The following is a 56,668-nucleotide window of genomic DNA, read 5'->3' on the forward strand; positions in this document are numbered from 1 at the left end:
GTCGCTGCCGTCGCGGGCCTGGACTAGGTCGCTGAGCAGGTCCTCCCCCGGCCGGGCGGCGCGGTCCGTGGCGAGCTGCTCGACGTAGGCGGCGAACTCGGCAGCAGCCCGGCGCGCGTCGGCCTCCACCTCGGGGGTCCGGTCGACCTCGTACATCCTCACGATCGCCTGGCTCCACGGCCGCAGGTGGTGCCGGTCCGCCTCGGGCACGCCCAGCAGCTCGGCGATCACCAGAACAGGCAACGGCTCGGCGTAGTCGGCCAGCACGTCGAAGTCCCCGTCGGGCAGGTCTGCGAGCAGGCCCGCCGCCAGCTCCTCGATGCGGGGCGCCAGCCGCTGCACGTGGCCCCGGCCGAAGGCGCCGGCGACGAGGCGACGCAACCTCGTGTGCTTCGGCGGCTCGCTGTCGAGGATGGAGTCGGCGTGCAGCCAGTTGAACGTGTCCCAGTCGTCCTGCGGCGTGCGTGCCGCGAACACCCGGCCCAGGCGCCGGTCGCGCAGGACCGCCCCCGCCTCTGCGTGCCCCGTCGCGAGCCACGTGCCCATGCCGCTGTGCCACGCCATCGGGGCCACGGCGCGCAGGGCGGCGAGGTGGGGGTACGGGTCGGCGACGACAGCGGGGTCCGTCAGGTCGAGGAGCTCGGCCGCGTCGAGGGAGGGGCTTTTCGAGGGCACGCGGGAAGCCTGCCGCAGCGCCACGGGTTTTGTCAGTCACGACGTCCCGGGCAGACTGTGGGGTTGCTGACTCCTCGAAAGGACCCCCCTGTCCCCATGAAGCACCAGCGACTCCCCCGCGCGGCCACCACCCTGGGCGCCTCGTTCACCGCGGTCGCCGCGAGCGTGGCCCTGACCGCCTGCGGTGGCGGTTCCCCGTCCGGCAGCGGCCCCGTCACCGTGACGGTGACCCCGACCGTCACGGCCGACGGCTCGTCGTCCAGCGCGTCGGAGCCCGCCGCCCCCAAGGCCCCCACCAGCGACGACAAGGGCCGCGGCTACGACTACGGCACCGTCACCAAGGTCAGCCAGCTGGCGGGCGTGACGGTCATCGAGCTGGACCGGTGGACCTGGAAGAAGCTCGACGACGCGAAGCTTGCCCAGCAGGGCGTGCCGCTCACGCCGTTCAAGGGCGCGGTCCCCTACGAGAACCAGAACGCCAAGCTGACCTTCACGATCCCGGTCGCCGACGGCGCGCGGATCCTCTACCACCACTGCGTCGCGAGCGACCAGCCGCTGCAGACCCGCTCGACCGACGCCAAGGGCCTCGTCGGGCTGGCGGACCGCGAGAACACCGTCCTGGTCAAGCTCGACGACCAGGGTCGTCTCGTCGCGGCGGACAACGTCCCGGGCTGCCCCGGCTAGCCTGCAGGCATGACCACCACCGGCGACCAGCGCGAGCTCACCGTCGGGCTCGGCGCGGGCGGCCTCGCCACCGCCGACATGGTGCTCAACATCGGCCCGCAGCACCCCGCCACGCACGGCGTCCTGCGGCTGCGGATCGTCGTCGACGGCGAGCGGATCGTCTCGGCCGAACCGATCGTCGGCTACATGCACCGCGGTGCGGAGAAGCTGTTCGAGGTCCGCGACTACCGGCAGATCGTCGTCCTCGCCAACCGCCACGACTGGCTGTCGGCGTTCTCCAACGAGCTCGGCGTGGTGCTGGGCGTCGAGCGGATGCTCGGCATGGAGGTCCCGGAGCGGGCGGTCTGGGCACGCACGCTGCTGGCCGAGCTCAACCGGGTGCTCAACCACCTGATGTTCCTCGGCTCCTACCCCCTCGAGCTCGGCGCGATCACCCCGATCTTCTACGCGTTCCGGGAGCGGGAGGAGCTCCAGGCCGTGATGGAGGAGGCCTCCGGCGGGCGCATGCACTACATGTTCAACCGGGTCGGGGGCCTCAAGGAGGACCTGCCCGCAGGCTGGCTCGACCGCGTCGCCGGCGCGGTGGCTGCCGTCCGCCGGCGGGTGCCCGACCTCGAGTCGCTCATCGTCGGCAACGAGATCCTCGAGGCCCGCACGCGCGGCGTCGGCGTGCTCACGCCGGAGACCATCGCGGCGTACGGCGTGTCCGGTCCCATCGCGCGCGCGTCGGGCGTCGACCTCGACCTGCGCCGCGACGAGCCCTACCTCGCCTACGCCGAGCTGTTCGCCCCGGGCGGTCCGGGCCGGGTCGTCACCCGGTCGGCCGGCGACTGCCTGTCACGGCTCGAGGTGCTGCTCGAGCAGGTGCACGTCAGCCTCGACCTCGCCGAGGCCTGCCTCGACCGGCTGCGGACCCTTCCCCGGGGCCCGGTCAACGTCAAGCTGCCCAAGGTGCTCAAGGTCCCCGAGGGCGACCTCTACACCGCCACCGAGAACCCCCTCGGGTTCAACGGCTACTACCTGGTGTCCCGTGGGGAGAAGACGCCGTGGCGGCTGAAGCTGCGGTCGGCGTCGTTCAACAACGTCGCGGTGCTCGCCGAGGTGCTGCCGGGCAACCTCATCGCCGACATGGTGGCGATCCTCGGCTCGATGTTCTTCGTGGTCGGCGACGTCGACAAGTAGGGCCGGCACGCACCGCAAAACGCCGGTTGCCCGCCATACCGCGGGTTGATTCCCCGACCTTCGCCGGGCAACCGGGGTTTTGCGTGGGGCTGGTGAGGTGCGGTCGCGCGGGTGGGTGCGAGGTGCGGGGCCAGGTATGGCGCGGGGTCAGCTGCCGTTCTCGCCGCGGTCCGGGGGCTCGACGCGGCACATGCGCTGGGTCACCATGCCCGCCACGGCCAGCAGCGCGGCGGAGACGCACAGTGCGAGCAGGCGCCAGAGCAGCTCGTGGTACCCCGCGAGGTCGAGGTCCGCGAGCGCGTGGGCGACCTGCGCGAGGTACCAGCCCAGCACCCCCGCACCGGTCAGCGCCGCCGCCTGGGCGAGGACGAGGGTCCGGGCGGCGCGGATGGGGCTCAGCGGCCGGGTCGACTCGCCCCGCAGGAAGCGCCGGACGGGCAGGCCGGCGCCGACGACGAGGACCGCCATGATGAGGATCAGCAGCGACGAGACCCAGGACGCCGGGCCGAGCAGGTTGCCGCTGCCCGCGAGGTAGATGCGCCAGCCGATCCAGGACAGCGCCGCCACCACGACGGTGATGCCGCCCAGCTGTGACCAGCGCAGGCCGTGGCCCTCGTTCACCACGGTCCCTCCAGGAGGTCGACGTCGGGACCGGGACGGACTCCCGAGGTGTCGAGCCCGGCCACGAGGTCGGCCACCCGGCGGACGGTGCCGTCGACGCGCAGCACGGCCTCGGGCTCGGCCTGCAGCCAGGGCACCAGGACGAACGCGCGCTCGTGGGCACGCGGGTGCGGCAGCGTCAGGGTGGCCGAGTCCATCACCACGTCGGTGTCGAACACGGGGTCGCCGTACTGCACCAGGTCGAGGTCGAGGGTCCGCGGCCCCCACCGGACCTCCCGGGTGCGGCCGTGCGCGCGCTCGATGTCGTGCAGCCCGGCGAGCAACGACGAGGGGGCGAGGTGGGTCGTGCCAGTGACGACGGCGTTGAGGTATACCGGCTGGTCGGGTCCGCCGACGGGGTCGGTCTCGACCACCGGCGACACCTCGGCGATGTCGAGCAGCCCGAACAGGGCCACCGTGGCGTCGTGCAGGGTCTCGACCGAGTCGCCGACGTTGGAGCCGAGGGCGACCACGACCGGTGCCTGGCGCTCACGGACCACGCGCACCTGCACGTCGGTGAACGGGTGACCGACCGGGGCCTGTGGCTTGTGCACGACGACCTCGACCGCCTCCACGAGCGGGCGGGCCAGGACACGGTCTGCGATCCGGGCGGCGAGCGCCTCGATGAGGTCGAGCGGCTCGCCCTGCACGAGCGCGACCACGTCGCCCGCGACCTCGGCGTAGTTGACCGTGTCTGCGAGGTCGTCGCTCGCACCGGCCGGGGCCAGGTCGACCTGCATCGTCACGTCGACGACGAACGTCTGCCCGTCCCGCTTCTCGAAGTCGAGCACCCCGTGGTGTCCCACGGCGGAGATGCCCTTGAGCACGATCTGGTCGGACACAGCCGTCATCCTCCGTCGGTGGCGTGGTCGATGGCTGCCGTGGCACGGAGCGCGTCGAGGGTCGAGGGCACGTGGTGCACCCGCACACCCCACGCGCCCAGCCGGGCGGCGTGGACCGAGGTCGCGGCGGTGGCGACGTCGCGCTCCGCGGGCGGCCTCGGGGCCTCCCCGTCGGCGCGGCCCAGCCGGCCCAGGAACGTCTTGCGCGAGGTGCCCACGAGCACCGGGTGGCCGAGGTCGAGCACCCGGTCGAGGTGGCGCAGCAGCAGCCAGTTGTGGTGCGCGAGCTTGGCGAACCCGAACCCCGGGTCCAGGACGAGGCGGTCGGCGGCGACCCCGGCCGCGACGAGGGTCCGCGCGCGCTCGGCGAGCTCGGCGCACACCTGCGCGACGACGTCGTCGTAGACCGCCCGCGACTGCATGTCGGCGCTGTGGCCGCGCCAGTGCATGGCGACGAACGGTGCCCCGGAGCGGGCGACGAGGGCGACCATGGCGTCGTCGGCGAGGCCGCCGGAGACGTCGTTGACGACGGTGGCCCCGGCACGCAGCGCCTGCTCGGCCACCTGGGCCCGCATGGTGTCGACCGAGACCACGACGCCGTCGTGGGCCAGGGCCTCCACGACGGGGAGCACCCGCCGCAGCTCCTCCTGCACGCTGGGCCGCTGGGCCCCCGGACGGGTGGACTCACCGCCGACGTCGACGACGTCCGCGCCCTGTGCGACCAGCTCCTGCCCGTGGGCGATGGCGGCGGACGGCTCGAACCACTCGCCCCCGTCGCTGAAGGAGTCGGGCGTGACGTTGACGACGCCCATGACCACGGGGAGCCCGTCGGTGCGGCGCAGCGGCCACGCGGTACTGCTCACGCGTGACCCCCGAACCAGCGCAGCGACGGCCAGGTCAGGAACGCCTCCGCCTCCAGCGCCGCGAACCCGACCCGGGGCAGGTCGCCGGCGGCGGGGTACACGAGGAAGCGCGGCTGCCACGCCGGCTGGAACTTGGCGTTGAACCGGTACAGGCTCTCGATCTGCAGCCAGCGCGAGGCGAACAGCAGCACGCGCCGCCACAGCCGCAGGACCGGGCCGGCGCCGAGCTTCTCGCCACGCTCCAGCGTCGAGCGGAAGGCGGCGAAGTTGAGGGAGACCCGGCGCACGCCGAGGTCCTTGGCGGCCTGCAGGGCCTCGGTGATCATCAGCTCGTTGACGCCGCCGTCGGCGGTCGAGTCACGGCGCATGACGTCCAGGGACATGCCGTCGGTGCCCCAGGGGACGAACTGCAGGAACGCGCGCACGGCCCCATCCTGCCGTGCCGCCACGAACACGCAGTCGGGGTCGGACTCGTCGAGCAGGCGGCCGAGGGCCATCGAGAAGCCCCGCTCGGTGTCCGAGGAGCGCCACGCGGCCGCATCGGCGAGGGCGGTCGCGCGCACCGACGGGTCGACGTCGCGCACCCGGTCGACCTCCACGGAGTACCCGGCGCGGGCGACCCGGCCCACCATCTGGCGCACGTTGCGCATGGGGCGGCCCTGCAGGGTGAACTCCGTGGTGTCGACGACGGCCTCGTCGCCGAGCTCGAGCGCCGCGAAGCCCGTCTCGCGGACCCACACCGTGCCGGCGTACTCGGAGCAGCCGAGGACCGCCGGGGTCCAGGCGTGCTCCTGCGCCTCGTCGAGGAACGCGGAGATCGCGCCCGGCCACGCCTCGGGGTCGCCGATGGGGTCGCCGCTGGCCAGCATCACCCCGGAGACCACGCGGTAGGCGATGGCGGACTTCCCGGACGCCGACCACACCAGGCTCTTGTCGCGGCGGGTGTTGAAGTAGGCCAGCGAGTCGGAGTGCCGGGTCAGCAGCTCGCGCAGGCGCTGCTCCTCGGACTCGGTCACGCGCGGCAGGGGCTCGGGGCTGCGCAGGGCGAGGTAGGCCGGCGTCAGCAGCGTCATGAGGCCGAGGCCCAGCAGCAGGGACCCCACGACGTCGAGCGGCCGGTCGCGCTCGAACACCAGGGGCCCGTTGGCGCCGACCAGGCCGTAGGCCAGCTCGCGGGAGAGGTCACCCAGGCCGGGGAACCCGCCGACGATGTCGCGGCGGTTGAGCCAGATGACGAGCGTGCCGGAGGCGATCGAGACCACGAGCAGGATGAAGAACAGGCGCACGGCGCGCCACCGGGTCGTGGGGTCGCCGAGGGCGCGGAACTCGGCCCGGTGGCGCACCAGCAGCACGACCCCGGCCGCCGCGACCAGAGCAGCCACCGGCTCGGGCTTGACGACGTGCAGCACCACCGAGAGGCCGAGCAGCACCACCGCCGCCCGCCAGGCCCGGCGCTTGCGGCGCTTGAGCGAGTGGCCGAGCAGGATGAGGAAGACGCCCGACACCACGGTGGCCGCCGCAGCCGCGTCGGTGAGCGCGCCCGGGAGGATCTCGGTGACCCCGTGCAGCCGCACCCGCCACGAGTGGAGCAGCCCGGTCAGCAGGTCGATGGCGCCGACGAGGTAGGTCAGGCTGCCGAGCAGCCGGGGGATGCCGGGCGCGGCGAGGAACGCCGGGAGGGTGGCGGTGGGCTTGGAGCTGGTGGGGCGCGCGGATCCGCGTCCGGTCACCGCTTGCCCCCGAGCAGCAGCGACATGGCCTCGGCGCGGGTCGCCGGGTCGCGCAGCTGGCCCCGCACCGCGGAGGTGATGGTCCGCGAGCCGGGCTTGCGGATGCCGCGCATCGACATGCACAGGTGCTCGCACTCGACGACGACGATGACGCCCTGGGCGCCCACGTGCTCGACGAGGGCGTCGGCCACCTGCGTCGTGAGGCGCTCCTGGACCTGCGGCCGGCGCGCGTAGACCTCGACCAGCCGGGCGAGCTTCGACAGGCCCGTGACCCGTCCGTCCTTGGCGGGGATGTATCCCACGTGGGCGACCCCGTGGAAGGGCACGAGGTGGTGCTCGCACATGCTGTAGACCTCGATGTCGCGCACCAGGATCATCTCCTCGTGCGCGATCTCGAAGGTCTTGGACAGCACCTCGGCGGCGTCGATCCGCAGGCCCGCGAAGAACTCGCCGTACGCCCGCGCGACCCGGGCCGGCGTCTCGGCGAGGCCGTCACGGTCGGGGTCCTCCCCGATCGCGAGCAGCAGCTCGCGGACGGCGGCCTCGGCCCGCGCGTGGTCGACGACGTGCGCCGAGCCCTCAGTGGTCATTCGGGTTGACCTGACCACCCTCGGGCACCTCGATGACCTGGGTCGGCGGGTGCTCCTCGGACGCCTTGGGCGCGCCGGCCTCGGCAGCCCGGTCGATCGCCTCGGCGGTCTGCCGGTCCGAGCCGGCCGACTCCAGGCCGTGTGAACCGTTCTGGGCGGCCTTCTCGGCCGGGGTCAGCACGGGCGGCTGGTCGGAGAGGAACCGCGTCTCGCTCGAGAGCCAGGTGGGGCGCATCGGGCGCTTGCGGACCGAGGCGAAGATCGCGGCCAGCTCCTTGGCGTTGAGCGTCTCGTGCTCGAGCAGGTCGAGGACGAGGCGGTCGAGGATGTCGCGGTTGTCGTTGATGACGTGCCACGCCTCGTCGTGCGCGTGCTCGATGAGCGAGCGCACCTCGGTGTCGACGACGCTGGCGATCTCCTCGCTGTAGTCGCGCTGGTGGCCCATGTCGCGGCCGAGGAAGACCTCGCCCTGGCTCTGGCCGAGCTTGATGGCGCCGACGCGCTCGCTCATGCCGTACTCGGTGACCATCTTGCGGGCCATCGCGGTGGCCTTCTCGATGTCGTTGGCGGCACCGGTGGTGGGGTCGTGGAACACGACCTCCTCGGCGACACGGCCACCGAGGGCGTAGGCGAGCTGGTCGAGGATCTCGTTGCGGGTGGTGGAGTACTTGTCGTCGGTCGGCATCACCATCGTGTAGCCGAGCGCGCGGCCGCGGGGCAGGATCGTCACCTTGGTGACGGGGTCCAGGTGGTTCATCGCCGAGGCCACGAGCGCGTGCCCGGCCTCGTGGTAGGCCGTGATCTTGCGCTCCTTGGCGGACATGATCCGCGTGCGCTTCTGGGGACCGGCGATGACGCGGTCGATCGCCTCGTCGAGGGCGGCGTCGTCGATGAGCTTGCCGTCGCTGCGCGCGGTGAGCAGGGCGGCCTCGTTGAGGACGTTGGCCAGGTCGGCGCCGGTGAACCCGGGGGTGCGTCGGGCGACGGCGAGCAGGTCGACCCCGGCAGCCATGGGCTTGCCCTGGGAGTGGACCTCGAGGATCCGGTGGCGGCCGATCATGTCCGGGGCCTCGACGGCGATCTGCCGGTCGAAGCGGCCGGGGCGCAACAGGGCGGGGTCGAGGATGTCGGGGCGGTTGGTCGCCGCGATGAGGATGACGTTGGTCTTGACGTCGAACCCGTCCATCTCCACGAGGAGCTGGTTGAGGGTCTGCTCGCGCTCGTCGTGCCCACCACCGAGGCCCGCGCCGCGGTGGCGGCCGACGGCGTCGATCTCGTCGACGAAGACGATCGCGGGGGCGTTGGCCTTGGCCTGCTCGAACAGGTCGCGGACGCGGGAGGCGCCGACGCCGACGAACATCTCGACGAAGTCAGAGCCGGAGATCGAGTAGAAGGGGACGCCCGCCTCACCCGCGACCGCGCGGGCCAGCAGGGTCTTGCCGGTGCCGGGAGGGCCGTACAGCAGGACGCCCTTGGGGATCTTGGCGCCGACCGCGAGGAACTTCGCGGGCTCGGCGAGGAACTCCTTGATCTCGTGGAGCTCCTCGACCGCCTCGTCGGCGCCGGCGACGTCGGCGAAGGTGACCTTGGGGGTGTCCTTGGAGGCGAGCTTGGCCTTGGACTTGCCGAACTGCATGACCCGCGAGCCGCCGCCCTGCATCTGGGTCATGAGGAACCAGAACAGGCCCAGCAGGATGATGATCGGCAGCAGCGACCCGAGCAGCGCGACGAAGGGGTTGGTGCCCTTGTTGTCCTGGTTGAACCCACCCGGGGGCGGGTTGTCGGCCAGCAGCTGGATGAAGCCGGGGCCGGCCGCCTCGACGTACTCGGTCCGGACCTTGGTCGCGTCCTTGATGTTCTTGCCGTCGGAGTAGGTCTGACCACTCTTGAGGTCGATGTCGACGACCTCGTTGTTGGTGATCGTGACCTTCTCGACCTTCTTCTGCGTGATGAGCTGCTCGGCCGCAGAGGTGTCGATGCGGGTGTAGCCACCGGCGTCACTGAGGCTGAAGACCATCAGCGTGATCGCGATGACCGCGACGACCCAGAACAACGGGGCCCGAAGGATGCGCTTGAAATCCATGTGTGTAGCGGGGCTGGCCGCCCCGTGCCTCCTGCTCGATCACGCTCTGTGCCGCGGCCCGGGTCGGGGAGCGGTCGCACCACGACGGTACTACGGAGGTGCCGGCGTGGTTCGTGCTGGACAACGACGCGGATGGGCCCCGTGTTCCGCCCGTCCCGGGTCGTTGTCCAGCATGGACCGGTGGGGTGCTAGGCGTAGACGTGCGGCGCCAGGGTGCCGACGACGCGCAGGTTGCGGTAGCGCTCGGCGTAGTCGAGGCCGTAGCCGACGACGAACTCGTTCGGGATGTCGAACCCGACCCACCGGACGTCGATCTCGACCTTGGCCGCCTCGGGCTTGCGCAGCAGGGTGCAGATCTCCACCGAGGCCGGCGAGCGCGACTCGAGGTTGGACTTGATCCACGACAGCGTGAGCCCGGAGTCGACGATGTCCTCGACGATGAGCACGTGCTTGCCGGTGATGTCGGTGTCGAGGTCCTTGAGGATCCGGACCACGCCGGAGGACTTGGTGCCCGAGCCGTAGGACGAGACCGCCATCCAGTCCACGGGGGCGGTGCCGGGCAGCGCACGCGACAGGTCGGCCATGACCATCACGGCGCCCTTGAGCACGCCCACGAGCAGCAGGTCCTTGCCCTCGTACTCGGCCCAGACCTCGCGCGCCAGCTCCTCGAGCCGCGCGTGGATCTCCTCCTCGGTGATGAGGACCTTCTCCAGATCGGCTCCCATGTGGGCAGCGTCCACGGCTCTTCTCCTGGTGACGAATCGGCTGGTGCGTGAGGGGTGGGGCGGGCCTGCGGGGCTATTCAACCGGAGGCGGCGCGGCGATGGATACCCGGCCGCCGGAGCGGGTGGCGCGCAGGCCGCCGGGCAGGCTCACCGGCCCCTGGCCGTGCCAGCGGGTGAGCAGGGCGTCGCAGGCGTCGGTGTGGCGGGTGGCGAGCTGTCCGCCGGGGGCGCCTGCCGCGACGGCGAGGCGCCGCCAGACCCTCGTGCGCACGGGGCGGGGGCTGTCCAGGAGCGCCACGGCCTCCCACGGCCCGGGCCCCAGGGCGGCGGCCGCCTCGTCGGCCAGCCGGTCGAGCAGGTCGGCGTCCTCGCGCAGGTGGTCGGCCGTGCGCGCCAGGGCCGCGGCCACCCCCGGCCCGAGGTCGCGCTCGAGGTCGACCAGGGCCCGGCGGGCCCGCACCCGGGTGTAGGCCGGGTCCTCGTTCATGGGGTCGTCCCACCACTCGAGGGCTTCGGCCCGGCAGGACGCGCGGGTCTGCTCGCGGGTGACCCCGAGCAGGGGGCGCACGTAGAGACCACGGACGCGGGGCATGCCTGCCAGCGAACGACCCCCGGCACCGCGGGTCAGGCCGAGCAGCACCTGCTCGGCCTGGTCGTCGAGGGTGTGCCCGAGCAGCACGCGCGCGGCACCGAGCCTGCCTGCGGCCCGGTCGAGGGCTGCGTACCGGGCGGACCTGGCTGCTGCCTCGGGGCCGGCCCCGGCGGGGTCGACCGCGACGGCCACCACCTCGACGGGGTCGAGGCCGAGCTCGCGGCAGGCACCGGCCGCCCGCTGGGCCACGGCCGCCGATCCCGGCTGGAGGCCGTGGTCGACGACGACCGCGCCTGCGCGGACGGCGAGGGCGGGCGCCTCGAAGGCCACGGCGGCGGCCAGGGCCAGGGAGTCGGCCCCGCCGCTCACGGCAGCCAGGACGAGGTCGCCGGGGCTGCACTCCTGCAGCACGCGTCGGACGGCCAGCCGCGTCGCCGCGGTGGCCGGGTGCGGCCCGGTCACGGCACGGTCAGCCGTGGACCCGGCTGACCCAGGCCGCCGGCTTCTCGATCTCGGCCGGCTTGGGCAGCGTCTCCGGCGACTCCCAGACCCGGTTGAACCCGTCGACACCCACCGCGGCGGTGACCTCGCGCACGAACACCGCCCCGTCGCGGTACTGGCGCATCTTGGCCTCGAGGCCGAGCAGGCGGCGCAGCACGCGGTCGAAGGCCCCGACGCCCTTGCGCCGCTCGTTGAACCGCTGGCGGATGTGGGCGACGCTCGGGATGACCTGCGGGCCGACCTCGTCCATGACGACGTCGGCGTGGCCCTCGAGCAGCGACATGACGGCGGTGACCTCGGCGAGGCGCTCGCGCTGCTCCGGGGTGGCGATGAGCTCGGTGATGCCGGCTCCACCGCTGCGCACCGCGTCGGGGAGCTGGTGGACCAGGCGCTGCATCGTCTCCTGGAGGCTCTCGGGGTCGGGGACGAGGTCGGTGGCGAGCGTGCGCACCCGCTCGACCATGTGGTCCCGGAGCCACGGCACGGCCGTGAACTGCACCCGGTGCGTCTCCTCGTGCATGCACACCCACAGCCGGAAGTCGGCGGGGTCGAGGCCGAGCTCGCGCTCGACCTGCACGAGGTTGGGCGCGACGAGCAGGAGCTGGGGCGTGCCGCCGGGGGCGAGGTCGTACTGGCCGAGCACCTTGCCTGCCATGAAGGCGAGCATGGTGCCCGCCTCCGCGCCGGTGACGCGGCCGCCTACGGCCTTGGCCAGGTCGCCCGGAGCCTTCTTCTGCTTGTCGATGAGCGCCCCGAACACGGGGTCCATCAGGGCCGACATCGAGTCGGCGTTGAGCGCGATCCACGTCGGCCGGTCGACGACCAGTGCGCCGGGGGCATCACCGGGGGCGTGCAGGCGGGCGGTGTCGGCGACGGGCTGGCGGGCCCGCTTGGCCGCGTCCCTCACCTCGGCCACGACGGACGCGGCCTCGGCCGCCGTCACGCTGGGCCCGGCCGTCACGAGCCGGGAGCCGGTCGCCTTGGCGAACTCCCAGTCGACGTAACGGGTGGTCGACTGTCGAGGCACGGTCATCCCCTCACGGTAGGTCAGCGGCACCCGCAGGTCGCGAGCGCAGCCACGAAGCGGTCCAACGTCGCCCTCGCCGCCAGCGTTCCGACCCCGGGCGGGATGCGGTCGGCCTGGACGACGTAGGAGAGCACGCGGCCGTCGGCATCGATGACGGTGCCGGCCATGGCGCTGGCGCCGGTGAGGGTGCCGGTCTTGGCGCGCGCGATGCCGGCGGCCGGGCGCGTGGTCGTGGTGGTGAACCGGTCGTGCAGCGTGCCGGTGAGGCCGGCGACCGGCAGCCGCGCCACGGTCTCCTGCATCGCCGGGACGGAGCCGTCGGCGCCGAGCTGCAGCACGTCGGAGAGGACCCGCGGGGAGACGCGCTGGCCCGGGGACAGGCCGCTCGTGTCCTTGATGACCGACCCGGTCAGGTCGACGCCGTGCGCGGTCGCGACCTTCTCGACCAGCGCGACGGCGGCGGCGAAGGTGGCCGCTCCCCCGGCCTTGACCGCGGCCTGGCGCGCCAGGCCCTCGGTGAGCGCGTTGTCGCTCTGGTCCAGGGCGAGGGCCAGCACGTCCCCGATGGGGGCCGACTCGACCCTGCCGAGCTCGACGGCGCCGGTGGGCACGGGTGTGGTCCACGTCTTCTCGGGCGTCAGCCTGGCGGTGACGCCCTGCTTGGCGAGCGCCGCCACGAAGGCCGCGGCGGTGGCGGCCTCGGGGTCCCGGGGTGCGGGGTGGCCCGGTACGGCTCGCTCGCCGGCCAGCCCCAGCATCGAGACACCACCGGTGTAGCCGGCCGTGACGTCGGCCGGGAGCCAGGTGGGGGCGTAGCGGGGTCCGCGGGCGTGGCTCAGGTCGAGGCGCAGGGTGACGGTGGACGTCCCCGAGGCCTGCAGCGCGGTCGCGACCTGGGCGGCGAGGTCGGCCAGCCCGGCACGGCCCTCCACCAGGCCGGGGCGGCCCTTCCCCGGCGCCAGCATGGTGTCGCCCCCGGCCACGAGCACGACCTGGCCGGCGGTGGCGCCCTGCACGACGGTCGTCGGCATGGTCGCCAGGGGGTCGAGGGTGGTGTTCACGGCCAGGGCCGTGAGCAGCTTGAGGGTGGAGGCCGGCACGTGCTCGCGGTCCACACCCCTCTGCAGCAGGACCTGCCCGGTGAAGGCGTCACGCACCAGGACCCCCGGGGCCGGGCCCAGGGACGGCTGGCGCAGGACCGCCGACAGGGCGGCAGCCACGCCGGCGGCGGAGGGTATGGGTGCAGCCGCCGAGGCCGGCGAGAGCGGCTGGGCGCCCGGGTCCACCGTGGGGACCCCCACCGTGCGAGTCCCAGCGGTCGCCGTCGGCGTGGGCGACGGCCCGGCAGGGGCCGTGCCGCTGTCGGGGGCGGCACGCGTCAGGAAGCCGGGGACGACGTCGTACACGTCGAGCACGCCGTAGCCGAGGACCAGCATCAGCACCGCGACCGCCGCGGCGAGGAAGCGACGCACTCGACCCCCTCGGCGCTGGACTTGCGTCATACGGAACACTTGGGCGCGAGCCTAGGTCATAGGCACGCGCACCAACGGAAGGGACCAGCGTCGTGGAGTTCGACGTCACCATCGAGATCCCCAAGGGACATCGCAACAAGTACGAGGTCGACCACGAGACGGGCCGCATCCGGCTCGACCGGCTGCTGTTCACCTCCACCCGCTACCCCGCCGACTACGGCTACGTCGAGGACAGCCTCGGCGAGGACAGCGACCCGCTCGACGCCCTCGTCCTGCTCGAGGAGCCCACCTTCCCCGGGTGCCTGGTGCGGGCGCGCCCGATCGGCATGTTCCACATGCGCGACGAGGCGGGCGGCGACGACAAGATCCTGTGCGTGCCGGCCGGCGACCCCCGTCAGGCGCACATCACCGACCTCGAGCAGGTCAGCAGCTTCGACCGTCTCGAGATCCAGCACTTCTTCGAGACCTACAAGGACCTCGAGCCCGGCAAGTCCGTCGAGGGTGCGCACTGGGCCGGGCGCGAGGAGGCCGAGCGCGTCGTTCGCGAGGCCATCGACCGCGCCAAGGCCGCCGGCATGACCACCGCCCGCTGGCGCATGCCCGACACCATGGCCGAGCCGATGTCGGAGGCCAAGCCGCCGACCGAGCACTGAGCTCGCGCGGCCGGTGGGCCCGGCGGCAGGACCGCCCCGGCCCGCCCACCCGCCACACCAACGAGCCCCCGGACGACTCACGTCGGCCGGGGGCTCGTTGGTTGGGGGCTCGTTGGTTGAGGGCTCAGTGGTTGGGGGCTCAGTGGTTGGGGGCTCAGTGGTTGGGGGCTCAGGGGTTGGGGGCTCAGTGGGAGCACGCCCGTCGTGGACGGCTCCCTGAGCGGCTCCGTGGGGGTGGCGCTAGGGCCGGCCGCCGTACGGGAGGAGGTCGGACCGGTAGATGGACGCGTAGCGGACGTCGGCACCGGCGTGGGGCGCCTCGATCATCTGGTCGTCACCGACGTAGAGCCCGACGTGGTGGCTGCTCTCGCCAGAGCTGCCGTAGAACACCAGGTCGCCCGGCTGCAGGTCGCTGATGGCCACACGGGTCGTCTCACCCCACTGGGCGCCGGTGTAGTGCGAGAGGTTGACACCGGCCTGCTGCCACGCGCGCATCGTCAGGCCGGAGCAGTCGAAGCTGTCCGGGCCCTCGGCGCCCCACAGGTAGGGCTTGCCGATCTGGGCGCGGGCGTAGGCGAGGACCGCGGAGACGCCCCCGTTCGTGGACGGCGGCGGCGGAGGCGTCGGGTCCGCCGGGCGCGGCCTCGGCTGGGGCCGGGGCTGCGGCTTGTTCTGCTCGGCGGCCTTCTGGGCGGCCTCGGCGGCGGCACGCTGGCGGGCGGCCTCGGCTGCGGCACGGGCGGCGGCGCGCTGCGCCTCCTTCTTCGCGGCTGCAGTGCGGGCCGCGGCGGCGCGCTCCTCGGCGAGCCGGGCCTGGCGGGCGGCCTCCGCGGCGGCGGCCCGGGCGGCTGCCGCGGCGGCGAGGCCGTCCTGGCGCTGGCGCTCGAGGGCGACCGACGTCTTGCGCAGCGTGGCCATGCGCGTGACGAGGGAGGCCTGCTGCTTCTGGATCGAGACGGCGGCAGCCTGCGCCTGGTCGGCCTGGGACTGGGCGGCGTCGCGGGCGGCCTGCGCGGAGGCGGCGGCCTTGGTCTGGGCGGCCTGCGCGTCGGCGGCCTGGCGCTTCATGGTGGCGGCGACGATCGACGTGGCCTGCGCCTCCTGCACCGAGCGGGCGCGGGCGTCGGAGACTGCCTCGAGCGCGGTCGCGCGGTCCATGAGGTCCTGGGGGCCGTCGCTGGAGAGGTAGGCCTCGATCTCGCCGAGGCTGCCACCCTGCTGGTAGACGCCGGCGGCGTAGCGGCGCACCTCGAGGCTCGCCGCCTCGGCGACCTTCTCGGCGGCTGCGGCCCGCTTCTGGGCGGCGGTGGTCTCGGCCGCGCGCCTCTGGAGCTCCAGGCGGGCACCGTTGTAGGCCTCGGCGGCGGCCGCGGCCTGGTCCTGGACCTGGCTGAGCTGGGCGCTGGCGGCGGCGTACTGCGCGTCGAGGGCGGCGATCTGCCCCGCGGCACCGGTGACGGCGGCCTTCGCGCGGTCGACCTGCGCCTTGGAGGGGTAGACGGGGTCGGGGTCGGCGGTCGCGGTCAGGGCCGTGGTGAGCGTGAGCAGGCCGACGAGTGACAGGGCCGAGCCGGCGCGGAGCGCGCGGTGGACAGCAGGTGAGCCTGGCACGGGGGATGCCTCTCGACGGGGGGACTGGCAGCCGCAGCAGACTAGGGCCGGATTTTCACTCCAAACCCTCTCGTCACACCAATCCCACGGCTGGCGGGCCTGCAGACGAAATGACATCCGTGTGGTTCAGGGAGTTACACGCGTGTTTTTCAGCAGGTGGTCGCCCTTCTTCGATCACGTGTCCAGAAAGGGTCACGAATAGATCACGAAATCGGCGTTTTCGCAGGTGAGAGGCCTGTCAGGCGTCAGGGGACGATGCTCTGGCCGGCCCGTAGCGCCGCGTACGCGTCGGGGTCCCTGGCCTCGAGCTCGCGCCGGGCACGACGCCGGTAGCGCAGGATCTGCACCACCCCAAGGCCCCAGACGACGTACTGCACCGACATCGCGAGGCGGAAGGTGTCGACGTCGTAGGTGCTCGGGCCACCGGGGGCGACGTGGTCGAGGATGACCCCGATCAGCGTCACCGTCGACAGCGAGGCGAGGAACCCGCCGACGTTGACGATGCCCGTGGCGCTGCCCAGCCGGGTCGGCGGGTTGAAGGTGCGCGCGAGGTCGAAGCCGACCATCGAGCCCGGGCCGCCGACCGCCGTGACGACGACGAGCACCACGAGCACGGGGAGGGGCGCCCGACCGGGCCAGAGGAGGACGACCGCCCAGACCGTCATGATCGCCGCGACGATGCCGAGGATCAGCGTCGACCGGGAGAAGGGGTAGCGGGTGACGAACCCTCCGATCAGCGGGCTCGTGACGACGGTGGTCACGGTCATGAGCATGAGGAGGGTGCCGGCGGTCTCGGGCGACAGCCCCTGTCCCGCGACGAGGAACGGGTAGCCCCACAGCAGGGCGAAGACGGTGGCCCCGAACTGCGCCGAGAAGTGCGACCACAGCCCCAGCCGGGTACCCGGCGTGCGCCAGGCAGCGCGCACCGTCCGGGCCAGGGCGCGCACCTTGATCTGGTCGAGCTCGTGGTCGGGGTTCGGGGAGTCGCGCACGACGACGAGGACGAGCAGCCCGAGCACCACCCCGGTGAGGCCGGCGGTGGCGTACGTGGGGGTCCACCCCCACGTGTGCAGGGCCCGGACCAGCGGGGTGGCGGCGACCAGGGCCCCGACCTGGCCGAGCAGGCCGGTGAGCTGGGTGACCATCGGGATCCGCAGCGGCGGGAACCAGAGCGCCACGATGCGCAGCAGCGGGATGAAGATCATCGAGTCGCCGATGCCGACGAACACCCGCGCGACGATGCCTGCCGGGAAGGAGGTCGCGAAGGCGAACCCGAGCTGGGCGGCGGTCATGAAGGTGACGCCCGCCAGCAGCAGCCGCTTCGACCCGAACCGGTCGAGCAGTGCACCGACGGGGATCTGCATGGCGGCGTAGACCAGGAGCTGCACCATGGTGAACACGGACAGCTGGGTCGCCGCAATGTGGAAGCGCTCGGCGGCGATGAGCCCGGCCACACCGAGGGAGCTGCGGTGGAAGACGGCGAGCACGTAGATCGCCACCGACGACCCGTACACGAGCCACGCCCTCCGGCCGCCGAGCTGCAGGGGGGCGGGGCGGGAGCTCACGGGCTCCATTGTCCCCCACCGACTCCCCTCCCCCCGGCAGGCGTCCGAGGGCCGGTCCGGCGTCCGCGTGGGGGCTAGGTTCGGGGCGTGGACCACTTCAGCCGGGACGGCCTCACGTTCGACGTCACCGACGCCGGCCCGCCGGACGGCCCGGTCGTGGTGCTGCTTCACGGGTGGCCGCAGGACCGCTCGGCCTGGGGCCCCGTCGCCGACCGCCTCGTCGGCGCGGGGCTCCGCGTCCTCGCCCCGGACCAGCGCGGCTACTCCCCCGGCGCCCGCCCGCGGAGCACGTCGGCGTACCGCATGTCCCAGCTCGTCGCCGACGTGCTCGCCCTCGTCGACGCGAGCGGTGCGGCGAGGGTGCACCTCGTCGGGCACGACTGGGGCGCGGCCGTGGCGTGGGCGTTCGCCGAGCGCCACCCGGACCGGCTGGAGAGCCTCACCGTCGCCTCCACGCCGCACCACGAGGCGATGGCCTGGGCGCTGCGCCACGGCGACCAGGCGCGACGCAGCTGGTACATACTCGCCTTCCAGGTGCCCGTGCTCCCCGAGGCCTTCCTGCGTCGTCGCCTCGCCGCGGTGCTGCGTGGGACCGGGCTGCCGCAGGAGCAGGTCGAGAGGTACGTCGCCCGGTTCCGGGAGCCGGGAGCCGCGAGCGGCGGCCTCGCCTGGTACCGCGCGCTGCGACCCCGGCTGCCCCGCCCACCGTGGTCACGCCCCCGCACCCCACGTCGCGAGGGCAACCAGGGGGCCGCCCCGGCCTCTCCGGTGACGGTGCCCACGACCTACCTGTGGGGACGTCGGGACCCGGCCCTCGGCCGGGCGGCGGCCGAGCGGACCGCACGGTGGGTCGGGCCGGACTACCGGTTCGTCGAGCTGGATGCCGGGCACTGGCTGCCGGAGTCGCACCCCGACGAGGTCGCGGCGGCGGTCCTGGACCACGTCCGCGGGACGGCTCAGGGGTAGAGCGGCCGCGGTCCCGGCCAGGTGTCGCGCATGGTCCAGGACGTCGCCCGCACCAGCCGCGCCGAGCCCGCCACGAGCCGCAGCGAGGCCCGGCGCGCGTCCGCGCTCGTGGGGTAGGTGCGGGCCGTCAGGGCGCGCCCGTTGGCGAAGACCTCGAGCGCGGAGTGGTCGACGAGGACCCGGAGGGAGACCGCTCCGTCGTCGCCGACCGGGACCGACCCTGACCGCGGCGACGCGTCGACCGACGGGTCCAGGCTCGACCGTGACCGGTCCAGCGTGATGGTGCCACCCTCGCCCCTGTCGGCCCGGATGACCTGCAGGACAGTGGTTTCCGTGCCGTCGGGCGTCGTGGCGAGTGCCAGCTCGATGGCCGTTCCGGGGTCGAGCACGAGCGAGACCTCCAGGTCGCGCTGGTCGCCGGACCCCAGCGACAGTGGGTCGGCGGTGAGCTCCTGTGCCGCGTGGCGCTCCTCCTCCGCGCGCAGGCTCGCCACCTCGGGCACGGGTGCCTGGACGAGCAGCCCGTCGGGGCCGAGGGTGACCAGGCGCGGCAGCGACATCACCCCCGACCAGCCAGCGGCGACCATCGCCTCGTCGGTGCGCCCCTCCTGGAGCCAGCCGAACACGATGCGCCGCCCGGCCGAGTCGCGGAAGCTCTGCGGGGCGTAGAAGTAGCGGCCGCCGTAGTCGAGACGGTGCAGCGCCGACGGCTCGAACGAGTCGCCCCGGTAGCGGCCGGTCCAGTAGAGCGGGTGGTGGGTGACTCCCTCGTCCCAGGCGGAGAAGACCAGCACGTCGACCGGGTCCGTGACGGCGTGGCCCGTGCCCCCGTCGGCTCCCTCGGCGAGCGGCGGACGGAACAGGTCGACGCACTCCCACATCGTGCCCGTCCAGTCACCGCCCTCGACGGTGCCCCTGGTCGCGTCGCCGGTGAGCAGGGGGCCCACGAAGCGCCACGTGCGCAGGTCGTCCGAGTCGTACAGCAGCGCGGTGCCGCCCCGCCCGGCGATGCCGGAGCCCACGAGCTGGCGCCAGCGACCGTTCTCGCGCCACACGCAGTGGTCCCGGTACGCCGTCAGCTCCAGGCCCTCGGGGTAGCCGTCGATGACGGGGTTGCCGGGGTCCTTGGTCCAGGTGTCCAGGTCGGCGGACCCGGTGGCGACACAGGGCAGCTCACGGTCGCCGTGCCGACCCGAGTAGAGGATCGTCGGGGTGCCGTCGTCGTCGACGAGGACCCCCGACCAGCACCCGTCGCGGTCCGGGCCGTCGTCGCCGGGGACCAGGGCGACCGGCCGGTCGGTCCAGGTGACGAGGTCGGTGCTCGTCGCGTGCCCCCAGTGGATCCGGTGGTGCAGCGCCGAGGTCGGGTTGTACTGGTAGAAGAGGTGGTAGGTCCCCTGCCACTGCGTGAGGCCGTTGGGGTCGTTGAGCCAGCCCGCCGGCGACACGAAGTGGAAGCGCGGGCGGTGGCGGTCGGCCTCGGCGAGGTCGACGAGGGACATCTCGGGCTCAGGGTTGCTCATGCGGTGCTCATGCGGTACTCATGCGGGGCTCATGCGATGGGGCGGTCCTGGGATCGGGTGACGGGGCCTCCGGCAGGCTCGGTCGGCGCTAGCCTACGAGCACGAGGAGGTGGCCATGAGTCTCGTGCAGGTGGCCCAGCACGCCGAGGACCTCGACCGCGCGTCGGCCTTCTACGAACACCTGCTCGGGGCACCGCCGCTGGCGCGGTTCGACCCACCGGGCCTGGTGTTCTTCGACCTCGGCCAAGGCACCCGGCTGCTGCTCGACGGCGGGGCGCCACCCGCCCTGCTCTACCTCGGCGTGGCCGACGTCCGTCGCCGCGTGGAGCAGCTGCGCAGCGAGGGGGTGGTGGTGGAGGCCGACGCCCGCGTGGTCTTCGCCCACGACGACGCCACCCTGGGCCCGGCCGGCACCGACGAGTGGATGGCCTTCATCCGCGACAGCGAGGACAACCTGGTCGGCCTGGTGAGCCGCCTGCCGAGGGCAGAGGGCTGAGCCGCTCGTTCCCGGGGCTGCCCGACCCGGCCCTCGTCGTGCTCGTCGGGCCCAGTGGCGCGGGCAAGTCGACCTGGGCGGCGGCCCACTTCCGCGCCGCCGAGGTCGTGTCGTCCGACGCCCTCCGCGCGGTGGTCGGCAGCGGGGAGCACGACCTCGACGCCTCGGGCGACGCGTTCTCCCTGCTCGACCAGGTCGTCGCGGCACGCCTCGGCCGCCGGCTCACCGTCGTCGTCGACACACTGGGCCTCGACCACGCGCGCCGCGCCGACTACCTCGAGCGTGGCCGGTCGAACGGAATGCCTTGTGTCGCAGTGCTCTTCGAGACGCCGGGTGCCGTGTGCCGGGAGCGCAACTCCGGGCGCGACCGTCCTGTCCCGAGCCGGGTGCTGGGCCAGCAGCTGGCCGCGATGGACAGCGCCAGGTCCGCCCTGGCCAGCGAGGGATGGGACGAGGTCGTGACGGTCACGGTCGAGGACCAGGAGCGCGACCGCGCCGGGGCGGGCACGCGGGTGGAGCCCGCCCGACGCAGCCGGGCGGACGGCGCCGGGCCCGAGGTCGTCCTGCAGGTCTCGCGCTTCCCGTGGGGCCAGGACCCGGCCGGCTGGCTCCGGTCGGTCGCGCTGGCTGCCGTGGAGGCGGGGTTCGGCGGGATCGCGCTCATGGACCACCTCATCCAGATCCCCCAGGTCGACCGCGCGTGGGAGCCCATCCCCGAGCCGTGGGTGACCCTCGGGATGCTGGCCGGCCTCGGCACGGAGCTCCGCCTGGGGACGCTCGTCTCCCCGGTCACCTTCCGGCCCGCCGGGGTGACCGCGAAGGCAGTGGCGACCCTCGACGTCCTCTGCGGCGGCAGGGCCTTCGTCGGGCTGGGCGCCGGGTGGTGGGAGCGGGAGCACCTGGCCTTCGGCGTGCCGTTCCCCCCGGCCTCCCGGCGCCTGGACCTGCTCGAGCAGTCCATCGAGACGATGCGCGCGCTGTGGGCCACCGGCACCAAGGCCTACACCGGTGAGCGGGTCAGCCTGCCCGAGACGACGGCGTACCCGCGCCCCCTGGGGCGACCGCAGGTCGTCGTCGGCGGCTCCGGGGAGGTGCGCACCCTGCGGATCGCCGCCCGCCAGGGCGACGCCTGCAACCTGCCCAGCGACCTGGACACCGTGCGCCACAAGGCCGCCGTGCTGGCTGGGCACTGCGAGGCCGCCGGACGTGACCCTGCCGAGGTGGCCGTGACCGTGCTCGACGTACCGGTCCTGGGCCGGGACCGCGACGACACCTGCCGGCGCGTGGAGCGGTTGCGCGGCCGGACGGACGCGGCGACGTACGCGCGACGGCACCACGCGGGCGAGGCCCACCAGCACGCCCGCCGCTACCGCGAGCTCGCCGACCACGGGGTGTCCACCGTCTTCCTCGCGCTGCCCGACCTGGAGGGGCCCGACGACCTCGAGCGGGCGGCGGCGCTCCTGCGCGAGCTGTGACCACGACCCTGCCCGTCCGCCGGTGTTGTCTCCCGGTCCGTCACCCGGTTCGTCCACGGAGGGAACGCCGGAGCCCGGCGCCCTCGGGAGGGCGCCGGGCTCCGGCGGTGGGGGTGGTGTGCGTCAGGTGGTGGCAGGCACCCGGGTCAGCTGCGTCAGCGCGAACTCGGTGATGCGCACCAGCGCGTGCTTGGCCGACTCGCGGTCGCGCGCGTCCACCGTGATGACGGGGATGTGCGCCGAGATCGCAAGGGCCTCGCGGATCTCGTCGGCGCCGAACTGGCCGGCGTCGTCGAACTGGTTGAGGGCCACGATGAACGGCAGGCCCTTGGCCTCGAAGTAGTCGACGGCTGCGAAGCTGTCGTCGAGGCGTCGCGTGTCGACCAGGACGACGGCCCCGATCGCACCCTTGACCAGGTCGTCCCACATGAACCAGAACCGACGCTGTCCGGGGGTGCCGAACAGGTACAGCACGAGGTTCTCCGCGAGGGTGATGCGGCCGAAGTCCATGGCCACCGTCGTGGTGTGCTTCTGCTGCACCTTGGAGATGTCGTCCTGGCCCGCTGACTCCTGGGTGACCAGGGCCTCGGTGCGCAGCGGGTCGATCTCGGAGACGGCACCAACGAAGGTGGTCTTGCCGACGCCGAACCCGCCGGCCACGACGATCTTGGTCGAGGCGCTGTTGCGGCTAGAGGGCGCGTAGTCCACTGAGTGTCCTTTCGATGAGCTCACGTCGTTCGTCGGTCGTCGTGTCTTCGGAGATGGTGGCGCGGGTCTTCAGGTGGCCCGCGGTGATGAGGTCGCCCAGGAGCACCCTGGCGACCCCGAGGGGGATGTGGAGCTTGGCGGAGACCTCTGCCACCGACTGGGAGGTGGCACACAGCTCGATGATGCGACCCGACATGTGTCCTTCGGGCCAGTTCGCACTTCGTCCGGACGGCTGCACTTCGAGCGTGGCTTCGATGGGCAGGTCCACCACGGACTCGGTACGACCGGACGTCAGCGCGTAGGGCCGGACCAGCCTGGGTCCGGATGACTCCTCGCGTGCGTCGGGCGCCATGACTACCCCGAGATCGGCGCCCGGGCAGCCGCGTCGATCATCTTGCCGACGCGGTCGACCAGCACCGCCATCTCGTAGCCGACCTGACCGATGTCGGAGTCCGTGCTCGTGAGGGCGGCGAGGTGCGAACCGTCGCCGACACTCATGAGCAGCAGGAACCCGAGCTCCATCTCGATCACGGACTGCAGGACCGTTCCGCCCTGGAAGAGCCGGGCCGCACCGGAGGCCAGGCTCGCCATACCGGAGGCCACCGCCGCCATCTGCTCGGCGCGGTCCTCGGGCAGCTGCTCGCTGGAGGCCATGGGCAGGCCGTCGGCCGAGACGAGGATGGCGTGGGACACGCCAGGGGTCTCGGTCGCGAACTTGGCCACGAGCCAGTCGTACTCGCCCTTGGGCTGGGCCATGGCGTCAGTGCTGAACATCGGCTTCCTCTCGGTGGGTTCCGTCTTGTGCCTCGGTGCGCGCGGCGCTCACACCGTTCTTGTGGCGGGTCAGGCTGCGGCGAACAGCCTCGGGGTCGCGGCGCGACGTCGCGGGTGCGGCGGTGGCCTCGGCCGGGGCGTCGGTCTCGCCGGGGTTCATGGTGGTGCCGGGGCGCCGCATCGGGAGGCCTGAAGCGGACATCATCGACCGGAAGATCGGGGTGTTCTCACCGACCGGTGCGGCGGGCGCGGCCTGGGGGTCAGCCTGCACGTCAATCTGCTCCTCGACCTGCTCGTCCTGGGTGGTGTGGTGTGCCGCGTCGGTCACCTCGGCGGCGGGGGCCTCGGCCCTCATCGCGGGGGCGACAGGGGTGTCGGCCACGGTGCTGTCAGCCGACGCGGGCTGGTCGACCTCGAGCTCGGAGTCGGACACCGTGCGCGCCTTGCGGGCCCCGAAGAACGACGTGTTGTGTGCCCGCATCGCAGGCCGGCCAGCGAAGGGCTCGGGCTCGGCGACCACGGGGGTGGTCGAGCCGCTGGCACCGGGCACCCGCGTCGGCAGGGCCACCTCGGTGGCTTGGGCCACGGGCTCGGCTGCCGGGGCGGCGTCCGCGCTGCCGTCGGTGGTCGCGGCCGTGCCGTCGTCGGTGGCCTCGGCCACCCACGCGTCCGGAACCGTCAGCTCGGTCGTCTCCGGGGTGGCCGCGGTCTCCGGCTTCTCCTCGGCGACGGGCTCGGTCGGGGTGACCTCGCCGCGCTCAGCCTTCTCGCGCGCCTCGGTGACCGCTGCGCGGTGCTCGAGCCAGGCGGAGAGGTTGGAGGGCATGCGGTGCTCCTGCGCCTCCAGCGCCTCGATGCGAGCCGCCTCGGCCGCCTTGCGGCTCGGGAGCCAGCTCGTGAGCCGTCCACCCTTGGCCTTGTCGCCACCCTTGTCACCCGTGTCGGCCGTGGCCGGCGTCTCGGCGAACTCGGTGGCCTCGGTGATGCCCGTGGCGCGGGGCTTGCGCATCGGGAGCCCGGCGGCCGAGCGGGTGACCTCGGCGGCGGGAGCCGCGGCCTTGGCCTCCTCAGCGGCCTTCGCCTCTGCGGCCCGGGCAGCCTCGGCAGCCTTCACCTCTGCAGCCCGGGCGTCCTCGGCAGCCTTCGCCGTGGCAGCGGCCTCGGCCTGGGCCTGGGCCTCCTCAGCAGCCTTGAGCTCGGCAGCCCGGGCGTCCTCAGCGGCCTTCGCCGTGGCAGCGGCCTCGGCCTCGGCCTTGGCGTCCTCAGCGGCCTTGAGCTCGGCAGCCTTGGCAACTGCTGCGGCCTCGGCGGCCTTCGCAGCCTCTGCCTTCTCCTGGGCCGCGGCGTCCGCAACGGGGTCACCGTCGGTGCCGTGGCCGTTGGTGCCGTTGGTGCCGTTGGCCGGGGCGGAGTGGCCGTTGGTCGCGGCCTTCTCCTCGGCCGCGGCCTCGGCGCCCTCGATGACGGGCTTGATCGGGATGGACGGGATGCCGCCGCCGGCCATGGGGCCGTGCGCGCCGGGGGTACGGGTCGGGAGGACCTTCTTGGCCGCACCGGGCACGGGGCTCGGGGTGGCGCTCGGCGTCACGCTCGGGGCGCCGCTCGCGCCGCGGACGCGGGTCGGCAGGCCGGCCTTCGTCGTGCCGCCGACGGCGGGAGTGGCGGCCGGCGCAGCTGCCGGGGCAGCGGGAGCCGCAGCAGCAGCGGCGGCAGCCGGGCGGGTCGGGCGCTCGGCGCGGGCGTTGTCGGCGAGCAGGCCTGCCGGCAGGTGCACGGAGACCGTGACGCCTTGGCGGTCGGCGCCGTTGCGACGCAGGCGGACGGCGATGCCGTGGCGCTTGGCCAGGCTGCCCACCACGAACAGACCCATGCGCCGCGCGGTGTCGGGCGTGATGTCGCCACCGTGGGCGAGGCGGTCGTTGAGGGCGGCGAGCTCCTTGGGCGGCATACCGAGGCCCTGGTCGTCGACCTCGATCAGGAGGCCACCCTCGGGGGTGCGCGCACCCCGGATACCCACGCGGGTGGTGGGCGGCGAGTAGGCCAGGGCGTTGTCGACGACCTCGGCGAGCAGGTGGATGAGGTCGGAGCCGACCGCGCCGAGGACGTGGTCGTTGGAGGTGTCACCGATGTCGATGCGCTCGTAGTTCTCGACCTCGGACACCGCGGCGCGCACGGCGTCGGACACCGAGACCGAGCCGGAGACACCGCGGCGGGTGGAGGTGCCGGCGAGCACGAGCAGGGAGTCGCTGTTGCGGCGCATACGGGCGGCGAGGTGGTCGAGGCGGAACAGGCTCTGCAGCCGCTTCGGGTCCTCCTCGTCGCTCTCGAGGCGCTCGATGAGCGACAGCTGCTGGTCGATGAGGGAGGTGCTGCGGCGCGAGAGCGTCTCGAACATGTGGCCGACCTGCACGCGCAGCCGGGCCTGCTCACCGGCGAGGGTCAGCGCCTGGGTGTGGAGGTCGTCGACGGCCCGGGCGAGCTGGCCCATCTCCTCGCTGGTGTGGACGGGGATGGCCACGAACTCCGGCGGCTCCGTGCCGTCACGCATGGCGGCGACGGCCTCGGGCAGGCGCTTGTTGGCCACGTCGAGCGCGCCCTGGCGCACCGCGCGGATCGGCACGAGCAGCGAGCGGAGCAGCGCGAGCACGATGGCGAGCGCGGCGATGAGAGCAGCGGCCACGATGATCGCGTTGATGATGGCGGTGGTGCGGAAGTCGGCGGCGCGGTTGCGCAGGTTGGTCTCGAGGGAGACGAGCTCGCCGTCGAGGAGCTTGGTGTAGCCGGCGTTGCTCGACTCGATCACGGTGCCGAGGGCGGTGAGCTGGTCCTTGTCGATGCCCTGCTGCTGCAGCGTGTAGTTGCGTCGGCCGTTGTCGTTGAGCAGCTGGCGCACCTGGGGCCCGTTGTCGGGCACCTCCGTCTGGAGGCGGGTGAGGGCCGCGGTCTCGGCGCCGACCTGGCCGATGGCGCGCAAGGTGGCGGCGCCGTCGTCGGTGTTGGCGAGGTTGAGCTGCTGGCCCGTCATCGCGCGCTGGGCGGCGATGGTGTCCTGGATGGCGACGACGATCTTCGCCGAGGCGGAGTCGTCGGAGAGGCCGAGGTCGGCGACAGCGGTCGACATGAGGGTCGCCGTGCTGCCGGAGCGGTCGATGACGACGTCGGAGAAGCCGTTCTGGGTCTTGGCGCTGCGCACGGCCTGGCCGAGGGACAGCGCGGAGCTGCCGCTGCGCCGGACGCTCTCGGGGATCCCGGGGGTCTTCAGCGCGATGCGGAGGTCGGCTGCCGCTGACTCGTACCTGGTGATGGCGGCGATGACGCCACCCCCGCCGACGCTGCCGGCGGCCGCGAGGCGCTGCACCGCGAGGTTGTACTCGACGACGGGGCGGATCACCAGGACGGTGTCGGCCGCACGGGAGAGCTTGGTCGAGTTGTCGAAGTCGCTCTTGACGCGCAGGCCACCGAACACGAAGGCCAGGACGATCGGCAGGACGACAGCCGCGGCAAGCTTCCGTCGCAGTGGCCAGTCGCCGAAGGACCAGCCTTGGGGGACACGGCCAGCCGCCGACTGCAGTCTGGACACGGAGCCACCTTCCTCATCACGAAAACTTGGGTGATCGGCAAGATATGGCTGCGCGTGAGGGGTCTGGGTAGGGCTGGGAGGTCGTTTCGCACGTTCGGACTCTCCACATATGTCCGAAGGGACTAGGCGCGTCAGGTGACAGGGCCGGACGGCCGAGTGGACCCTCGACCACTGGTCCCGAAAGGCGACATCGGCCGCGCGCCGCGGCCCGGGGGTGTATAGCGTGTGGCCGTCATCGCCGGGGGTGACGCCAGGAGTGACGGGGTTGGAGATGGACAGCACGGTTTCGACGAGCGAGGTGCAGGCCCTGCGCCAGCTCTCTCGCCTGATGAACCAGGCGAGCGGGCAGGAGAGCCTGCAGGACCTGCTCGACCTCGTGGTCGAGGGCGCGGCCGACATCGTCGGCTTCCAGGTCGCGGCGATCAGCCTCGTCCGCTCCTCCGGCGACCTCGAGATCGTCGCGGTCGGCGGTCACCCCGATGCCACCACCCAGCTGATGGGCCGCCGGACCCCTCGCGAGAGCGTCGAGGCGGAGTTCGCCGTCGCCGAGCACTGGGGATCGCTGCGGTTCATCCCCGCCGCCCTCCTGCCGACCACGGCCCCCGCCGGCTGGGTGGCCCCGGAGTGGGGCGAGCAGGTCATCGGCGACCCCGAGGCGTGGGACCCCGAGGACACGCTGCTCGCCCCCTTCTACGACCCGGCCGGCGAGATGATCGGGATGATCTCGGTCGACCTGCCCCTCTCGGCCAAGCGGCCCACCCAGGTGCAGCAGGGCGTCCTGGAGGTCTTCGCCAACCAGGCCGGCATCGCCATCAACTCGTTCCGGCAGCGCCAGACGCTGGCCGAGCAGGTGCGGCTCGCGGGCACCGTCCAGAACCTCGCCCGGATCTCGCAGGGGATCCTGGAGCCCTCGCGGGTGGTCGAGGCGATCGTCGACCCGATCAGGACGGGTATGGAGTGCCTGGGCCTGTGGGTCCGCGCCTTCGCCAACGAGGACGCCGCGACCACCGAGAGCCTCGCCGCGTACTCCCTGCACGGGCTGGAGCGCACACCCCGCGCGATGGTGGACATCGCCCGCCGCATGGGCGAGTACTGCTGGAGCGAGCAGGTCGCGGCCGTGATCCGCGAGGGTGTCGCCCGCCCCGGCGGCGTCCTCGAGGAGTCCGAGCTCCAGGCCGTGACGGACTTCCTCGAGCCCACGGGGGCGGGGTCGCTGCTGCTGGCGCCCATCGGGGCCGGCACCGAGTGCCTGGGCCACATGGTCCTCACCCGTGCGGTCGACGCCCCGGCGTGGAGCGAGGCCGAGCGCGTCGCCGCCCTGGAGATCGGCCGCGACGTCGGCCGCTCGATCGTCAACGCGAGGCTGTTCGAGCTCGAGCGCCGGATGACTGCCGAGCTGCGCCGCGCCGACCGTGCCAAGACGGTCCTCTTCTCGACCGTCTCGCACGAGCTGAAGAACCCGCTCGCGTCGATCATGGGTCACCTCGAGCTGCTCAAGGAGGACCCCTCCGGCGACCCCTCCTGGTCGCTCAAGGTCATGGAGCGCAACACCCACCGGCTGCAGGGGCTCGTCGACGACCTGCTCACGCTGGCCAAGGTCAGCGACCCCGACCGGCCGCTGGTGCGCGAGCGCGTCGACATGGTCGCGCTGGTCCGCAACGCGGTCGACATGTTCCTGCCGCGGGCGGCGCAGGAGAACGTCACCATCGCCGTCCAGGCCCCGCCGCAGGCGCCCAGCGCGTGGGGCAGCCCCGAGGAGCTCGCGCGACTCGTGGACAACCTCATCAGCAACGCCGTGAAGTACACGACCGACGGCGGCGCCGTGACCGTGCGCCTGCGCACCGTCGGCGACCGGGTCGAGCTCGTCTGCTCCGACCAGGGCATCGGCATCTCCAAGGCCGACCAGCGCTCGCTGTTCACCGAGTTCTTCCGCAGCACCAACCCCGACGCCCTGGAGGTGCCGGGCACCGGCCTGGGGCTGAGCATCGTGCAGCGCATCGTGGCCCGCCACCACGGCACCGTGGCCGTCGACTCCGAGCTCGGCAAGGGCACCTCCTTCACGGTCCTGCTTCCGACCGGCTGACCGCTCCCACTCCCGACCGCCCCCGTCCCTCTCGTAGGACGACCCCAGCGCCTTGACAGCCTCACCACAGGCTTCGTCGCGACTGTCGTCACAGGAGCCTGCGCCACCCGGTGCGGCACACAGGAGACGGGAGCACCACGTGCCCAGCAAGTCCATCGTCACGGCGGCCTGCGGGATCGCCGCCGCCACCGGCATCGTCATCGCCGCCGCCTCGTTGGCGAACGCCTCTGCCTCGCCGTCCACCGCTGCCGGCTACACCCTCGGCTACGGCCAGCAGGGCACCGCTCCCCAGGGCGAGCGCGGGCCGGGTGGCGGAGGCGACCACACCCCCGTCACCGGGTCGGAGCTGACCAAGGTCACCGCCGCGGTTAAGGCCAAGGACTCCGCCGTCACCGTCACCTCCGCCCGCAAGGACGCCGACGGCTCGTACGACGTGTTCGGCACCAAGGCCGGCGCGCGGGTCAGGGTCGAGGTGAGCAAGGACCTCAAGACCGTCACGGTCGACACCGGCGGTCCGGGCGGCGGTCGCGGCCACGGCGGGGGCATGGGTGGCCCCGGCGGCGACCACACCCCCGTCACCGGGTCGGAGCTGACCAAGGTCACCGCCGCGGTCAAGGCCAAGGACTCCGCCGTCACCGTCACCTCCGTCCGCAAGGACGCCGACGGCTCGTACGACGTGCTGGGCACCAAGGCCGGCGCGCCCGTGATGCTCGACGTCAGCAAGGACCTCAAGACCATCACCGCGCGGACCGGTGGTCCCGACGGGCACGGTGGCCCCGGTGGGCACGGCCCCGACGGCGAGCGCCCCGGCGCCCAGCCGGGCACCCAGTCCGGCGCTCCGTCCGGCACCGGGACCAACGCCCCGACAGGCACCGCGACGGGCACGTCGTACCGCACCGTCTGACCCGACCACACACACCCCGACGCCGGCCCCATCAGGGGTCGGCGTCGGGGTGTGCCGGGCTCGAAAAGGGCTGCGGTCGCGGGCAGGAGGTTCGTGGCGGCTAGCGCACGACCTGGCGGTGGCTGCCGTCCACGCGGCGGGTCCAGCCGCGGGAGTCGAGGTGCTCCAGGAGCGGTACGGCGACGCGACGTGTCGTCGCGAGCGCCTGCCTGGCCTCGCTGAGCGTGAAGGGCTGCGGCAGCCCGGCGAGCACCCGCATGGCGCGGGCGGGGGCGTCGGGTCGCAGCAGCACACCGTCGTCGAGACGAAGCAGCCGTCCGGTGCGGACCGCTGCCGCGACCTCCGCCCTCCCGAGTCCCCAGGCGTCGAGCTCGGGTTGCTCGGGTGCCGCGAAGGGCGTCTGTGCCAGGCGCTCCTCGAGCGCACGCAGCCCGGACTCGGCCGCGCCCAGGGAGGCGCGGACGCCCGGTACCCACACCCGGCCCTCGACGAGCTCGAGGCCCGCTGCCCCCACCACCCGGGGCAGGAGCGCACGGTCCGGGACCCCGGCCACGGCCACTGCCGCCTCCGAGGTCAGGCTGGGCTCGAGCGGGTGCTCCGCCACCCGGCGCCGCACGGCCTCGGACAGGGCGGTCGACCACCGCTGCAGCGCTGCCCCCGACACGAGCCACGGGCCGTCCACCGCCACGTCGCCGACGGCGGAAGTGGGCACGGGGATGCCGAGGGCGGTCGCATCGACGACGCGCATGGCGCCACGGCGACCGACCTCCTCGGCGACATCTGGGGTGCCGGTCGCACCGGCCAGCTCGACGCCCCGGCGGGCGGCGGCACCGCGGCGGCGCAGCTCGGGCGGGTCTGCGTCGAGCACCAGCGCGCCGGCGACGACGCGCTTGGCACCCGGGTCGCGCAGGATCGCCCGGTCCCCCGCGACCAGGGGCAGCGGCCCGTCGAGCACCAGCCGCACGGTGTCCGCACCCAGGGGCCGCACGTGCACCTGCACGGACGTGGTGCCCACGTGCAGCGTGAGCTGCTGCGGCAGCGGCCGCCGGGCGCCGGGCGCCGTGCCTGACTGCCCAGGACCCCCGACGGGCTCGACCCGGACGTCCAGGACCGAGGTCTGCCGCCACGCACCCGGGGTGAGCAGGACGTCGCCGCGCGACACCTCCGCCACCCCGAGGCCGCGCAGGTTGACGGCCACCCGCGACACGGGCCCGACCCGGTCGCGCTGCTCCTCCATCGACTCCAGGCCGCGCACCCTCGCCGACCGGCCCGCGAGCTCGACCTCGTCGCCCACCGAGATGCTCCCCTCCCCCAGGGTGCCGGTCACGACCGTGCCGCTGCCCCGGATGGTGAATGCCCGGTCGACCCACAGCCGCACCCGGCCGTCGGCGCGCGGCAGGGGTGTGGCCGCGGCCAGGCGGTCCAGGGCGGCCACGAGGCCGGGCATGCCCTCCCCCGAGAGCGCCGACACCGCAACGGCCTCCACGTCTCCGAGGCTGGTGCGCGAGAGGCGTGCGAGCCCGTCGGCCAGGGCGGGAGACGGGTCGGCGAGGTCGCTGCGGGTCACGACGAGCAGCCCCCTGCTGATCCCGAGCGCGTGCACGGCGGCGAGGTGCTCGGTGGACTGCTGGCGCCACCCCTCGTCGGCGGCGACGACGAAGACGACCGCCGACGTCGGGCCCAACCCCGCCAGCATGTTGCCGATGAAGCGCTGGTGCCCGGGCACGTCGACGAAGGCGACCGGGGCGCCGGACGGGAGCCGGGTCCACGCGTACCCCAGGTCGATGGTGAGCCCCCGGCGCCGTTCCTCGTCCCACCGGTCCGGCTCGATACCGGTGAGGGCCCGGACCAGCGCGGACTTGCCGTGGTCGACGTGCCCGGCCGTGGCGAAGACGTGCACCGAGCGGACCTCCTGGACGACTGTGGCGGAGGTGGACGGGAATCGAACCCGCCAGACCGAGATGCTCGGTCTCACCGGTGTTGAAGACCGGGGGGACCACCAGGAACCCTGACACCTCCGCCGCCACGCTATAACGCGGTGGGCGACGGTGCCGTGGGGACCCCGGCAGGTGCCGGCGTGGACCGTTCGCGGCGTGGCGGCCACGGGTAGCCGGCAGGGCCCGTCGCGGCCTGCCGACATACAGTCGGCTCATGACGACCACGGCCGCACCGGTCCGACTGACGCAGTTCGCCCACGGGGGTGGCTGCGCGTGCAAGATCCCGCCCGGCGAGCTCGAGGACATGGTCCGAGGGCTCACCGGCGTGCCGTCACCGGACCTGCTCGTCGGACTCGACGACGGCGACGACGCGGCTGCCGTACGGGTGCAGGGCGACCTCGCGGTGCTGGCCACCGCCGACTTCTTCACCCCCGTGGTCGACGACGCCTATGACTGGGGCCGCATCGCCGCCGCCAACGCGCTCTCCGACATCTACGCCATGGGTGGCCGCCCCGTCGTGGCCGTGAACCTCCTCGGGTGGCCCCGCGACGTCCTGCCCGCCGAGCTGGCGGCGGAGGTACTGCGCGGCGGGCTCGACGTCGGCCGGCTCGCCGGGTGCCCGGTCGCCGGGGGCCACAGCATCGACGACCCGGAGCCCAAGTACGGCATGGCGGTCACGGGGGTAGCGCACCCGGACCGCCTCCTGCGCAACGACGCCGCGCGCGCCGGCCTGCCCATCTCCCTCACCAAGCCGCTCGGGGTCGGGGTCCTCAACAACCGGCACAAGGCCACGGGTGAGGTGTTCGCGCACGCGGTCGCCTCGATGGCGGCTCTCAACGACCAGGCGTCGCGTGACGCCCTGGCCGCAGGGATCCGGGCCGCCACCGACGTCACCGGTTTCGGCCTCCTCGGCCACCTGTTCAAGATGGCCCGCGCCTCGGGGGTGACCGCGGTGGTCGACGCCGCCGCCGTGCCCTATCTCGACGGGGCGCGGCAGTCCCTGCGCGACGGGTTCGTCCCCGGCGGCAGCCAGCGCAACCTCGCGTGGGTCCGCCCCCACCTCGACGCCACGGTCGGTGAGGACGAGCTGGTCCTGCTCGCCGACGCCCAGACCAGTGGCGGGCTGCTCGTGGCCGGCGAGGTCCCCGGCGGCACCGTGGTCGGCGAGCTCGTCCCCCGCGGCGAGTCGGTTCTGGTCGTCCGGTGACCGCCACGGGCGTCGACGCGCTCCTGGCCCGCGCCCGCGCCGGGCTGGACCGGCTCACGCCGCACGCGGCGTACGAGGCGGTGCAGGCGGGCGCCCTGCTCGTGGACACCCGGACCGCGGCCCAACGCGAGCGCCAGGGCGACCTGCCCGGGGCGCTCGTCATCGACCGCACGGTCCTGGAGTGGCGGCTCGACCCCTCGAGCCGCTGGCGCATCCCCGAGGCCGACGACCCCACCCGGCTGGTCGTCGTGGTCTGCCGGCAGGGGTACAGCTCCAGCCTCGCCGCGGCGTCGCTGCGCGAGCTCGGGCTGGACGCGACCGACGTCGTCGGCGGGGTGGAGGCGTGGCTCGACGCGGGTCTGCCGACCCACGAGGGGCCGGCAGACGTCCGCGAGTAGCCGAGGGCGCGGTCAGGCGCCGGGCCTCAGGCCTCCCGGGCGACGGCGACGTCGTGGGACGCCGGCTTCCTGGTGACGAGCGGCACGAGCAGGCCTGCGAGCGCGATGATGCCGACCACGGTGAACCCGAGCGTGTACGCCTTGTCCTTGCCGATGAGCGCGGCGATGAGCAGCGGCCCGATGACGCCGCCGAGGCTCCAGCCGATGAGCATCAACCCGTAGATCGCCCCGGCGTTCTTCACGCCGAAGAATCGGCCCGCCGTCGAGGGCATCGTGCCGAACGCCCCGCCGTAGCAGGTGTAGACGAGCGCAGCGAGGACACCGAACAGGGCAGCCGACGACGCGTGCGGGATGAGCAGGAGGCACACGCCCTGGATGCCGAGGATGCCCATGAACGCCGGCATCTTGCCGATCCGGTCGGACAACCAGCCCCAGAGGACGCGGCCACCGCCGTTGAAGAGCCCGAGCACTCCGACGAGGGTCGCGGCCGCCGCCGTCGACATGCCGGCCACCTCGTTCATGCTCGCGGCCGCCACGGAGATCAGGGAGATGCCGGCCGTGACACTGATCGTGAGGATGAGCGTGAGCAGGTACCACTGCGGGGTGCGCAGGGCCTCGTCCGCGGTGAAGTCACGCGCACCGGAGACGGGGTCGACGTCCGGCCTCCCCCGCGTGGCCGGTGCCGAAGCACCCGTCGCCGCGGATGCGGCCATGCCCGGCGGGGTCCACCCGGCAGGCGGGTTCTTGAACAGGCTGGCGCCGATGAGGATCGCGACGAGGTAGCCGATGCCGAGCGGCAGGAACGCCTTGGTCGGCACGTCAGGCGTCTGCGCGATGAGCCGCTGCCCGAGGGGCGCGGTGATGACGGCCCCGAACCCGAAGCCCGCGACCGCGATGCCGGTGATGAGCCCCGGCTTGTCCGGGAACCACTTCTGCAGCATGGCGATCGGCACGATGTAGGCCATGCCGAGCCCGAACCCGCCGAGCACGCCGTACCCGAGCACCAGCAGCCAGAAGGAGCTCGCGGTCGAGAACGACGCGAGCAGCACTCCCACGCTGTAGAGCACGCCACCGGTCAGCGCGACCACCCGCGGCCCCCGGCGGTCCTGGATGCGCCCGCCGATGAAGCTGCCGAGGAAGATCATCCCGATGGCCACCTCGAAGGGCACGGTGGCCTGGGCCTTGGACCAGCCGAACGCCTGGTCGCTGGTCAGGGCCTTGGAGAACACGCTCCAGGCGTAGACGGCCCCGATGGCGAGCTGTACGAGCACGCCGGCGACGAGGATCAGCCAGCGGTTGCCCGGTGTGTCGCCCCCGGCGGGGGTGGCGGCCCGCGAGGCCTGCGTGGTGCTCTCGCTCATGTCGTCCCTCTTTCCGCCCGTGTGGGTCCGGGCCCCTGCGCGAGCCGCCGGTCAGCGGCCCGTCGTGATCGAGTCGTGCGTCTGCCCGCGGCGGCGCCGCTCCTCCAGGCGCTCCTTCTGCGGCGTGACGGTGTAGCGCGGGTCCTTCGCAGACTCCATACCCGCCTCGAACACGCCGAACCGCGTGAGGACCGACCCCGCCATCAGGGCGAGCCCGCTGATCCCTGCCACGGCACGGTTGCGGCCGAACAGGGCCGCGCCGACCGCGCCCCCGGCCGTGAGGACCTTGGCCGCCTTGAGCATCTGGCCCGCGCGGCCCTCGTGGAGGGGCTCGGCGACGACGGGGTGCATCCGGCGTTCCATGAGCTCGGAGGCGCCCAGCTCGACGACGGCACCGATGGTGGCCAGCCGGCGCGCCGGGCCGTTCTGCTCCGCGGGAGAGACGACCAGCGCCAGGCCCGCGGCCGCGGCGTTGGCCGAGCCCACGAAGACGAACGGCAGCTCCTTGTAGGACTCGCGCCAGGTCGGCGTCGTCGTGTCGGCCAGGAGCACCGCGGTGTAGGCCGCGAGCGGCATGGAGAACGCCGTCGTCCCGGCGGTGGCGACGGGGTCGACGCCGCGAGCGAGCCGGGCGAGCCACGAGCCGTGTGGCAGCACCGCGCCCGCCACCTCCGTCGCCGCGGCAGCGCCGGCGAAGGCGCCGAACCCGGTGAGGATCCACGACCCGACCGACATGGGCGAGGTCAGCTTGGCGACGCGCAGCATGTTGAGCGCGCGCTCGGGCCGGCCGAGGTCCTTGGCCAGCGCCACACCGCCGAGCGCCACCGAGGTGAGCGCGGCGAAGCGGCCGACCCTGCGCAGCGCCGGGCGACCGGTGAGGGCACCCCCGGCCCCGACGAGGCCGGACCCGCCGGCGAGGCCGCCGAGGAAGAGGTAGGCAGCGATCTCGTGGCCCCACGGTGCCGGCTTGACGACGTTGTGGCCGTAGTAGCTCGTGAACTCGGCGTCGGGGACGAGCACCGCCTCGTCACGGCGGCGACGGCCGCTGCCGTCACCGCGTCGCCGCTGGCTGCGCGGGGTTTCCGGAGGGCGGTCCGCGTCGAACGGGTTGGTGGTCACCGGCGCCTCCCAGCGAATGCAGCCACGGCCATGCCGAGCATCGCCACCGCGGCGATGCCGGCCTTGCGGAACATGTCGGGCAGGTCGGCGGTGGGGACACGCGGGTCCGGCGGCAGGCCGTAGACCTCCGGCTCGTCGAGGAGCAGGAACACCGAACCGGTGCCACCCACCCCGTCGTGGGAGTTGGCGCCGTAGAGGCGGGCCTCGGTGAACCCGTTGTCGTGGAGCACCTCGACCCGGTCCCGGGCGGTGTCGAGCATCTCGGCCAGCGTCCCGAACTTGATGGAGGTCGTCGGACAGGCCTGCGCGCATGCCGGCGTCTGGTCATGGCCGAGTCGGTCGTAGCAGAGCGTGCACTTCTGGGCGACGCCGACGTTGCTGACCACGCCACCACCGCGCTTGTCGCCGCGCTCGTCCTCGCGCCGCTCGATCACGCCGAACGGGCACGCCGCGACGCAGTAGCCGCAACCGTTGCAGACGTCGGCCTGCACCACGACGGTGCCGTGCTCGGTGCGGAAGAGGGCCCCGGTGGGGCACACGTCGAGGCAGCCGGCGTGGGTGCAGTGCTTGCAGACGTCCGAGGCCATGAGCCACCGGAAGTCGGGCAGGGTGCCGGTCGCCTCGGCGGTGCGGGCGGCTGCGGCCATCGCGTCGAGCGAGCCGTCGTCGGCGACCGCGGTCGGCACCACGCCCTCGAGCCCGGCCGGGGCCGTGCCGCTGGCGCCGGAGGGGTGGGCGTGCGGCGCGTCCGGGGGCCGCAGCGCCGGCATGCCGAGGTCGACGAGGCGCCGACCGGAGGCTCGTGCCTCCTCGATGCGGTCGGCCGTCTGCTCGACGAACGCGACGTGCCGCCAGGTGCTCGCACCCAGCGCACCGGTGTTGTCGTAGGAGTTGCCGGTCAGCGACAGCCCGTCCTCCGGGATCGCGTTCCACTCCTTGCACGCCACCTCGCAGGCCTTGCAGCCGATGCAGATCGAGGTGTCGGTGAAGAAGCCCTTGCGGGGTTCGGGCTCCTCCCAGGCCGCGTCGTGGGACGGGTCGGTCGGTCCTGCGAGCTGGTGCTGCCAGAACCCCATCAGGCGTCCGCCTCCTTCGACGAGCCGGTGGACCCGGCGTGGGTGGTGCGCAGCTGGTTGCTGCTCTCGACGGTCACTCCCGCACGCGACTGGTACTCCTCCACCAGCTGCAGCAGCGCCTCGCCCTGGGGTCGCCGCCCGGGGACGATGTCGCACGACCCGGCCTTCGACTCCTGGATCTGGACGTTCGGGTCGAGCGCGATGCCGAGCAGGTCGTTGGCGGCGTCGCCGGACACGACGGCGTCGCGCCCGACACCCCAGTGGTAGGGCAGGCCGACCTGGTGGATCGTCCGCCCGCTGATGACCAGCGGTGTCATGCGCTCGGTGACGAGCACCCGCGCCTCGACCGCCGACCGGGCCGACACGATCGTCGCCCAGCCGCCGTTGACCAGCCCCCGCTCGGCCGCGAGCTCCGGCGAGACCTCGCAGAAGAACTCGGGCTGGAGCTCGGACAGGTAGGGCAGCCACCGGCTCATGCCGCCCGCGGTGTGGTGCTCGGTGAGCCGATAGGTGGTGAAGACGAACGGGTAGACCTCGGCGCCCGGCTCCACGCCGGACGGGCTCCACAGGTTGTCCTTGCGGGGGAACACCCTGCGGGCCGGGTTGGACTGCTGCCCGTAGAGCGGGTTCTGGACCGGGGACTCCTGCGGCTCGTAGTGGGTCGGCAGCGGCCCGTCGAGCATCCCCTTCGGGGCGAAGAGCCAGCCCTTGCCGTCGGCCATCATGACGAACGGGTCGTCCCCGGCCAGCCCGTCGGGGCCGCCGGTGCCCGGCTCCGGGCGGTACGAGGGCGCCTTGCTCTTGACGAAGTCGGGGGTGTCGATGCCCGTCCAGGTCTGGTTCTCCTCGTCCCACCAGACGTACTTCTTGCGCTCGCTCCACGGCTTGCCCTCGGGGTCGGCCGAGGCGCGGTTGTAGAGGATCCGCCGGTTGTCCGGCCACGCCCAGCCCCACTCCTGGGCGGTCGGGCCCTGCTCGCGCCCGGGCTTGCGGTTGGCGGACCGGTTGACCCCGCCCGCGTAGACACCGGAGTAGATCCAGCAGCCGGAGGCCGTGGAGCCGTCGGCCTTGAGCTCGGTGTACATCCCGGCCAGCTCGCCGGCCTTGTCACCGGTGAGGTGGCGGCCGTTGATCTCCTGGAGCACGGCCTCGCTGCTGATCTCGCCGTCCTCGTCCAGCGGGTAGTCCCAGGTGAGGTCGAGCAGCGGGCGGTCGCGCGGGTCGTCGGAGTCCGCCAGCTTGGCACGGATGCGGTTGCCGAGCTCGAAGAAGAACTCCAGCTCGCTCTGGCAGTCGCCCGGCGGGTTGACCGCCTTGTGCCGCCACTGCAGCAGCCGCTGCGTCTGGGTGAACGTGCCTGCCTTCTCGACGTGGGAGGCCGGCGGGAGGAAGAACACCTCGGTGCCGATCTTCTCCGTCTCGAGCTCGCCGGTGGCGATCTCGGGGGCGTCCTTCCAGAACGTCGCGGACTCGATCATCTGCAGGTCGCGGACCACGAGCCACTTGAGCTCGGCGAGCGCGAGGCGCTGCATCTTGGCGTGGGCCGAGCCCACCGCGGGGTTCTGCCCGAGGAGGAAGTAGCCCTCGACCTGGCCGTCCCGCATCGCCATCGTCGTCTGGTAGGTCCCGTGGGCACCGCTGAGCCGTGGCAGGTAGTCGAAGGCCCAGTCGTTCTCCTTCGTCGCCGCGTCGCCCCACCACGCCTTGAGCAGGCTCACGGCATACGCGTCGGCGTTGGCCCAGAAGCCCTTCTGCTGCTTGTTGGCTATCGCCCCGACGTAGTCGTCCCACGTGTCGTGGTTGCCGACCATCGGCATGGCGAGGTAGCCGGGGAGGAGGTTGTACAGGGTCGGGATGTCGGTGGAGCCCTGGATGCTCGCGTGGCCGCGCAGCGCCATGATCCCGCCACCCGGACGGCCCATGTTGCCCAGCAGCAGCTGGATGATCGCGGCCGTGCGGATGAACTGCGCCCCGAGCGTGTGCTGGGTCCAGCCGACGGCGTAGACGAACGCCGAGGTCCGGTCGCGGCCGCTGTTCTCGGTGATGGCCCTGGCCACGTAGTGGAAGTCGTCCACCGAGATCCCGCACACCTCGGACACCATCTCCGGGGTGTACCGGGCGTAGTGCCGCTTGAGGATCTGGAAGACCGTCTGCGGGTCCTGCAGCGTCTCGTCGCGCTTGACCCTGGCGTGCTCCAGGGCCGGCCCGCCGGAGCCGTGCTCGTCCCCCGCGGAGCGCTCGGACTTGCTGTGGCCGTGCTCGTGACCGGCAGCCGGTCCACCGATGGTGCCGGGCGAGGCGTTGCTGCCCTCACCCTCGGTGGCGTAGGCCCAGCTCGACGGGTCGTAGTTGTTGAGCTTGTCGTCGTAGCCGGAGAAGAGCCCGTCGAGCTCCTCGGTGTCCTTGAAGTCCTCGCTCACCAGCGTCGCCGCGTTGGTGAACGCGACGACGTACTCCTTGAAGTACAGCTCGTTGGCGAGGATGTGGTTGATCAGGGCGCCGAGGAACACCACGTCGCTACCGGCACGGATCGGGACGTGCTTGTCCGCCGTCGCCGAGGTGCGCGTGAACCGTGGGTCGATGTGGATGACCTTGGCGCCACGCAGCCGCGCCTCCGTCACCCACTGGTAGGCCACCGGGTGGCACTCGGCCATGTTGGAGCCCTGGATGACGATGCAGTCGGCATTCGCCAGGTCCTGCACGTACTGCGTCGCGCCGCCACGTCCGAACGAGGACCCCAGACTGGGGACCGTGGAGGAGTGTCAAATACGGGCCTGGTTCTCGATCTGTATGGCGCCCGCGGCGGTGAACAGCTTCTTGATGAGGTAGTTCTCCTCGTTGTCCAGCGTCGCGCCACCGAGCGAGGCGATGCCCATCGTCCGGCGCAGCGGCCGTCCGTGCTCGTCGTGGTCCTGCCAGGTGCGGCGCCGGCTCTCGATGAACCGGTCGGCGATCATCTCGGTCGCGGTGTCGCGGTCGAGCGGCTCCCACTCCGTGGCGTGGGGACGGCGGTAGAGGACCTTCGTCTGCCGGCCGGGGCTGTTGACGAGCTGCTCACTGGCCGAGCCCTTGGGGCAGAGCCGTCCGCGGGAGATCGGCGAGTCGGGGTCGCCCTCGATCTGGACGACCTTCTCGTCCTTGACGAAGACCTTCTGGCCGCAGCCGACGGCGCAGTAGGGGCAGACGCTCTGGACGACGCGGTCGGCCGTCGAGGTGCGGGGCTCGAGGTCGCGGGTGCGCTGGGAGGTGACCGCAGGGCCCCGACCGAGGAAGTCACCGCTGCTGAGCTGGCGCACCACCGGCCAGGACAGGAACGTCCGTTTCGCGTCCATCGCTCCTCCTCGAGTGAAACCTGCTCCGACCTTGCCACACGGCGGCGCGAGCGGCACGTCACAGATGTCATGGATTGGGGGCCCCGACCTGCGTGTCCTCCTCAGGAACCTCTCGGGAGGTGCCCGTAGCATCCCTTCGTGCCCCAACGCCCAGAACCCGAGCCGGAGCCGGCTGACCCGGGCTTCCCGGATGACGCCCGCCGGCCGGTCCTCGGCCGCAGGACCGTGCTCGCCATCGGCCTGACGGGAATCTCGGGAGCAGCCCTCGCCGGGTGCAGCACGGGGCCCGCAGACGCACCCGCCGCCGCTCCCACCTCCGCCGGGACAGGAGCCACGGCCTCCCCCACGCCGAGCAGCACGGCTCCCCGGCCCACCACCTCCGGCGCGGGCACCCAGGGACCGCCCGCGGTGGCGCTCAGCTCCGGTCCCGACATCACCCACGGGCCGCGCACCGGCAACCACGTCGCGCTGACCTTCCACGGCCAGGGCCCGGAGTCCATGGCCCGCGACATCCTCGCCTCCTGCGCGAAGGCCCGTGCCACCGTCACCGTCTTCGCGGTCGGCACCTGGCTCGAGCAGTACGCGCACGTCGGCCGTGAGGTCGTGGCGGCGGGGCACGAGCTGGGCAACCACACGTGGAGCCACCAGCAGATGAAGCAGCTGTCCAGCGCCCAGGCCGTCGACGAGGCGGTCCGCGGCGCGAAGGCGCTCAAGGCTGCGGTCGGGACCGCGGGCTGGTGGTTCCGGCCGTCGGGCACCCAGCACAGCACCGCCACCATCCGGGCCGCCGCGGCCACCGCCGGCTACCACCGCTGCGTGTCGTACGACGTGGACCCGGAGGACTTCAAGGACCCCGGCGCCGAGGCCGTCCGCGCCCGGACGTTGGCTGCGGTGCGGCCGGGGTCGATCGTGAGCCTGCACTTCGGCCACCAGGGCACCGTGGACGCGCTGCCCGGCATCCTCGCCGGGTTGCACGCCAAGGGCCTGCAGGCCGTGACCCTGTCGACCATGTTGCGGGAGCAGTGATGCGACCCCTCGCCCGCGGCCTCACCCTGGCCCTGCTCGTCGCCACCGCCGTCACGGGCTGCGCCGGCTCGGACGGGGGACACTCCTCCCCGTCGGGCGCCACGCCGTCCGGCAGCTCCACGCGCCGCGACGCGGCCGACGCGAGCACCGGGACGCCCGCGCCGTCCCCCTCCAACGTGTATGCCTCCGCGGGCGCCGGCGCGCTCAGCCCGGTCGCCCTGAAGGCGCGACAGATGGTCTACGTGCCCAACACGATGAGCAACACCGTGCAGCTCATCGACCCACGCACCTACCGGGTCGTCGGACGGTTCTCCACCGCTCGCGAGCCCCAGCACGTCGTGCCCTCCTGGGACCTGAAGACGCTCTGGGTCAACGCGGACCTCGGCAACACCCTGACGCCGATCGACCCCGTCACGGGGAAGGCCGGGCGCCCCGTCCCTGTCGAGGACCCGTACAACCTCTACTTCACGCCCGACGGCAGGCACGCCCTCGTCATGGCGGAGCGCATGCACCGCATCGACGTCCGTGACGCGCACACGATGAAGCTGCAGCGCTCGCTCCGGGTGCCGTGCGCAGGCATCAACCACGCCGACTACTCCGCCGACCTGGGCTTCCTCGTGGCCAGCTGCGAGTTCAGCGGGAAGCTGCTCGTCATCGACTCGAAGGTCACCAGGGTCCGCAAGGTCATCGACCTCAACGCCGTGCACACGCCCGGTGCGACGTCGCCCGAGGAGGCCATGGCCATGCCGGGCAGCCCCAAGAACGGCCTGCTCCCCGGCGCCAGCTCGATGCCCCAGGACGTGCGCCTCGCCCCCGACGGCCGGCACTTCCTCGTGGCCGACATGCTGCGCAACGGCGTGTGGGTGATCGACGCGCACACGCTGAAGGTCAGCCGGTTCCTGCACACCGCCCTCGGTGCGCACGGCCTGTACCCCTCCAGGGACGCCAAGCAGGTCTACGTCTCGAACCGCGACGCGGGCAGCATCACCGTGCTCGACTCGGCCACCCTCGCGACCAAGGCCGTCTGGAAGATCCCGGGCGGGGGCTCTCCGGACATGGGCGGCGTCACCGCCGACGGGTCCCAGTTGTGGCTCGCCGGCCGCTACGACGGCGTCGTCTACGTCATCGACACCACGACGGGCAAGCTGCTGCACCGGATCCGCGTCGACTCGGGCCCGCACGGGCTGTGCGTCTGGCCGCAGCCGGGGACCATGAGCCTGGGCCACACCGGCAACATGCGCTGACCGCCCTGACCGGCCCGACCCCGGCCGCTACCGGATGAGGAAGCGCGCGATGCCCGGCTGGCTGGTGTTGTTGACCTTGGTGAACTCGCCCAGGGCGTAGAGGTTGCCGCCCGCGGTGGTGAGGTCCCAGACCCCGAAGGCCGAGTTGAAGGTCGCGAAGGACCGGGCCGCGCCGGTGCCGTCGTCGACGACCACGGTCTTGCGGGACGAGAAGTCGACCAGGCAGCCGGTCGACGCGTCGGAGCGGGGCAGGCAGACGTTGTTGAAGTGGCCACCGCCGTAGATGTCGCCGCCCTGGGTCTCCACCGACTGGACGTTGCCGTCGGTCTTGACCTGCCAGCGCTGCGCGCCGCTGCCGAGCGAGGTGGCGTAGACGGAGTTGCCGGCCGGCAGGTGGCCGCCGGTGCCCAGGTAGACGCCCGTGTCCGTCGCGGTGATGTCGAAGACCTGCGAGTCGAAGGCGAGCTTCGGGTCGTAGGGCTGCACGGCACCCGAGGCGTCGAGCAGGGCGACGTAGCTGCGGGCCGCGCCGCCGATCGTGGTGAACTTGCCGCCCACGTAGACCTGGCTGCCGCTCGCCCTGACCACGTGCACGAGGCTGTTGGGCGCGGGGTTGAAGGACTGGACGACCGCGCCGGTGACCGGGTCGAGCGCGGCGAGGTGCTTGCGCTTCACCCCGTTGACCGCGGTGAAGCCGCCCCCGATGTAGAGCGTGCCGTTCGCGTAGTCGAGGGACTCCACCGTCGAGGACACGTTGGGGTGGAAGCTGCTGACGACCTGCCCCGAGGCGGTGACGGCCGCGAGGTTGGTCCGGGCCACGCCGCCGACGCTGGTGAACGAGCCACCGATGTAGATGGTGGTGCCGTCAGTGGCCAGGGCGTAGACCTTCCCCTGGACGTCGGCCTTGAACCCGGGGTCGCGAACCCCCGTGGCGGCGTCGAGGGCCGCGAGGCCGGCCATCGCCGTGTTGTCGACCCTGGTGAAGCTGCCCCCGATGTAGAGGCGGCTGCCGGCCTGGACCGAGTTCAGGACCGGGCCCGTCGCGGTCGAGGACGGCGCCGGGGTGGTGCCCACCGCGGCGAAGGCCGGCGTCGCGGCCACCAGGGCCAGGGCTGCGCCGACGGCGACGGTGGCTGCAGGACGTGTGCGCATGAGGACCTCCGAGACAACTTTCCCGCACCCCATCGGGGCCGACCACGCGTGCGGCTGGTGGCTGTCCCGGACTCTAGGGCCGCACCTGCCCCTGCCACCCCGGCCAACGGAGGTACCTCGCATCTACGTCACAGGACCCCAGATCGTGACGAATGCAGGAGGACGAGATCCGACACCTGGTGGAGGGCCACGCCGCGACCCGCCGCGTCCCTACCCGATCGGTTCGACCCACGCGGACCGCCAGTCCGGGGGGTCGGACTTCTCGGTGTAGTACCGGGTCTCACGCTCGACCAGCCCGTCGTCGTCGACCTCGAACACGACGACCACGCACCACGGACCCTGTCCGTAGTCGAGCTCACCCTCCAGGACCCAGCTCCGTCCGGCGCCCACGACCCTGCGGACCCGGACCGCCTGCGGAGGGGTCGGGAACGCCTGCTGCATCGAGCGCATGGCGTCACGACCGCGGATGCGCTCCCCCGACTGCGGCATCTCCATGACGAACTCGGCCGACCTGAGCTCGTACTCCTCGTCGGGGCTCAGGCCGCTCCCGTCGGCGATCCCGAGCATCCGCTCGAGCCCCTCGCGCATGGCGACCGCGTCGTCGTGCGCGACCGCCTGCCGGAACAGCTCCTGCACGGTTGGCTGCGCCATGGCTGTACCTCCGATCCCCGGCCACCCCGTCGGTGACCGTGCCGCGTCAGACCCCGGTCCGGGGTCCGGCTCACTCCTTGCGGACGATGTCGACCGAGACCTCCACCGCGGCGACCCGGCCCCGGTTCTCCAGCCAGTGGGTGGTGGCTCGGTCCTCCGGCCAGCCCGGGCCGGGCCCGTACTCGGTGGCTGTCCCGTCGCGGTGGTCGGTGATGGTGCCCTCGAGGACGAAGACGGTGCCGGGGCGCCCCCGGTGGTCGTGCACCGGGCCGAAGACGCCGCCCGGCTCGATGGTCACCTTCCGCATGCGCAGCTGGTACCCGTCGAGGCCGTCGATCTCCCGACCGAGGTCGATCGTGGCGAGCAGCTCGACCGCGACCCCCTTGGCCTCGTGGGCCCGCTCCTGCTCCTCGCCCATCGCGCTCTCCTCTCACGCCCGGACCGGGTACCGGCCGGACCGGGCACCGGCCGGACCGGGCACCGGCCGGACCGGGCACCGGCCGGACGCGACACCACTGCTTCCATCTTCGCGCGGTGGGCAAGCCCCATACGGCGTACGCCGTCCTCATGCCCGGGCGATGACCACCGCCTGCGCCTCACGCTCGTGGCCTGCTGCCGCGCGCTCGAGGCGGGCCACCACCTCCAGGCCCGCCGTGGCAAGGGCGTGCACCATGTCGTCCGACGTCCGGTTCCAGCGGTGCAGGACGATGTCGTGCCCCCGGCGCCGGTAGCTCTCGGACACGTCCCGGACACCCTCGCCGCACTGGAAGGCCACCAGCAGGAACCCGCCCGGGCGCAGGACGCGGCGCATCTCGCGCAGGGCGCTGGGGAGCTCCGCGTCGGGGGCGTGGATGGTCGAGTACCAGGAGAACACGCCGTCGAAGCAGCCGTCGGGGAAGGGCAGGTCGGCGATCGAGGCCACCTGGGCGGGGTACTCCGCGTGGTCCAGATGGCTGCGGCGCACCATCTCCGGCGACAGGTCCACGCCCTCGACCCGGCAGCCGTGACCGGCCAGCACGGGCATCATCCGGCCGGCCCCGCACCCTGCGTCGAGCACCCTCCGCTCCCCGGGGAGCAGCGAGGCGAAGTGCCCCACCACGGCGAGCTCGACCGGCAGCTCCGGCTCGGTCGAGCGGAAGTGGTCGGCATACGTGTCGGCGACCTCGTCGTACGCCGACCGCACTGCGGGCTCGTCCTGGGAGGTGGTCACCGCCGAAGTCTGTCGCACCCCTTACCCGGTCCGGTGACACCACGGCCGCGCCTGGGCCACAATCGCTCGCGAGGTGCCGACGAGCGACCCGGGGGGCAGGCAGACGATGGACACGCGCGAGACGTCATACGTGGCAAGGCCGCTCACTCCCGAGACGTGGCCGGACTTCGCACGGCTGGTGGAGGCCAACAACGGGGTGTGGGGCGGCTGCTGGTGCATGGGTTTCCACCCCGAGGGGGTCGGCAGAGGCCACACCGCAGAGGGGAACCGCGAGGCCAAGCAGGCTCACGTGCGCAGCGGCACGGTCCACCAGGTCCTCGTCTACGACGGCGACGAGTGCGTCGGCTGGTGCCAGTACGGCTCGCCGGCCGAGCTGCCCACGATCAAGAACCCCAAGGCGTACGACGCCGAGCTGGTGGAGCTGCCGGACTGGCGCATCGGCTGCCTGTTCACCGGTCGCGGCCACCAGCGCAAGGGGGTGGCCCGTGCGGCGGTGACCGCAGCGCTCGCCGCCATCGAGCAGGCCGGCGGTGGCCTGGTCGAGGCCTACCCCGAGCAGGTCGAGGGACGGGACCCCCAGCGGGGCAGCTACCTGCACACGGGTCCGGAGACCCTGTACGCGGAGCTCGGGTTCGAGCGCGACCGCCGCATCGCGAAGTGGCGCTGGGTGATGCGCCGCCGCGTGCCGGGTCCCGACTCCCGCGGCTGAGCACCGCCGGCCCCGGGAGCGCGGCGGGTAGCGTTGCCGTGATGCCTCGCCTCCTCCACCTCAACGGGCCGCCCGGGATCGGGAAGTCCACGCTTGCCGCCCTGTACGTCGACCGGCACCCCGGCACCCTCAACCTCGACATCGACACGCTGCACCCGCTCGTCGGCGGGTGGCGCGACCCGGACAACCGCACGCACGAGGTGCTGCGCCCGGTCGCCCTGGCCATGGCGGCGACCCACCTGCGCGGGGGGCGTGACGTCGTCCTCCCCCAGTTCCTGGGTCGGGTGGACGCCATCGAGGCGTTCGAGCGCGCTGCCCGGGGTGAGGGCGCGGAGTTCGTCGAGGTCGTCCTCATCGACGACCGCAGCAGGGCGGTCGAGCGCTTCGACCTGCGCGAGGACGACTCGGCCTGGGGGCGGCACAACCGGCAGGTGGTCGACGAGCTCGGCGGCGCCGAGGCGCTCGCGGAGATGTACGACCGGCTCGTCGCAGCGGTCGAGCAGCGACCGCGTGCGGTGGTCGTCGAGAGCGAGTACGGCGCCGTCGAGGAGACCTACGCCGCCCTGGTCCGCTCACTGCCCGACGTGCCCCCACCTGCGTGAGGACGCAGTCCGCCTTTCGCGAACCGGCCCCGGGGCCGCGGCACGTCACGGTAGGTTGACCCGCTGGTCCAACCGAGGGGGAGACTCGTGCGACGTCACACAGCGGCAGCGACCGCGCTCACGGCAGGGCTGCTCGTCAGCCTCACGGCCTGCCAGGCCGAGCCGCCTGCCCGTGCCCTGCGCTACGGAGGCGATGCGGTGGACCTGTGTGTGCCCACCCCGGCCGGGCGGCAGCTCACCTACGCGAACGACGCGGTGGAGAACACCTCCGGTGACGCCGTCACCATCGAGAAGGTCTCCCTGGTCGGTGCGCACGACGCACGCGCGGTCGACGCCTACCTCGCCCCGATCGTCGACCGGACCCTCATCGGCACCGTGCCCGGCTGGCCGCCGGTCGATCAGGCGAGCACCGCCTTCGACAACAAGGTCGCCCTCCCGGCGCCGCTGGCGTCCCGGGAGTCGGCCAACCTCGTCGTCCACCTCGACGCGGGCGAGGGTGCCACGGTGCAGGCCGTCGAGGTCACCTACCGGCATCGGGGACACAACGTGACGGCCCGGAACTCGACCTCGCTCAGCCTCAAGCGCACCTGCTGACCGGAGGACGTTCGCCCCTGGTGGCGTGGCCACGCGGCTGGCAGCGTGAGAGGTGCGGAAGGAGGTGTGTCATGAGACTCACGCTTCGCGATTATGTTGCGACAGTTCTGGTTGCGGCTATCGGTATCCCATACGTCGCCTTCCTGATGAACAACGATGTGCTGTTCGTCAAGGACGAGCGCGGGATGTCCGCAGTCGGCCTCATCCTGGGCGCCGCCGCGTTCCTCGTGCTGAGGAGCGGCAACGCGCACGACAGGATGGGAACCGTCGAGACGGGTGCGTCGATCGTGTCCCTGGCGCTGGGCATCGTTGCCCTGGTGTTCGCCGAGGCTGGTTCAGCAGCGGTGCTGCTGGCCGTCTTCATGGGTTCGATCGCCGTCGTGTGGCTGCTCGAGCTTGCTGACCATGCCGGCTTGGTGCACGTCCACGCAGCACCCATCACCCACGGCTGACGCCGACCCACCTCGGCGAGCGTGCGACCCCGTCGCCCGCTCGCCGAGTCGTGCTGTTGACGGTGTCCGTCCGGTCCTCGGCACCACGGCCACCTGGGGTGTCCGGCCGCAGGGAGCGCTCACCCTCACCGACTCCCGGAGCGTGGAGGCGCACCCCTTGACCGGCCGGCACACCGGGAACAGGCCCCTCCCTGTCGCGCTGCGCCCGTGGCCACGCTCATCGTGGTCTGCGCACGCGGATCGGACCCTTGAACCTGCTGGGGTCGACGACCTGTCCGCCCTGCGTGATCTCGGCGCGTCCGGCTGCCACCAGGCGTCGAGCGGCCATCCGCGCCGGCTCCATCAGCGCGGACCAGTCGTCAGCGCCGACGGCGCGAGCCGCCTCCGAGGGGCACACCGAGGCACTGGCCGACCGCCCGTCCAGCAGGGACTCCAGGGAGGCCTCGAGCTCCCGGTCGACATCGCCGAGTCCGTGCTTGCGGCAGTTGTCCGAGCACCAGCGCACCGAGTCCCAGTCGCGAGCCCAGGCCTTGCGCCAGGTGATGGTCCGGCCGCAGCGAGCGCAGGGCTTGGACGGCAGTGGAGGACGGGCCATGCCTCCAGTCTGCCCCGGGAACCCCAGATGGGCGCGGCGCCAGCGACGACCCGAGCGCCGTCCGCCCGGGCGGCACCGGTGGTGGGTGAGGGCAGCACACGATGTTGAGTACGGCCGCCCATGCTGACCGCCGTGATCGCGTGCTCCCATGGCTCATGGGAACCGACCGGCGGCCGGGCGCCGCACGTAGCGTGATCAGCCTCGGCCACCTGCTGGTGGGCGGGGTCGCACTCAGCTTCGCCGGCACGATGGTCGTCGCCGGCCGAGAGCCAAGCGCCGAGCTGGGCGCCGTCTTCGTCGGCCTGGGGCTGTCGCTCGCGCTGGCCGCCACGCTCTTCACCTGTGCGGCAGTCGTCGGTCTCCTCCGTCTACGCGAGGGTCGTGGCGGCCTGCTGTCGCTGGTCCTCAGCATCGTCGAACTCGCCCTCGGGGCTGCTCTGGCCGTGGCCCTGGCCGTCGCCGTCCAGGGCTATGGCGCCTTCGAACCCTGGCGCTCTCCACTCCTGGTGCCGTCGGGAGTGCTCGTGGCTCTTGGCCTTGCAGGACTTCGTGTCGAGCTCGTAGCCCGCCGCCCGGAAACGGGCTGACCTCAGTAGTCCACCCCGGCCACCGGGATGGTCAGCGGCGCCAACCACTCGGCTCGCTTGGCGTCGCCGAGGATCTGGTCCACGTCACAGTTGAAGCGGTCGACGCCCATGGACATGCACAACAGCACCGTGCTCAGACTCCTGATCGGCTCCGTCCACTTCACCAGGACCTCAGCCGGGACGGACGCACGGATCACCTCGACCTGGCTCAAGCCGGTTCGCCTACCCCTCCACGAACCGCCCTGCACCATCCACACCCCGGCCGCCGCCATCTCCTGGCAGGTCCGCCGGATCTCCTCGTCGGTCAGCTCTTCGGTGGCGATGAGTGTGCGAACCCTGGCCCCCAACGGCGCCACCACCGTCTCGACCAACCGCCTGACCTGGTCGACCACCTCCTGGCCCCCTCGGTGCTCCAGGCGCGCCTTGGTGATGACGTACGCGACCTCCGTGGCTCCGCGCCGTACGAAGTCCTGAGCATCTGCCTGCATGGTGTCGCCATCCAGGCGGTCCGTGTCGCGCTGGTACCAGCCCAGCGCTGTCACCACGCCAACCCCGGAACCTTCAACCGCAGCGGACGCCACTTCGAGCTGATCCGGGCGAACGAGCACGCCTGCGACGCCCTGACGAGTCGCCTCACGGCACCCGTTCTGCAGCGCGGCGGCGCTCAAGTCGGTGGAGTACAAGGCCTTGTCCAAGCGGGCCGCGAGGTCCGCGATGATGATGACCTGACGCTCGACGCGCTGCCGCTCGGGAAGTGACGGGTGAGAAGTCAAGGGCCAGCCCTCCAGTGACCTTGAGTCACGCCCCAGTCATGGGGCGCATCCACAGCCTAACCACAGGAATACGACATTCCGCCGCGACCGGGTCGCCAGTTCGAGCCATGGGATCGTCGAGAGCGCGTCGTCCGGGAAGGGCTGATGAGTCGCGCCGTCGCCCAGCAGCAGAAACGCCCCCCAGTTGCCTGGGGGGCGTTGTCCGAGCCGCCTATCGGAATCGAACCGATGACCTATTCATTACGAGTGAATCGCTCTGGCCGACTGAGCTAAGGCGGCAGGTGCCCGAAGGCACGGACGATGAGTATACGGATCCGGCGGGCAATCTCCGAACCGGGGCCGCCGGGCCGCCACGAACCCGCCGCCGACCCGCCGCGGGACCGGCCTGCGCCCCGTCGGGGCTCAGCACTTCTTCCCGTCCTGAGGGACCTTCCCGCCGGTGTAGTAGTCGTTGATGGCGTTGTCGATGCAGCTGTTGGAGCGGGCGTAGGCGGTGTGGCCGTCACCGTCGAAGGTCAGCAGCGAGGCGTTGGACAGCTCCTTGCGCAGGCGCACCGACCACTCGTACGGCGTCGCCGGGTCGCGCGTCGTCCCCACCACGACGATCGGGCCGCTGCCCTCGGCAGAGATCGTGTGCGGCGCTCCCCCGCCCTCGGCGGCCTTCACCGGCCACTGGCCACAGACGAGGGAGCCCCACGCGAGGAACGGACCCCACGTGGGGGCGACGGTGGCGTTGTCCCTCGCCCGCTGCTCGTACACGGCCGGGTCGGGGCTGTCGGGGTTGTCCAGGCACGAGATCGCGTAGAAGGCCTCGAGCAGGTTGCCCGCGTAGGTGCCGTTCTGGTTGCGCTGGGCGTACTGGTCGGCGATCTTCATCAGCTCGGTGCCGTCGTTCTTGCGGACGACCGCCGTCAGCGCGTCGGTGAGCGTGCCCCACGAGCCCTGGTCGTACATCGCCTGGGCGATCCCGGTGGCGGCCCACCCCTCGGTGAGCTGGTTGAGCTTGCCGTCCTTCATGGGCACCGGCTGCTGGTCGAGTCGCTCGAGCAGCGCACGCATCCCCGACATGACCTCGTCGACCGACCCGCCCAGCGGGCAGTCGCCCTGGTCGACGCAGTCTGCGGCATACGCCCGGGTCGCCCGCTCGAACCCCTCCGCCTGGCCCTTGGAGACCTCGGCGGAGGTGAGGTCGGGCGGCAGCACGCCGTCGAGCACGAACCGTCCGACGAGCTCGGGGAACAGGTCGGCGTAGGTCGCACCGAGGTAGGTGCCGTAGGACTTGCCGAGGTAGTTGAGCTTCTCGTCACCGAGCGCCGACCGCAGGACGTCCATGTCGCGCGCGGCGTCGACGGTCGACAGGTGGCTGGTGAGGGCGCCCGTGCGCTGCAGGCACCCCTGCGCGAAGGCCTTGCCCGAGGCGGCGAGGGCCTGCTCCTCGGCCGTGTCGTCCGGCGTCGGGTCCTGCCCGAGGAAGGCGTCCATCTCCCGGTCCGGCAGGCAGTCGACCGGCTCGGACCGCTGCACCCCCCGCGGGTCGAAGCCCACGATGTCGAACCGCTGCCGCACCGGCTTGCCGACGATGAAGTCCGCAGCCCGGGCATAGTCGATGCCCGAGCCGCCGGGGCCGCCCGGGTTGACCACGAGCGAGCCGATCCGCTGCTTCGGCTTCGTGGCCCGCATCCGCAGGACCTGGATGGTGATCGAGGCACCGGCGGGCTTGGCGTAGTCGAGCGGCACCTTCAGTCCCGCGCACTCCCCGATCTGGCACTTCTCCCAGGCCAGGCTCTGGCCGTAGTAGGACGCGAGCGCCTCGGACCCGGCCGGGGGCTTCCTGGCGGCGGACGACACGGTGGTCGGCGTGGACGAGGACGAGTCGCCACCGTCGAGCACCGAGCACCCTGACAGGCCGACCGTCGAGACCATGGCCGCCGCCAGCAGCACCCGTGCGCGAGAAGTCATGTGCCCGACGCTATCCCGGCTCAGCGGGGCACGCGCAGCGAGATGGCCATGGCCTCCAGCGCCAGCAGCGGGGCGACGTTGAGCCCGATCCGCTCGCGCGCGGTGCCGATCGCGTCCATCGCGCCGAGGAGCTGCTCCGGGCTCATCGACCGCGCGAGCGCCTGCACCTCGCGCATGCTGTCCTGGTTGACGAGCCCGAGGGCGGCACCGCTGTGCACGACGAGCGCGTCGCGGTAGACCGACAGCAGGTCGACGAGCGACCGGTCGAGCACGTCGCGGGAGTGGCGGGTCGCCCGCGCCTTCTGCTCCTTCTCCAGCCCAGAGAGCTGGCTGCGGATGTGCGGCGGCTGGGTCCGTGCCGAGGGGTCCGCGCCGAGCAGCTCCATGAGTCGCTGGCGCTCGGCCACGTCGCGCTCGGCGGCCGCGGCCGTGGACTCCTCGTCGGCGATGGACGCGAGGTCGGCCGCCGCGCCCACCGCGTCGCCGACGCCGTGGATCTTGCCGGCCAGGGCGATGACGTCGCGACGGCGGATGCGGGCACCCTCGTCCCGCGCCAGCCGCCTGGCGAGCCCCACGTGGCTCTGGGCCGCACGCGCGGCATACATGGCCATCGGCATCTCGATGCCGTCACGGCGGTGGAGCAGCTCGGCCACGGCCTCGACGGGCGGCGTACGCAGCCGCACGTGCCGGGAGCGGGAACGGATGGTGATGACGACGTCCTCGAGGGAGGGGGCGCACAGGATCCACACGGTGCGGGCCACCGGCTCCTCGATCGCCTTGAGGAGCGCATCGGCTGCACGCTCGGTGAGGCGGTCGGCGTCCTCGACGATGATGACCCGCCACGGGCCGACCGAGGGCCGCAGCGCCGACATCGCCGCGAGCTCACGGGCCTGCTCCACCTTGATGGACAGCCCCTCGGTGGCGACGAGGTCGACGTCGGCGTGGCTGCCGTCCATCGCGGTGCGGCACTCGCGACACTCGCCGCAGCCGCCGAGCGGGCACTGCAGCGCCGCGGCGAACGCCCGCGCGGCCACCGAGCGCCCCGAGCCGGGCGGTCCCGTGAGCAGCCAGGCATGGGTCATCGACCCGGGGTCGGAGACCGCCCGCTGGAGCGTGGTGACCGCGGTGTCCTGACCGATGACGTCACGCCAGACGCTCACGGCAGCACCCCCATGGAGCGCAGCCGCTCCACGACCGCGGCGTGGATGTCCTCGGGGGACTCGGTGCCGTCGACGACGAGGTAGCGCTGCGGGTTGCCCTGGGCCATGGCGAGGTAGTGCGCCCGGATCGCCTCGTGGAAGGCGTCCTCCTCGGCCTCGAGGCGGTCGTGGACCTGCCCCCGGCGACGACGGCCCTCCTGGGCGGAGATGTCGACCACGACGGTGAGGTCGGGGACGAGCTCGTCGACGGCCCACATGTTGAGGTCGTGGATCTCCTGCGCACCGAGGTCGCGGCCGGCGCCCTGGTAGGCCACCGAGGAGTCGGTGTAGCGGTCCGTGAGCACGACCTCGCCACGATCGAGCGCCGGACGGATCAGCTGGTCGACGTGGTGGGCCTTGTCGGCGGCGAAGAGCAGGGCCTCGGCCCTCGGCGCGACGTGGGCGCCGTGGAGGACCAGGTCGCGGATCTGGTGGCCGAGCTCGGTGCCGCCGGGCTGCCGGGTGACGGTCACGGTCCGGCCCGCTGACTCCAGCGCCTCGCGCAGCAGGGACACCTGGGTGGACTTGCCGGCGCCGTCGCCACCCTCGAAGGCGATGAAGAGTCCGTCGGTCACGCAGGTGAGCCTAGGCGGTCCCGGCGACAGGGGTGAGGCGCGGGCGCACCGGTGTGGACTCCGGTGCCCCCGCGCTCCCGTCCGGGACGGCTACTGCTTCTTCACCGTCAACGTGGCCTGGGTCAGGCCCGGGGACGTCGCCGTGAACGAGTACTGGGTCCAGTTGCCGTTGTCCTTGAAGCTCCACTGCCCGCTCGAGGTCGCGGGTCCTGCGGCCGGGATCGTGAGGGTCTGTGCGCCCGCAGGGGTGCCCCCGCTCGGGGTGGGGGCACTGACCGTCACGGTGCGGCTCGCTCCGAGGTCACTGACGATGTTGCCCAGCCCGTCGGTCACGCTGATGGAGCCCGTTCCAGCGATGTTGTTGCCGATCGTCGCCGTGCAGGTGAAGAAGCACGTGCTCGCAGGCTGCACCTGGCCCTGGGCGGTGAAGGTGGTCCAGGCCAGCCGTGTCCCCGACCCGGCATTGACGTTGACAGCTCCGCTCGTCCCGGTGAGGGAGGCGAGCGTGGAGTCGGTCACCGTGACCGTCTGGGAGCCCGCCCTCACCGGCGTGACCGAGATGGTCGCCGTGCCGTTCGTGAAGGAGGCCGAGGACGGCACCGTGGCCGTGGCGCCGCTCGGGCTGGCCTGTAGGCCGGTGACGGTGACCGACTTGGCACCGGTGTAGCCCGGGTAGGTCGAGAGGGTGACGGTGAACGGGGTCCCCACCGTCGCCGTGCTCGGCGCCGAGACGGTGAACGTGTTCTTCAGCGTCACGCCCACCGGGGCGCTCGTCGTGGTGTTCCCGGCGACGTCCGTCGCGACGACCTGGAGGGAGTACGAGCCGTCGGCGAGGCCGGCGGTCGACCAGGACGTCGTCCAGCTGCCGCTGCTGACGGTCGGCGTCGCGATCGTGGTCCAGGCCCCGATGCCGAGGCGCTGCTGCACGCTCAGGGCCGCGATGCCCGAGCCGGTGTCTGATGCCGTACCCGAGACGGTCACGGATCCGCCGAGGGTCGCGCCGGCGGCCGGCGAGGTCACCGCTGCCGCCGGTGCGACCTTGTCGACCTGCACGACGAGGCTCTTGGGCGCCTCGGCATTGCCGGCGGAGTCCTTCGAGAAGAACCTCACGGTGGCCGAGGCGGTGAGGCCGAACGCGCCGGTGTACGCGGTCGAGGCCGTCGTCGGCGTGCTGCCGTCGGTGGTGTACCAGGTGCCCGCGACCCCGCTGGCGTCGGTGGCGGTGAGCGTGACCGTGACGTTCCCGGTGTTCCACCCCGCAGCGTTCGGTGCGGGTGACGTCGAGGCGGTCGTGACGGGCGCGGTGGTGTCGGCGCTGGGGACGGCGACGGAGGTGGTGGCCGGCACGGGCGACTCCCACGTCGAGCCGGCCAGCACGGCGTACACGGCATAGGTGTTGGTCTGGCCGGCGACCGGCGCGGTGTCGGTGCACGACCCGCTCGCACCGGTGACCGTGCAAGCGGTCGCGACCGCTGTCGGCGAGGTGCGGGCGACGCGGTACCCGGTGGGGGCCGGCCCACCCATCGGGGCGGAGACCGTGAACGTCACGGAGGAGGCGCTGACACCGGACGTGGCCACCGACGGCGTACCCAGCGTCGCGGCGCGGGCAGCAGCGGTGGCTGCCGTCGAGGGGACCGAGAACCAGGCCCACGCGGGCACGGCGAGGCCGAGCACGGCGAGCGCGGCGACGGCGCCGCCGAGTCCGGCACGGCGGGAGGTGCGGCTCATCCGGTGTCCTGTCATGGCGTCTGTCCGTTCAGGACGACGGGGACGGTGAAGGTGGCGCCCTGGCAGCCCGACGGCGTCGAGGCGCCCAGCGTCATGGCTCCCGGCACGGTGAGGGACACGTTCGAGGCGTTGGCAGCCAGGTTGATGGACAGACCCGTTGCCGAGACCGCGACCGGGGGTGCGGTGCACGTGCCCGAGCCTCCGGTGACCACCACCGGGCGGGCGGTGTCGAGGGTGATCGAGGTGACGCGGACCGGGAAACCGTTCGGGTTGGAGGCGACGAGGGCCAGCGCGACCGCCGGACCACCGGGGTACGCCGCCGAGGCCGGCGCCGTGGTGGCGCTGGTCGTGAGGGCCGTCGCGGTGCCTGAGGCAGCGGTGCCGGAGCCGGTCCCGCTCGAGGACCAGGCTGCGAACGCAGCGCCCCCGACGGCGGCGGTCAGCACGAGGGTGGTGGCGACGGCCACGGCGCTGCGCGCGGCACGCCCTCTGGTGATGGGTCGAGTGGTCACTGGTTGGTCGCCGATCCCGTGTAGGCGAGCTGGATCGTCACACCACGGCAGGCGTCCTGGCTGCGGGCAGCGTCGACGAAGGTGACGGTCGGGAGGGCCGACATCGGCACCCCGAGGCTCGTGAGCCTGGTGCTCGGCGATCCCGCCGGCACGGTGAGTGGGTAGGAGCCGGCGTACTGCCGGATCGCGAAGTCGGCCGCGGTGCAGCCCTGGACGACCGCGCCGTTGCGGGTCACCGACCCCAGGGTCACACCCAGGTTGGTGAGCTTGATCGCCTGGTTGTTCGGGTTGGTCACCGTGAGGTCGACCGGGCGCGCGGGTGCGCCGGGGTACAGCGCGCCGACGACGTCGCCCGCAAGCGCGAACGGCTTGGAGCTCTGCTTCGAGTCGACGACCAGGGAGGCCGAGGCGGACGACGTCGTCACGCCGGAACCCGCGGCGGTGACGCCGATCGCCGTGGTGCCGTCGGGGGTGGTGGAGGAGGTCGAGACCTGCAGGGTGGCGGTGCCCGACGTGCTGCCGGCGGGCAAGCTGCTCGGCGTGAGCGTCGCCTGCACCCCCTTGGGGAGCGACCCCGTGGTCCCCAGGGTGATCGCGCCCGTGTAGCCGTTGACGCGGCTGATCCCCACTGCGTACGTCGCGGTGGAGCCGGGTGCAAGGGAGACCGACGCCGGGGTGATCGCGACGGCCACCGCCGGCGGCGGCG

At 72.8% G+C, this 56,668-nt stretch carries 52 protein-coding genes and 2 tRNA genes (2 of these 54 running past the window's edge); 17 read left to right on the forward strand and 37 right to left on the reverse strand.

What is annotated here, in order from left to right; translation table 11 throughout:
* On the reverse strand, positions 1-675 hold the 5' portion of the coding sequence (locus ABEA42_RS01435) for a cytochrome P450 (RefSeq protein WP_345500648.1). The gene continues 540 nt to the left of window position 1, outside the view; 675 of the gene's 1,215 nt are visible here — the first part of the coding sequence; it begins with the start codon at positions 673-675; its stop codon lies beyond the left edge, outside the window.
* 96 nt (positions 676-771) lie between these two features.
* Here ABEA42_RS01435 and ABEA42_RS01440 point away from each other — a divergent pair, with 96 nt between their 5' ends.
* The gene (locus ABEA42_RS01440) at positions 772-1,359 is read left to right on the forward strand and encodes a hypothetical protein (RefSeq protein WP_345500650.1); all 588 of its coding nucleotides are present in this window, start codon (positions 772-774) and stop codon (positions 1,357-1,359) included.
* Positions 1,360-1,368: 9 nt separating this feature from the next.
* On the forward strand, positions 1,369-2,541 hold the full coding sequence (locus ABEA42_RS01445; RefSeq protein ID WP_345500651.1) for an NADH-quinone oxidoreductase subunit D: 1,173 nt from the start codon (positions 1,369-1,371) through the stop codon (positions 2,539-2,541).
* Between the two features lie 147 nt (positions 2,542-2,688).
* On the opposite strand, the gene ABEA42_RS01450 is transcribed toward ABEA42_RS01445, so the two are convergent.
* The 10 genes from ABEA42_RS01450 to ABEA42_RS01495 all read right to left on the reverse strand — a co-directional run bounded on the left by ABEA42_RS01450 (position 2,689) and on the right by ABEA42_RS01495 (position 13,626).
* Positions 2,689-3,162: a DUF3180 domain-containing protein gene (locus tag ABEA42_RS01450; protein ID WP_345500652.1), complete on the reverse strand. Its 474-nt coding sequence runs from the start codon at positions 3,160-3,162 to the stop codon at positions 2,689-2,691.
* Positions 3,159-4,043, reverse strand: coding sequence for a 2-amino-4-hydroxy-6-hydroxymethyldihydropteridine diphosphokinase (gene folK / locus ABEA42_RS01455; RefSeq protein ID WP_345500653.1), 885 nt, complete (start codon positions 4,041-4,043; stop codon positions 3,159-3,161). Before folK ends, ABEA42_RS01450 begins: the two co-directional genes overlap by 4 nt.
* 5 nt (positions 4,044-4,048) lie before the next feature.
* Positions 4,049-4,855, reverse strand: a complete 807-nt coding sequence (folP, locus tag ABEA42_RS01460; protein WP_345501407.1) for a dihydropteroate synthase — start codon at positions 4,853-4,855, stop codon at positions 4,049-4,051.
* A 47-nt stretch (positions 4,856-4,902) separates the two neighbouring features.
* Positions 4,903-6,636 (reverse strand): phosphatidylglycerol lysyltransferase domain-containing protein, encoded by a 1,734-nt coding sequence (locus ABEA42_RS01465; RefSeq protein ID WP_345500655.1) that lies wholly within the window; start codon positions 6,634-6,636, stop codon positions 4,903-4,905.
* On the reverse strand, positions 6,633-7,226 hold the full coding sequence (folE, locus tag ABEA42_RS01470; RefSeq protein ID WP_345500657.1) for a GTP cyclohydrolase I FolE: 594 nt from the start codon (positions 7,224-7,226) through the stop codon (positions 6,633-6,635). The genes ABEA42_RS01465 and folE overlap by 4 nt, the downstream gene beginning before the upstream one ends.
* The gene (gene ftsH / locus ABEA42_RS01475; RefSeq protein ID WP_345500658.1) at positions 7,216-9,309 is read right to left on the reverse strand and encodes an ATP-dependent zinc metalloprotease FtsH; all 2,094 of its coding nucleotides are present in this window, start codon (positions 9,307-9,309) and stop codon (positions 7,216-7,218) included. Before ftsH ends, folE begins: the two co-directional genes overlap by 11 nt.
* A gap of 188 nt (positions 9,310-9,497) precedes the next feature.
* Positions 9,498-10,049: a hypoxanthine phosphoribosyltransferase gene (gene hpt, locus ABEA42_RS01480; RefSeq protein ID WP_345500660.1), complete on the reverse strand. Its 552-nt coding sequence runs from the start codon at positions 10,047-10,049 to the stop codon at positions 9,498-9,500.
* A gap of 58 nt (positions 10,050-10,107) precedes the next feature.
* On the reverse strand, positions 10,108-11,088 hold the full coding sequence (gene tilS / locus ABEA42_RS01485) for a tRNA lysidine(34) synthetase TilS (protein ID WP_345500662.1): 981 nt from the start codon (positions 11,086-11,088) through the stop codon (positions 10,108-10,110).
* Between the two features lie 7 nt (positions 11,089-11,095).
* On the reverse strand, positions 11,096-12,160 hold the full coding sequence (locus ABEA42_RS01490; protein ID WP_345500664.1) for a zinc-dependent metalloprotease: 1,065 nt from the start codon (positions 12,158-12,160) through the stop codon (positions 11,096-11,098).
* Between the two features lie 14 nt (positions 12,161-12,174).
* A complete protein-coding gene (locus ABEA42_RS01495) occupies positions 12,175-13,626 on the reverse strand; it encodes a D-alanyl-D-alanine carboxypeptidase/D-alanyl-D-alanine-endopeptidase (RefSeq protein ID WP_345500665.1) in 1,452 nt (483 codons plus the stop codon).
* A 92-nt stretch (positions 13,627-13,718) separates the two neighbouring features.
* On the opposite strand from ABEA42_RS01495, the gene ABEA42_RS01500 reads away from it, so the two are divergent.
* A complete protein-coding gene (locus tag ABEA42_RS01500) occupies positions 13,719-14,279 on the forward strand; it encodes an inorganic diphosphatase (protein ID WP_345500666.1) in 561 nt (186 codons plus the stop codon).
* Positions 14,280-14,519: 240 nt separating this feature from the next.
* Here the strand turns inward: ABEA42_RS01500 and ABEA42_RS01505 are convergent, their stop codons facing one another.
* Both ABEA42_RS01505 and ABEA42_RS01510 read right to left on the reverse strand, forming a co-directional pair.
* Positions 14,520-15,890, reverse strand: coding sequence for a C40 family peptidase (locus ABEA42_RS01505; protein WP_345500668.1), 1,371 nt, complete (start codon positions 15,888-15,890; stop codon positions 14,520-14,522).
* Between the two features lie 245 nt (positions 15,891-16,135).
* Positions 16,136-17,464 (reverse strand): MFS transporter, encoded by a 1,329-nt coding sequence (locus ABEA42_RS01510; RefSeq protein WP_425571965.1) that lies wholly within the window; start codon positions 17,462-17,464, stop codon positions 16,136-16,138.
* Positions 17,465-17,542: 78 nt separating this feature from the next.
* Between ABEA42_RS01510 and ABEA42_RS01515 the strand changes: the two genes are divergently transcribed.
* Complete coding sequence (locus tag ABEA42_RS01515; protein ID WP_345500671.1) at positions 17,543-18,421, forward strand: alpha/beta fold hydrolase; 879 nt, start codon at positions 17,543-17,545, stop codon at positions 18,419-18,421.
* On the opposite strand, the gene ABEA42_RS01520 is transcribed toward ABEA42_RS01515, so the two are convergent.
* Complete coding sequence (locus ABEA42_RS01520) at positions 18,412-19,944, reverse strand: glycoside hydrolase family 32 protein (protein WP_345500672.1); 1,533 nt, start codon at positions 19,942-19,944, stop codon at positions 18,412-18,414. The genes ABEA42_RS01515 and ABEA42_RS01520 overlap by 10 nt on opposite strands.
* Positions 19,945-20,059: 115 nt before the next feature.
* On the opposite strand from ABEA42_RS01520, the gene ABEA42_RS01525 reads away from it, so the two are divergent.
* Together ABEA42_RS01525 and ABEA42_RS01530 are read left to right on the forward strand one after the other, a co-directional pair.
* Positions 20,060-20,440 (forward strand): VOC family protein, encoded by a 381-nt coding sequence (locus tag ABEA42_RS01525; protein ID WP_345500674.1) that lies wholly within the window; start codon positions 20,060-20,062, stop codon positions 20,438-20,440.
* Between the two features lie 38 nt (positions 20,441-20,478).
* Positions 20,479-21,915, forward strand: coding sequence for an LLM class flavin-dependent oxidoreductase (locus ABEA42_RS01530; RefSeq protein ID WP_345500675.1), 1,437 nt, complete (start codon positions 20,479-20,481; stop codon positions 21,913-21,915).
* Positions 21,916-22,038: 123 nt separating this feature from the next.
* On the opposite strand, the gene ABEA42_RS01535 is transcribed toward ABEA42_RS01530, so the two are convergent.
* From ABEA42_RS01535 to ABEA42_RS01550, 4 genes are read right to left on the reverse strand one after another with little or no spacing between them, the layout of a single operon-like run.
* On the reverse strand, positions 22,039-22,623 hold the full coding sequence (locus ABEA42_RS01535; RefSeq protein WP_345500677.1) for a GTP-binding protein: 585 nt from the start codon (positions 22,621-22,623) through the stop codon (positions 22,039-22,041).
* Positions 22,604-22,975 (reverse strand): DUF742 domain-containing protein, encoded by a 372-nt coding sequence (locus ABEA42_RS01540; RefSeq protein WP_345500679.1) that lies wholly within the window; start codon positions 22,973-22,975, stop codon positions 22,604-22,606. Before ABEA42_RS01540 ends, ABEA42_RS01535 begins: the two co-directional genes overlap by 20 nt.
* 2 nt (positions 22,976-22,977) lie before the next feature.
* The gene (locus ABEA42_RS01545; protein ID WP_082590272.1) at positions 22,978-23,397 is read right to left on the reverse strand and encodes a roadblock/LC7 domain-containing protein; all 420 of its coding nucleotides are present in this window, start codon (positions 23,395-23,397) and stop codon (positions 22,978-22,980) included.
* The gene (locus ABEA42_RS01550; RefSeq protein WP_345500681.1) at positions 23,384-26,977 is read right to left on the reverse strand and encodes a sensor histidine kinase; all 3,594 of its coding nucleotides are present in this window, start codon (positions 26,975-26,977) and stop codon (positions 23,384-23,386) included. Before ABEA42_RS01550 ends, ABEA42_RS01545 begins: the two co-directional genes overlap by 14 nt.
* Positions 26,978-27,248: 271 nt before the next feature.
* Between ABEA42_RS01550 and ABEA42_RS01555 the strand changes: the two genes are divergently transcribed.
* Both ABEA42_RS01555 and ABEA42_RS01560 read left to right on the forward strand, forming a co-directional pair.
* Complete coding sequence (locus tag ABEA42_RS01555) at positions 27,249-29,060, forward strand: sensor histidine kinase (protein WP_345500682.1); 1,812 nt, start codon at positions 27,249-27,251, stop codon at positions 29,058-29,060.
* A gap of 139 nt (positions 29,061-29,199) precedes the next feature.
* Positions 29,200-29,964, forward strand: coding sequence for a hypothetical protein (locus ABEA42_RS01560; RefSeq protein WP_345500683.1), 765 nt, complete (start codon positions 29,200-29,202; stop codon positions 29,962-29,964).
* 100 nt (positions 29,965-30,064) lie between these two features.
* On the opposite strand, the gene selB is transcribed toward ABEA42_RS01560, so the two are convergent.
* Positions 30,065-31,864 carry a selenocysteine-specific translation elongation factor gene (selB, locus tag ABEA42_RS01565; protein ID WP_345500684.1) on the reverse strand — a complete coding sequence of 600 codons (1,800 nt, stop codon included), beginning with the start codon at positions 31,862-31,864 and terminating at the stop codon, positions 30,065-30,067.
* Between the two features lie 23 nt (positions 31,865-31,887).
* Positions 31,888-31,983, reverse strand: a tRNA-Sec gene (locus ABEA42_RS01570).
* Positions 31,984-32,115: 132 nt separating this feature from the next.
* Here ABEA42_RS01570 and selD point away from each other — a divergent pair.
* Positions 32,116-33,108, forward strand: a complete 993-nt coding sequence (gene selD, locus ABEA42_RS01575) for a selenide, water dikinase SelD (protein WP_345500685.1) — start codon at positions 32,116-32,118, stop codon at positions 33,106-33,108.
* Positions 33,105-33,506 carry a rhodanese-like domain-containing protein gene (locus tag ABEA42_RS01580; RefSeq protein WP_345500687.1) on the forward strand — a complete coding sequence of 134 codons (402 nt, stop codon included), beginning with the start codon at positions 33,105-33,107 and terminating at the stop codon, positions 33,504-33,506. Before selD ends, ABEA42_RS01580 begins: the two co-directional genes overlap by 4 nt.
* Positions 33,507-33,532: 26 nt before the next feature.
* On the opposite strand, the gene ABEA42_RS01585 is transcribed toward ABEA42_RS01580, so the two are convergent.
* Genes ABEA42_RS01585 through fdh form a run of 4 tightly spaced genes read right to left on the reverse strand, consistent with a single transcriptional unit; the run spans position 33,533 to position 40,394 of the window.
* A complete protein-coding gene (locus ABEA42_RS01585) occupies positions 33,533-34,867 on the reverse strand; it encodes an L-lactate MFS transporter (protein WP_345500689.1) in 1,335 nt (444 codons plus the stop codon).
* A 51-nt stretch (positions 34,868-34,918) separates the two neighbouring features.
* Positions 34,919-35,986, reverse strand: a complete 1,068-nt coding sequence (gene nrfD, locus ABEA42_RS01590; RefSeq protein ID WP_345500690.1) for an NrfD/PsrC family molybdoenzyme membrane anchor subunit — start codon at positions 35,984-35,986, stop codon at positions 34,919-34,921.
* Entirely contained in the window at positions 35,983-37,062 is a 1,080-nt protein-coding gene (locus ABEA42_RS01595; RefSeq protein WP_345500691.1) for a 4Fe-4S dicluster domain-containing protein, read from the reverse strand. Before ABEA42_RS01595 ends, nrfD begins: the two co-directional genes overlap by 4 nt.
* On the reverse strand, positions 37,062-40,394 hold the full coding sequence (gene fdh, locus ABEA42_RS01600; RefSeq protein ID WP_345500692.1) for a formate dehydrogenase: 3,333 nt from the start codon (positions 40,392-40,394) through the stop codon (positions 37,062-37,064). Before fdh ends, ABEA42_RS01595 begins: the two co-directional genes overlap by 1 nt.
* A gap of 138 nt (positions 40,395-40,532) precedes the next feature.
* On the opposite strand from fdh, the gene ABEA42_RS01605 reads away from it, so the two are divergent.
* Together ABEA42_RS01605 and ABEA42_RS01610 are read left to right on the forward strand one after the other, a co-directional pair.
* Complete coding sequence (locus ABEA42_RS01605) at positions 40,533-41,420, forward strand: polysaccharide deacetylase family protein (protein ID WP_345500693.1); 888 nt, start codon at positions 40,533-40,535, stop codon at positions 41,418-41,420.
* A complete protein-coding gene (locus tag ABEA42_RS01610) occupies positions 41,420-42,664 on the forward strand; it encodes a YncE family protein (protein ID WP_345500694.1) in 1,245 nt (414 codons plus the stop codon). Before ABEA42_RS01605 ends, ABEA42_RS01610 begins: the two co-directional genes overlap by 1 nt.
* Positions 42,665-42,691: 27 nt before the next feature.
* Here the strand turns inward: ABEA42_RS01610 and ABEA42_RS01615 are convergent, their stop codons facing one another.
* The 4 genes from ABEA42_RS01615 to ABEA42_RS01630 form a co-directional block, all read right to left on the reverse strand.
* Positions 42,692-43,816, reverse strand: coding sequence for a hypothetical protein (locus ABEA42_RS01615; RefSeq protein WP_345500695.1), 1,125 nt, complete (start codon positions 43,814-43,816; stop codon positions 42,692-42,694).
* Positions 43,817-44,026: 210 nt separating this feature from the next.
* Positions 44,027-44,467, reverse strand: a complete 441-nt coding sequence (locus ABEA42_RS01620; RefSeq protein ID WP_345500698.1) for a hypothetical protein — start codon at positions 44,465-44,467, stop codon at positions 44,027-44,029.
* Between the two features lie 70 nt (positions 44,468-44,537).
* Positions 44,538-44,885 carry a cupin domain-containing protein gene (locus ABEA42_RS01625; protein WP_345500699.1) on the reverse strand — a complete coding sequence of 116 codons (348 nt, stop codon included), beginning with the start codon at positions 44,883-44,885 and terminating at the stop codon, positions 44,538-44,540.
* Between the two features lie 147 nt (positions 44,886-45,032).
* Entirely contained in the window at positions 45,033-45,677 is a 645-nt protein-coding gene (locus ABEA42_RS01630) for a class I SAM-dependent methyltransferase (protein WP_345500700.1), read from the reverse strand.
* Positions 45,678-45,807: 130 nt separating this feature from the next.
* On the opposite strand from ABEA42_RS01630, the gene ABEA42_RS01635 reads away from it, so the two are divergent.
* The 4 genes from ABEA42_RS01635 to ABEA42_RS01650 all read left to right on the forward strand — a co-directional run bounded on the left by ABEA42_RS01635 (position 45,808) and on the right by ABEA42_RS01650 (position 48,034).
* Positions 45,808-46,386 carry a GNAT family N-acetyltransferase gene (locus ABEA42_RS01635; protein WP_345500701.1) on the forward strand — a complete coding sequence of 193 codons (579 nt, stop codon included), beginning with the start codon at positions 45,808-45,810 and terminating at the stop codon, positions 46,384-46,386.
* A 41-nt stretch (positions 46,387-46,427) separates the two neighbouring features.
* Complete coding sequence (locus ABEA42_RS01640; protein ID WP_345500702.1) at positions 46,428-46,988, forward strand: AAA family ATPase; 561 nt, start codon at positions 46,428-46,430, stop codon at positions 46,986-46,988.
* Positions 46,989-47,075: 87 nt separating this feature from the next.
* Positions 47,076-47,582 carry a hypothetical protein gene (locus ABEA42_RS01645; protein WP_345500704.1) on the forward strand — a complete coding sequence of 169 codons (507 nt, stop codon included), beginning with the start codon at positions 47,076-47,078 and terminating at the stop codon, positions 47,580-47,582.
* A 71-nt stretch (positions 47,583-47,653) separates the two neighbouring features.
* On the forward strand, positions 47,654-48,034 hold the full coding sequence (locus tag ABEA42_RS01650; RefSeq protein WP_345500705.1) for a hypothetical protein: 381 nt from the start codon (positions 47,654-47,656) through the stop codon (positions 48,032-48,034).
* 217 nt (positions 48,035-48,251) lie between these two features.
* On the opposite strand, the gene ABEA42_RS01655 is transcribed toward ABEA42_RS01650, so the two are convergent.
* Positions 48,252-48,629 (reverse strand): DUF2256 and DUF3253 domain-containing protein, encoded by a 378-nt coding sequence (locus ABEA42_RS01655; RefSeq protein WP_345500706.1) that lies wholly within the window; start codon positions 48,627-48,629, stop codon positions 48,252-48,254.
* Between the two features lie 155 nt (positions 48,630-48,784).
* On the opposite strand from ABEA42_RS01655, the gene ABEA42_RS01660 reads away from it, so the two are divergent.
* On the forward strand, positions 48,785-49,216 hold the full coding sequence (locus tag ABEA42_RS01660) for a hypothetical protein (protein WP_345500707.1): 432 nt from the start codon (positions 48,785-48,787) through the stop codon (positions 49,214-49,216).
* A 2-nt stretch (positions 49,217-49,218) separates the two neighbouring features.
* Here the strand turns inward: ABEA42_RS01660 and ABEA42_RS01665 are convergent, their stop codons facing one another.
* From ABEA42_RS01665 to ABEA42_RS01700, 8 genes are all read right to left on the reverse strand, one after another.
* A complete protein-coding gene (locus ABEA42_RS01665; RefSeq protein WP_345500708.1) occupies positions 49,219-49,989 on the reverse strand; it encodes a hypothetical protein in 771 nt (256 codons plus the stop codon).
* 205 nt (positions 49,990-50,194) lie between these two features.
* Positions 50,195-50,268: transfer RNA gene (locus tag ABEA42_RS01670), tRNA-Thr, on the reverse strand.
* Between the two features lie 123 nt (positions 50,269-50,391).
* Positions 50,392-51,948, reverse strand: a complete 1,557-nt coding sequence (locus tag ABEA42_RS01675; RefSeq protein WP_345500709.1) for an alpha/beta hydrolase — start codon at positions 51,946-51,948, stop codon at positions 50,392-50,394.
* A gap of 20 nt (positions 51,949-51,968) precedes the next feature.
* Positions 51,969-53,108 carry a DNA polymerase III subunit delta' gene (locus ABEA42_RS01680; protein WP_345500710.1) on the reverse strand — a complete coding sequence of 380 codons (1,140 nt, stop codon included), beginning with the start codon at positions 53,106-53,108 and terminating at the stop codon, positions 51,969-51,971.
* A complete protein-coding gene (gene tmk / locus ABEA42_RS01685; protein WP_345500711.1) occupies positions 53,105-53,722 on the reverse strand; it encodes a dTMP kinase in 618 nt (205 codons plus the stop codon). The genes ABEA42_RS01680 and tmk overlap by 4 nt, the downstream gene beginning before the upstream one ends.
* Before the next feature lie 90 nt (positions 53,723-53,812).
* Complete coding sequence (locus ABEA42_RS01690) at positions 53,813-55,450, reverse strand: chitobiase/beta-hexosaminidase C-terminal domain-containing protein (protein ID WP_345500713.1); 1,638 nt, start codon at positions 55,448-55,450, stop codon at positions 53,813-53,815.
* Positions 55,451-55,461: 11 nt separating this feature from the next.
* Positions 55,462-55,962 (reverse strand): hypothetical protein, encoded by a 501-nt coding sequence (locus ABEA42_RS01695; protein WP_345500714.1) that lies wholly within the window; start codon positions 55,960-55,962, stop codon positions 55,462-55,464.
* Positions 55,959-56,668, reverse strand: the 3' portion of a protein-coding gene (locus ABEA42_RS01700) for a COG1470 family protein (protein WP_345500715.1). The gene runs 454 nt beyond the window's last position; only the last 710 of its 1,164 coding nucleotides appear in the window; the start codon falls outside the window, past its right edge; its stop codon occupies positions 55,959-55,961. The genes ABEA42_RS01695 and ABEA42_RS01700 overlap by 4 nt, the downstream gene beginning before the upstream one ends.

Source organism: Pedococcus ginsenosidimutans (assembly GCF_039544395.1).
Classification (GTDB): domain Bacteria; phylum Actinomycetota; class Actinomycetes; order Actinomycetales; family Dermatophilaceae; genus Pedococcus; species Pedococcus ginsenosidimutans.

Coding starts and splice junctions, on each gene's coding strand:
- ABEA42_RS01440 (WP_345500650.1), top strand. CDS start 772: ATGAAGCACCAGCGACTCCCCCGCGCGGCCACCACCCTGGGCGCCTCG.
- ABEA42_RS01445 (WP_345500651.1), top strand. CDS start 1,369: ATGACCACCACCGGCGACCAGCGCGAGCTCACCGTCGGGCTCGGCGCG.
- folP (WP_345501407.1), bottom strand. CDS start 4,855: ATGGGCGTCGTCAACGTCACGCCCGACTCCTTCAGCGACGGGGGCGAG.
- folE (WP_345500657.1), bottom strand. CDS start 7,226: ATGACCACTGAGGGCTCGGCGCACGTCGTCGACCACGCGCGGGCCGAG.
- ftsH (WP_345500658.1), bottom strand. CDS start 9,309: ATGGATTTCAAGCGCATCCTTCGGGCCCCGTTGTTCTGGGTCGTCGCG.
- ABEA42_RS01490 (WP_345500664.1), bottom strand. CDS start 12,160: ATGACCGTGCCTCGACAGTCGACCACCCGTTACGTCGACTGGGAGTTC.
- ABEA42_RS01510 (WP_425571965.1), bottom strand. CDS start 17,464: ATGGAGCCCGTGAGCTCCCGCCCCGCCCCCCTGCAGCTCGGCGGCCGG.
- ABEA42_RS01520 (WP_345500672.1), bottom strand. CDS start 19,944: ATGAGCAACCCTGAGCCCGAGATGTCCCTCGTCGACCTCGCCGAGGCC.
- ABEA42_RS01525 (WP_345500674.1), top strand. CDS start 20,060: ATGAGTCTCGTGCAGGTGGCCCAGCACGCCGAGGACCTCGACCGCGCG.
- ABEA42_RS01540 (WP_345500679.1), bottom strand. CDS start 22,975: ATGGCGCCCGACGCACGCGAGGAGTCATCCGGACCCAGGCTGGTCCGG.
- ABEA42_RS01545 (WP_082590272.1), bottom strand. CDS start 23,397: ATGTTCAGCACTGACGCCATGGCCCAGCCCAAGGGCGAGTACGACTGG.
- ABEA42_RS01555 (WP_345500682.1), top strand. CDS start 27,249: ATGGACAGCACGGTTTCGACGAGCGAGGTGCAGGCCCTGCGCCAGCTC.
- selD (WP_345500685.1), top strand. CDS start 32,116: ATGACGACCACGGCCGCACCGGTCCGACTGACGCAGTTCGCCCACGGG.
- ABEA42_RS01585 (WP_345500689.1), bottom strand. CDS start 34,867: ATGAGCGAGAGCACCACGCAGGCCTCGCGGGCCGCCACCCCCGCCGGG.
- ABEA42_RS01595 (WP_345500691.1), bottom strand. CDS start 37,062: ATGGGGTTCTGGCAGCACCAGCTCGCAGGACCGACCGACCCGTCCCAC.
- ABEA42_RS01610 (WP_345500694.1), top strand. CDS start 41,420: ATGCGACCCCTCGCCCGCGGCCTCACCCTGGCCCTGCTCGTCGCCACC.
- ABEA42_RS01615 (WP_345500695.1), bottom strand. CDS start 43,816: ATGCGCACACGTCCTGCAGCCACCGTCGCCGTCGGCGCAGCCCTGGCC.
- ABEA42_RS01620 (WP_345500698.1), bottom strand. CDS start 44,467: ATGGCGCAGCCAACCGTGCAGGAGCTGTTCCGGCAGGCGGTCGCGCAC.
- ABEA42_RS01625 (WP_345500699.1), bottom strand. CDS start 44,885: ATGGGCGAGGAGCAGGAGCGGGCCCACGAGGCCAAGGGGGTCGCGGTC.
- ABEA42_RS01640 (WP_345500702.1), top strand. CDS start 46,428: ATGCCTCGCCTCCTCCACCTCAACGGGCCGCCCGGGATCGGGAAGTCC.
- ABEA42_RS01650 (WP_345500705.1), top strand. CDS start 47,654: ATGAGACTCACGCTTCGCGATTATGTTGCGACAGTTCTGGTTGCGGCT.
- ABEA42_RS01655 (WP_345500706.1), bottom strand. CDS start 48,629: ATGGCCCGTCCTCCACTGCCGTCCAAGCCCTGCGCTCGCTGCGGCCGG.
- ABEA42_RS01660 (WP_345500707.1), top strand. CDS start 48,785: ATGGGAACCGACCGGCGGCCGGGCGCCGCACGTAGCGTGATCAGCCTC.
- ABEA42_RS01675 (WP_345500709.1), bottom strand. CDS start 51,948: ATGACTTCTCGCGCACGGGTGCTGCTGGCGGCGGCCATGGTCTCGACG.
- ABEA42_RS01690 (WP_345500713.1), bottom strand. CDS start 55,450: ATGAGCCGCACCTCCCGCCGTGCCGGACTCGGCGGCGCCGTCGCCGCG.